This is a genomic window from Xenorhabdus sp. PB62.4 (assembly GCF_014467285.1).
Classification (GTDB): Bacteria; Pseudomonadota; Gammaproteobacteria; order Enterobacterales; family Enterobacteriaceae; genus Xenorhabdus.
Genome location: NZ_NKHR01000005.1, coordinates 173,015 through 230,450, shown reverse-complemented (window position 1 = coordinate 230,450; position 57,436 = coordinate 173,015). Strand labels below are relative to the sequence as shown.

Annotated in this window: 51 protein-coding genes, 1 rRNA gene and 1 pseudogene; 28 read left to right on the top strand and 25 right to left on the bottom strand. The window is 42.8% G+C overall.

Annotated elements, in window-relative coordinates; all coding sequences use genetic code 11:
* The first annotated feature begins 9 nt into the window (after positions 1–9).
* Positions 10–125: ribosomal RNA gene (gene rrf / locus Xenpb_RS07210) — 5S ribosomal RNA — on the top strand.
* 78 nt (positions 126–203) lie between these two features.
* Here rrf and Xenpb_RS07205 read toward each other — a convergent pair.
* Positions 204–869, bottom strand: coding sequence for a GntR family transcriptional regulator (locus Xenpb_RS07205; RefSeq protein WP_187653693.1), 666 nt, complete (start codon positions 867–869; stop codon positions 204–206).
* Positions 870–1,236: 367 nt separating this feature from the next.
* Between Xenpb_RS07205 and Xenpb_RS07200 the strand changes: the two genes are divergently transcribed.
* From Xenpb_RS07200 to Xenpb_RS07170, 7 genes are all read left to right on the top strand, one after another.
* Complete coding sequence (locus Xenpb_RS07200; RefSeq protein ID WP_187653692.1) at positions 1,237–2,487, top strand: NRAMP family divalent metal transporter; 1,251 nt, start codon at positions 1,237–1,239, stop codon at positions 2,485–2,487.
* Positions 2,488–2,497: 10 nt separating this feature from the next.
* Positions 2,498–3,265 carry a LamB/YcsF family protein gene (locus tag Xenpb_RS07195; protein WP_187653691.1) on the top strand — a complete coding sequence of 256 codons (768 nt, stop codon included), beginning with the start codon at positions 2,498–2,500 and terminating at the stop codon, positions 3,263–3,265.
* 43 nt (positions 3,266–3,308) lie between these two features.
* Positions 3,309–4,907 carry an urea amidolyase family protein gene (locus Xenpb_RS07190; RefSeq protein ID WP_187653690.1) on the top strand — a complete coding sequence of 533 codons (1,599 nt, stop codon included), beginning with the start codon at positions 3,309–3,311 and terminating at the stop codon, positions 4,905–4,907.
* Positions 4,904–6,652: a biotin carboxylase N-terminal domain-containing protein gene (locus Xenpb_RS07185; RefSeq protein WP_187653689.1), complete on the top strand. Its 1,749-nt coding sequence runs from the start codon at positions 4,904–4,906 to the stop codon at positions 6,650–6,652. Before Xenpb_RS07190 ends, Xenpb_RS07185 begins: the two co-directional genes overlap by 4 nt.
* An 8-nt stretch (positions 6,653–6,660) precedes the next feature.
* On the top strand, positions 6,661–6,927 hold the full coding sequence (locus tag Xenpb_RS07180; protein ID WP_187653714.1) for a hypothetical protein: 267 nt from the start codon (positions 6,661–6,663) through the stop codon (positions 6,925–6,927).
* A 12-nt stretch (positions 6,928–6,939) separates the two neighbouring features.
* Positions 6,940–7,278 carry a type II toxin-antitoxin system RelE/ParE family toxin gene (locus tag Xenpb_RS07175; protein ID WP_255523061.1) on the top strand — a complete coding sequence of 113 codons (339 nt, stop codon included), beginning with the start codon at positions 6,940–6,942 and terminating at the stop codon, positions 7,276–7,278.
* A gap of 134 nt (positions 7,279–7,412) precedes the next feature.
* Positions 7,413–9,476, top strand: coding sequence for a TonB-dependent receptor (locus tag Xenpb_RS07170; protein ID WP_187653688.1), 2,064 nt, complete (start codon positions 7,413–7,415; stop codon positions 9,474–9,476).
* A 101-nt stretch (positions 9,477–9,577) separates the two neighbouring features.
* Here the strand turns inward: Xenpb_RS07170 and frdD are convergent, their stop codons facing one another.
* Genes frdD through frdA form a run of 4 tightly spaced genes read right to left on the bottom strand, consistent with a single transcriptional unit; the run spans position 9,578 to position 12,881 of the window.
* On the bottom strand, positions 9,578–9,931 hold the full coding sequence (gene frdD, locus Xenpb_RS07165) for a fumarate reductase subunit FrdD (protein WP_187653687.1): 354 nt from the start codon (positions 9,929–9,931) through the stop codon (positions 9,578–9,580).
* 16 nt (positions 9,932–9,947) lie between these two features.
* On the bottom strand, positions 9,948–10,343 hold the full coding sequence (frdC, locus tag Xenpb_RS07160) for a fumarate reductase subunit FrdC (RefSeq protein WP_187653686.1): 396 nt from the start codon (positions 10,341–10,343) through the stop codon (positions 9,948–9,950).
* 14 nt (positions 10,344–10,357) lie between these two features.
* Positions 10,358–11,092: a succinate dehydrogenase/fumarate reductase iron-sulfur subunit gene (locus Xenpb_RS07155; protein ID WP_187653685.1), complete on the bottom strand. Its 735-nt coding sequence runs from the start codon at positions 11,090–11,092 to the stop codon at positions 10,358–10,360.
* Positions 11,085–12,881 (bottom strand): fumarate reductase (quinol) flavoprotein subunit, encoded by a 1,797-nt coding sequence (gene frdA / locus Xenpb_RS07150; protein WP_187653684.1) that lies wholly within the window; start codon positions 12,879–12,881, stop codon positions 11,085–11,087. Before frdA ends, Xenpb_RS07155 begins: the two co-directional genes overlap by 8 nt.
* An 808-nt stretch (positions 12,882–13,689) precedes the next feature.
* Between frdA and epmA the strand changes: the two genes are divergently transcribed.
* Positions 13,690–14,667 (top strand): elongation factor P--(R)-beta-lysine ligase, encoded by a 978-nt coding sequence (epmA, locus tag Xenpb_RS07145; RefSeq protein ID WP_187653683.1) that lies wholly within the window; start codon positions 13,690–13,692, stop codon positions 14,665–14,667.
* 84 nt (positions 14,668–14,751) lie between these two features.
* Here the strand turns inward: epmA and glpQ are convergent, their stop codons facing one another.
* Both glpQ and glpT read right to left on the bottom strand, forming a co-directional pair.
* Positions 14,752–15,828: a glycerophosphodiester phosphodiesterase gene (glpQ, locus tag Xenpb_RS07140; protein ID WP_187653682.1), complete on the bottom strand. Its 1,077-nt coding sequence runs from the start codon at positions 15,826–15,828 to the stop codon at positions 14,752–14,754.
* A gap of 720 nt (positions 15,829–16,548) precedes the next feature.
* Complete coding sequence (gene glpT, locus Xenpb_RS07135) at positions 16,549–17,901, bottom strand: glycerol-3-phosphate transporter (RefSeq protein ID WP_187653681.1); 1,353 nt, start codon at positions 17,899–17,901, stop codon at positions 16,549–16,551.
* A 984-nt stretch (positions 17,902–18,885) separates the two neighbouring features.
* Here glpT and Xenpb_RS07130 point away from each other — a divergent pair.
* From Xenpb_RS07130 to Xenpb_RS07105, 6 genes are all read left to right on the top strand, one after another.
* A complete protein-coding gene (locus Xenpb_RS07130) occupies positions 18,886–22,044 on the top strand; it encodes a thioester reductase domain-containing protein (protein WP_187653680.1) in 3,159 nt (1,052 codons plus the stop codon).
* Positions 22,041–22,223 carry an MbtH family NRPS accessory protein gene (locus tag Xenpb_RS07125; RefSeq protein ID WP_187653679.1) on the top strand — a complete coding sequence of 61 codons (183 nt, stop codon included), beginning with the start codon at positions 22,041–22,043 and terminating at the stop codon, positions 22,221–22,223. The genes Xenpb_RS07130 and Xenpb_RS07125 overlap by 4 nt, the downstream gene beginning before the upstream one ends.
* Before the next feature lie 292 nt (positions 22,224–22,515).
* Positions 22,516–24,171, top strand: a complete 1,656-nt coding sequence (gene glpA / locus Xenpb_RS07120; RefSeq protein WP_187653678.1) for an anaerobic glycerol-3-phosphate dehydrogenase subunit A — start codon at positions 22,516–22,518, stop codon at positions 24,169–24,171.
* The gene (glpB, locus tag Xenpb_RS07115; protein ID WP_187653677.1) at positions 24,161–25,519 is read left to right on the top strand and encodes a glycerol-3-phosphate dehydrogenase subunit GlpB; all 1,359 of its coding nucleotides are present in this window, start codon (positions 24,161–24,163) and stop codon (positions 25,517–25,519) included. The genes glpA and glpB overlap by 11 nt, the downstream gene beginning before the upstream one ends.
* Positions 25,516–26,721: an anaerobic glycerol-3-phosphate dehydrogenase subunit GlpC gene (glpC, locus tag Xenpb_RS07110; protein ID WP_187653676.1), complete on the top strand. Its 1,206-nt coding sequence runs from the start codon at positions 25,516–25,518 to the stop codon at positions 26,719–26,721. Before glpB ends, glpC begins: the two co-directional genes overlap by 4 nt.
* Before the next feature lie 122 nt (positions 26,722–26,843).
* The gene (locus Xenpb_RS07105; RefSeq protein ID WP_187653675.1) at positions 26,844–27,938 is read left to right on the top strand and encodes a Fic family protein; all 1,095 of its coding nucleotides are present in this window, start codon (positions 26,844–26,846) and stop codon (positions 27,936–27,938) included.
* Positions 27,939–28,081: 143 nt separating this feature from the next.
* Here Xenpb_RS07105 and Xenpb_RS07100 read toward each other — a convergent pair whose 3' ends face one another.
* Positions 28,082–29,182, bottom strand: coding sequence for a glycerol dehydrogenase (locus Xenpb_RS07100; RefSeq protein WP_187653674.1), 1,101 nt, complete (start codon positions 29,180–29,182; stop codon positions 28,082–28,084).
* A gap of 582 nt (positions 29,183–29,764) precedes the next feature.
* Between Xenpb_RS07100 and Xenpb_RS07095 the strand changes: the two genes are divergently transcribed.
* Both Xenpb_RS07095 and Xenpb_RS07090 read left to right on the top strand, forming a co-directional pair.
* Positions 29,765–30,061 carry a type II toxin-antitoxin system RelE/ParE family toxin gene (locus tag Xenpb_RS07095; protein WP_187653673.1) on the top strand — a complete coding sequence of 99 codons (297 nt, stop codon included), beginning with the start codon at positions 29,765–29,767 and terminating at the stop codon, positions 30,059–30,061.
* A gap of 59 nt (positions 30,062–30,120) precedes the next feature.
* Positions 30,121–30,426 carry a HigA family addiction module antitoxin gene (locus tag Xenpb_RS07090; protein WP_187653672.1) on the top strand — a complete coding sequence of 102 codons (306 nt, stop codon included), beginning with the start codon at positions 30,121–30,123 and terminating at the stop codon, positions 30,424–30,426.
* A 96-nt stretch (positions 30,427–30,522) separates the two neighbouring features.
* Here the strand turns inward: Xenpb_RS07090 and Xenpb_RS07085 are convergent, their stop codons facing one another.
* From Xenpb_RS07085 to Xenpb_RS07075, 3 genes are all read right to left on the bottom strand, one after another.
* A complete protein-coding gene (locus tag Xenpb_RS07085; RefSeq protein WP_187653671.1) occupies positions 30,523–30,666 on the bottom strand; it encodes a hypothetical protein in 144 nt (47 codons plus the stop codon).
* Positions 30,667–30,786: 120 nt separating this feature from the next.
* Complete coding sequence (locus Xenpb_RS07080; protein ID WP_187653670.1) at positions 30,787–32,535, bottom strand: cytochrome-c oxidase; 1,749 nt, start codon at positions 32,533–32,535, stop codon at positions 30,787–30,789.
* A gap of 405 nt (positions 32,536–32,940) precedes the next feature.
* Positions 32,941–33,609 (bottom strand): 7-cyano-7-deazaguanine/7-aminomethyl-7-deazaguanine transporter, encoded by a 669-nt coding sequence (locus tag Xenpb_RS07075; RefSeq protein WP_187653669.1) that lies wholly within the window; start codon positions 33,607–33,609, stop codon positions 32,941–32,943.
* 170 nt (positions 33,610–33,779) lie between these two features.
* On the opposite strand from Xenpb_RS07075, the gene tusA reads away from it, so the two are divergent.
* Positions 33,780–34,031, top strand: coding sequence for a sulfurtransferase TusA (gene tusA / locus Xenpb_RS07070; protein ID WP_099114269.1), 252 nt, complete (start codon positions 33,780–33,782; stop codon positions 34,029–34,031).
* Positions 34,032–34,229: 198 nt separating this feature from the next.
* Here tusA and Xenpb_RS07065 read toward each other — a convergent pair whose 3' ends face one another.
* The 4 genes from Xenpb_RS07065 to rsmD all read right to left on the bottom strand — a co-directional run bounded on the left by Xenpb_RS07065 (position 34,230) and on the right by rsmD (position 38,469).
* Positions 34,230–36,527, bottom strand: a complete 2,298-nt coding sequence (locus tag Xenpb_RS07065; protein ID WP_187653668.1) for a zinc/cadmium/mercury/lead-transporting ATPase — start codon at positions 36,525–36,527, stop codon at positions 34,230–34,232.
* A 190-nt stretch (positions 36,528–36,717) separates the two neighbouring features.
* Positions 36,718–37,344, bottom strand: coding sequence for a lysoplasmalogenase (locus tag Xenpb_RS07060; RefSeq protein ID WP_187653667.1), 627 nt, complete (start codon positions 37,342–37,344; stop codon positions 36,718–36,720).
* 232 nt (positions 37,345–37,576) lie between these two features.
* Positions 37,577–37,849 carry a DUF1145 family protein gene (locus Xenpb_RS07055; protein WP_187653712.1) on the bottom strand — a complete coding sequence of 91 codons (273 nt, stop codon included), beginning with the start codon at positions 37,847–37,849 and terminating at the stop codon, positions 37,577–37,579.
* 41 nt (positions 37,850–37,890) lie between these two features.
* Complete coding sequence (gene rsmD / locus Xenpb_RS07050) at positions 37,891–38,469, bottom strand: 16S rRNA (guanine(966)-N(2))-methyltransferase (protein WP_187653666.1); 579 nt, start codon at positions 38,467–38,469, stop codon at positions 37,891–37,893.
* Between the two features lie 231 nt (positions 38,470–38,700).
* Between rsmD and ftsY the strand changes: the two genes are divergently transcribed.
* The 5 genes from ftsY (at position 38,701) to Xenpb_RS07025 (ending at position 44,508) form a co-directional block, all read left to right on the top strand.
* Positions 38,701–40,455, top strand: coding sequence for a signal recognition particle-docking protein FtsY (gene ftsY, locus Xenpb_RS07045; RefSeq protein ID WP_187653665.1), 1,755 nt, complete (start codon positions 38,701–38,703; stop codon positions 40,453–40,455).
* A 6-nt stretch (positions 40,456–40,461) separates the two neighbouring features.
* Complete coding sequence (gene ftsE, locus Xenpb_RS07040) at positions 40,462–41,127, top strand: cell division ATP-binding protein FtsE (RefSeq protein ID WP_187653664.1); 666 nt, start codon at positions 40,462–40,464, stop codon at positions 41,125–41,127.
* On the top strand, positions 41,120–42,100 hold the full coding sequence (gene ftsX, locus Xenpb_RS07035) for a permease-like cell division protein FtsX (RefSeq protein ID WP_187653663.1): 981 nt from the start codon (positions 41,120–41,122) through the stop codon (positions 42,098–42,100). Before ftsE ends, ftsX begins: the two co-directional genes overlap by 8 nt.
* A gap of 212 nt (positions 42,101–42,312) precedes the next feature.
* Complete coding sequence (rpoH, locus tag Xenpb_RS07030) at positions 42,313–43,170, top strand: RNA polymerase sigma factor RpoH (protein WP_187653662.1); 858 nt, start codon at positions 42,313–42,315, stop codon at positions 43,168–43,170.
* Positions 43,171–43,365: 195 nt separating this feature from the next.
* A complete protein-coding gene (locus Xenpb_RS07025) occupies positions 43,366–44,508 on the top strand; it encodes a glycerate kinase (RefSeq protein ID WP_187653661.1) in 1,143 nt (380 codons plus the stop codon).
* A gap of 65 nt (positions 44,509–44,573) precedes the next feature.
* Here the strand turns inward: Xenpb_RS07025 and Xenpb_RS07020 are convergent, their stop codons facing one another.
* Genes Xenpb_RS07020 through Xenpb_RS07000 form a run of 5 tightly spaced genes read right to left on the bottom strand, consistent with a single transcriptional unit; the run spans position 44,574 to position 48,112 of the window.
* Complete coding sequence (locus tag Xenpb_RS07020; RefSeq protein WP_187653660.1) at positions 44,574–45,122, bottom strand: CpmK protein; 549 nt, start codon at positions 45,120–45,122, stop codon at positions 44,574–44,576.
* Positions 45,119–45,664, bottom strand: a complete 546-nt coding sequence (locus Xenpb_RS07015) for a spore coat protein CotH (protein WP_187653659.1) — start codon at positions 45,662–45,664, stop codon at positions 45,119–45,121. Before Xenpb_RS07015 ends, Xenpb_RS07020 begins: the two co-directional genes overlap by 4 nt.
* The gene (locus Xenpb_RS07010; RefSeq protein WP_187653658.1) at positions 45,654–46,502 is read right to left on the bottom strand and encodes an SUMF1/EgtB/PvdO family nonheme iron enzyme; all 849 of its coding nucleotides are present in this window, start codon (positions 46,500–46,502) and stop codon (positions 45,654–45,656) included. The genes Xenpb_RS07015 and Xenpb_RS07010 overlap by 11 nt, the downstream gene beginning before the upstream one ends.
* Before the next feature lie 7 nt (positions 46,503–46,509).
* Positions 46,510–46,872 (bottom strand): 2Fe-2S iron-sulfur cluster binding domain-containing protein, encoded by a 363-nt coding sequence (locus tag Xenpb_RS07005; RefSeq protein ID WP_187653657.1) that lies wholly within the window; start codon positions 46,870–46,872, stop codon positions 46,510–46,512.
* A gap of 52 nt (positions 46,873–46,924) precedes the next feature.
* Complete coding sequence (locus Xenpb_RS07000; RefSeq protein ID WP_222942891.1) at positions 46,925–48,112, bottom strand: MFS transporter; 1,188 nt, start codon at positions 48,110–48,112, stop codon at positions 46,925–46,927.
* A gap of 126 nt (positions 48,113–48,238) precedes the next feature.
* Here Xenpb_RS07000 and Xenpb_RS06995 point away from each other — a divergent pair, with 126 nt between their 5' ends.
* Entirely contained in the window at positions 48,239–48,706 is a 468-nt protein-coding gene (locus Xenpb_RS06995; RefSeq protein WP_187653656.1) for a MarR family transcriptional regulator, read from the top strand.
* Positions 48,707–48,811: 105 nt separating this feature from the next.
* On the opposite strand, the gene Xenpb_RS06990 is transcribed toward Xenpb_RS06995, so the two are convergent.
* Together Xenpb_RS06990 and Xenpb_RS06985 are read right to left on the bottom strand one after the other, a co-directional pair.
* Entirely contained in the window at positions 48,812–49,117 is a 306-nt protein-coding gene (locus tag Xenpb_RS06990; protein ID WP_187653655.1) for a helix-turn-helix domain-containing protein, read from the bottom strand.
* A gap of 1,376 nt (positions 49,118–50,493) precedes the next feature.
* Positions 50,494–51,726 carry an MFS transporter gene (locus Xenpb_RS06985; protein ID WP_187653654.1) on the bottom strand — a complete coding sequence of 411 codons (1,233 nt, stop codon included), beginning with the start codon at positions 51,724–51,726 and terminating at the stop codon, positions 50,494–50,496.
* Positions 51,727–51,869: 143 nt separating this feature from the next.
* On the opposite strand from Xenpb_RS06985, the gene tssD reads away from it, so the two are divergent.
* The 4 genes and pseudogenes from tssD to Xenpb_RS06965 all read left to right on the top strand — a co-directional run.
* A complete protein-coding gene (gene tssD / locus Xenpb_RS06980; RefSeq protein WP_255523058.1) occupies positions 51,870–52,676 on the top strand; it encodes a type VI secretion system tube protein TssD in 807 nt (268 codons plus the stop codon).
* Between the two features lie 2 nt (positions 52,677–52,678).
* Positions 52,679–53,518 (top strand): DUF6402 family protein, encoded by an 840-nt coding sequence (locus Xenpb_RS06975; protein ID WP_187653653.1) that lies wholly within the window; start codon positions 52,679–52,681, stop codon positions 53,516–53,518.
* Positions 53,515–53,913: a DUF6201 family protein gene (locus tag Xenpb_RS19645; RefSeq protein ID WP_222942890.1), complete on the top strand. Its 399-nt coding sequence runs from the start codon at positions 53,515–53,517 to the stop codon at positions 53,911–53,913. Before Xenpb_RS06975 ends, Xenpb_RS19645 begins: the two co-directional genes overlap by 4 nt.
* Positions 53,914–54,033: 120 nt before the next feature.
* Positions 54,034–54,915 (top strand): annotated as a pseudogene (locus Xenpb_RS06965) (phage major capsid protein); the annotation flags it as partial.
* Positions 54,916–55,129: 214 nt separating this feature from the next.
* Here Xenpb_RS06965 and Xenpb_RS06960 read toward each other — a convergent pair.
* The 3 genes from Xenpb_RS06960 to dusB form a co-directional block, all read right to left on the bottom strand.
* Complete coding sequence (locus tag Xenpb_RS06960) at positions 55,130–55,531, bottom strand: hypothetical protein (protein ID WP_187653652.1); 402 nt, start codon at positions 55,529–55,531, stop codon at positions 55,130–55,132.
* Between the two features lie 472 nt (positions 55,532–56,003).
* Positions 56,004–56,300, bottom strand: a complete 297-nt coding sequence (gene fis / locus Xenpb_RS06955; RefSeq protein ID WP_010847912.1) for a DNA-binding transcriptional regulator Fis — start codon at positions 56,298–56,300, stop codon at positions 56,004–56,006.
* A gap of 7 nt (positions 56,301–56,307) precedes the next feature.
* Positions 56,308–57,291 (bottom strand): tRNA dihydrouridine synthase DusB, encoded by a 984-nt coding sequence (dusB, locus tag Xenpb_RS06950; protein WP_187653709.1) that lies wholly within the window; start codon positions 57,289–57,291, stop codon positions 56,308–56,310.
* Positions 57,292–57,436: the final 145 nt, after the last annotated feature.

The window sequence follows — 57,436 nt, the reverse complement described above, 5'->3', positions numbered from 1 at the left end:
CAGGATTTGTCTGGCGGCAATAGCGCGGTGGTCCCACCTGACCCCATGCCGAACTCAGCAGTGAAACGCCGTAGCGCCGATGGTAGTGTGGGGTCTCCCCATGTGAGAGTAGGACACTGCCAGACATTCAATTAGCCAGAGAAGCCATCCTGAACCGGATGGCTTTTTTGCATTTGGGGAAAACTATTTCTGCATTAACCGATTTATGATCCTTGGCTGTTTTTGCGTGTATAAGCAGCAAGTATCGTCCTTTCCGATAATTCCAAATATTCTTTCATCTTATTAGCCGCGAGATCATTCTGCCCGGCATTAAACAGTTCCAGAATATGGGCATTTTTATCGATATAGGGCGCATATAAAAGTTCAGGATCGTTCAAGATGCCAAAAGCCAGACGAAGTTCTGCGGAGATATTACGATAGAAAGTGATTAACCTTTCGCTGTCAGTTAATTCCACAATTGCGGTGTGAAAGCGCATATTTTCCGTTCCGGCACCAATCCAATCTTGTTTTTCACGACATAGCTGAGCTATTTCAACGGCTTGTTTCATTTTTGCGACGCTAGGGTGCATTGGATAAGCTTGAGCCAGAGCCTGACATTCAATCAATTGCCGAATTCGATAAATATCAATAATTGATGCAATATCGGGAATTGCAACAAACACACCACGGTTAGGCTCATGTTTCAGCAGCCCTTCTTGGGTGAGAAGGCGAAACACTTCACGTAATGTATTTCGTGAAATCTCAAGTTGTTCACTCAGTGCAGCCTCTGATAGCCGTTGCCCCGGTAATAACTCCCCAATAACCAGTTTATTTCTTATAGTTTCGGCGATTCTTTTACTTAAAATTTGGGGAGAATGGTCTTTTTTCATAGTTATCCATGAGATCAGTTGCTGATAACAAATACCTTCTAAGCGAATTAAGAGAGAATCTTCACATATTCCCTGATAACCAGCAAGTTATCGTCATTGAACCAATATAGGGCAATTTCATGGTGTGTTTTGCACCTGAAATGTGCATTTCGATAAGAAATTCAACAGCAAATGTTAATAAAGTGATCTCTATTGGATTTCTGAAACTGATAACACAATTCTGTTTGCTTATTTCCTCAGCAGATCTTATTTATTGTTCAACAATGTATTTGTTGTTATTAAACAATTTTCTACTTTAGTTCGACAATGGTATGGATATTGCTTAGAAAATAATAAATACAATAACGATGACAGGGGAAAATAGCTTATGGTTATGCAGGAGACAGCAAACCAAGAAACGGAAAATTTTGTATCGAATCGACGTTCATCTTTGATTGCAGCAATTTTTCTGATGGCGACATCAGCGATTGGGCCAGGGTTTATCACCCAAACAGCTACATTTACTGCGACGATGGGGGCAGCTTTTGCCTTTGGTATTTTGGCCTCCATCCTGATTGATTTTGTTGTACAGCAAAACATTTGGCGAATTGTCACATTAACCAGAATGCAATCTGCTGATATTGCGAATGCGGCTATTCCGGGAAGTGGCTATTTATTGGCTATCTTGGTGATTTTTGGTGGATTGGTGTTTAACGTCGGTAATATTGCGGGAGCTGGATTAGGGCTTAATGCTTTGATGGGGCTGGATCCCAAATGGGGTGGATTATTCAGTGCCTTGATGGCGATTTATATTTTTACTTCCCGTAAAGCAGGCGTCGCCATTGATCGTATTATCGTGATCTTAGGAATGATCATGATCGGCATGACATTGTTTGTTGCAATCGTCTCCAATCCGCCAGTGGGAGAAGCGTTGCGACAGACGGTACTGCCTGATGAAATCAATTTTGCGACGATAACGACCATTGTTGGCGGAACGGTTGGTGGTTACATTTGTTATGCCGGAGCACATCGTTTACTGGATAAAGGCGCGGTAGGCATCGAAAACATTAAAATTGTTTCCAGTGCAGCAACCAAAGGGATTTTGGTGGTTGGCTTGATGCGATACCTGTTGTTTCTTGCCATATTGGGTGTGGTTGCCAGTGGTGTGACACTTGATGTTGCAAGTGAAACCGCAGATCCGGCCTCGCAAGCTTTTCAGGCAGCCGCTGGAGAATTTGGTTTACGTATTTTTGGTTTAATCATTTGGGCCGCATCAATTACGAGTATTATCGGCGCTGCTTATACTTCCATTTCTTTCTGTAGTGTATTTCGAAAACAATTTACCGAGCGTCAGCGTAATATTGCGACTTTATTGTTTATTGCTGTATCGCTGGCGATTTATCTATTAATAGGAACACCGCCAGCCGCTTTGCTGGTTTTCGCAGGTGGCTTCAATGGGCTTATTCTTCCTCTCGGTTTGACCATTTTTGTTTATGTCGGCTGGAAACGTGCTGATTTGATGGCGGGGTATGTGTATCCCCGCTGGTTGTTGTGGTCGGGCGCGATGACTTGTGTGTTGACATGGTACATGGGGGCCATGTCTATCGATTCAATCTTTGAGTTTTTGAAATCAGCTTAAGGGAATCATCATGATAAAAACAATCGATTTAAATAGTGATCTCGGTGAAAGTTTTGGTCAATGGCACATGGGGAACGATAAAGAAATCTTGGGGATTGTCAGTAGTGCTAATGTTGCCTGTGGCTTTCATGCGGGTGATCCGGTAGGAATTTTGCAGACCTTGAAATCCGCACAGGAAAATGATGTCGCGATAGGTGCCCATGTTTCTTATCCCGATTTAGTTGGTTTTGGGCGGCGAAAAATGGATCTTGCCAGCCATGAACTTACCGCTGATGTTATTTACCAGATTGGCGCTTTGCAAGGACTGGCTATGGCAGCAGGCACAAAGGTGAGTTATGTCAAACCTCATGGCGCGCTTTATAACACAATCGCGAATGACAAATACCAAGCGATTGCAGTTATTGAAGGTATTTTGGCGATTGATGCCAATCTGGCATTGGTTGGTTTGGCGGGATCAAACATTCTCAAATTAGCTCAGGAAAGAGGATTAAAAACCGTCGCAGAAGCATTTGCTGATCGTGCTTATACCTCACAGGGTGAATTAGTCTCCCGTCGTGAAGCGGGTTCTGTGCTGCATGATGCGGATCTTGTTGCCCAACGTATGTTGCAACTGGTGACAGAAGGCGGTGTTGAATCGATTGATGGCAAATTTACACCTATTCAAGCGGATTCTATTTGCGTACATGGTGATAGTCCCGGTGCGGTAGAGATGGCAAAACAGGTCAAAACCGTTTTGCAGCAGGCAGGCATTACCATCCGATCATTTATTCATCCATAAATATAGATCGCACTGGCATGGTTAATGATTTAGGGAGGTAGTCTTGCGTTTTTTACCTGTTAATTTCAATACCATCATGGTTGAACTGAGTGGACTGGCAGAAACATTGGCGCTGCTTGATTCGCTGAATATTGCCCCTGTTCCGGGGGTTGAAGAAATTATTCCGGCGGCGAGAACGTTGATGATCCGTTTCCGGCTGGCAAAAATATCAGTTCAACAATTGGTGGCAGAAATCAGTAGCCGCGATTTGCGGGCACGTGGTCACGCAACGGGAAAACAGATAGAAATCCCGGTGCATTATAATGGCGATGATCTCGCGACAATTGCTGAAATTCTGGGAGTTACTGTTTCGGAAGTTATCCGCCGACATACGGAAAATGAATATACCGTGGCTTTTACAGGGTTCGCTCCTGGTTTTGCTTATATGGTATCAGAGACTTTGCAGTGGAATATTCCTCGTCGTAACACGCCTAGAACACGCATTCCTGCCGGGGCTGTTGCACTGGCGGGAGAATTCAGCAGTGTTTATCCGCAAGCAAGCCCCGGTGGGTGGCAGATCATCGGTATTACAACTGAACGTATGTGGGATCTTTCCCGCTCTTCTCCCGCCTTATTGCAACCGGGTTATCGCGTTAACTTCCGGGATGTTGGGCACACCCCTGCAACGGTCAGTTTGCCGGAAGCTGCGATTAAAAATACGCTTTCTACGCCAGAGACTGACTGCCATTTGGAAATCTTGTCTGTGGGCCTGCAAACTTTGTTTCAAGATTTGGGGCGTGTTGGTCAATCAGGATTAGGGATCTCAGAATCTGGTGCAATGGATAAAAACGCTCTGCGTTGTGCAAACCGTGTTGTTGGTAATTCCTCCGATCAAGCTTGTCTGGAGATAGTGCAGGGTGGATTTAAGGCCATCGCTCATGGGCCGATGCTGGTTGCGATTACGGGAGCATCGTGTCCGATAGAGGTCAAAACGCCATCGGGTGAAATATTCAATGTGAATACTTACCAACCGATTGATTTAAACGATGGTGATGAAATTTCGTTAGGAATGCCTGCGGCTGGTATGCGTTCTTATTTAGCGGTGAGGGGGAGTTTTGCTGTTTCTGCCACCTTATCCAGCCATTCATTTGATACGTTGTCCAATATTGGGCCTGCGCCGTTGAAAGTGTCTGATAAATTGGCAATCGGGGAAACATCTCACTGTGCAGCGGTATCTTTTTCTGAAACGCCGGCTTTTAACATGCCAGATAAAAATGAGGTTGTCGTATTAGATATCATACTTGGCCCTCGCACGGATTGGTTTACTCAAGAGGCCATTGAATTATTGAGTAAGCAGGATTGGCAGGTTACCCCTCAATCTAACCGGATTGGCCTGCGATTAAATGGTGAGTGCTTACTATCACGTATTCAGCAGCAAGAACTCCCCAGTGAAGGCACATGTGTGGGAGCGATTCAAATTCCCGCCAGTGGACAACCCGTATTGTTCTTGGCTGATCACCCACTGACAGGAGGATATCCGGTTATTGCTTCAGTGGCCGATTATCACCTTGATCTTGCTGGTCAGATCCCCGTCAACGCCAAAATCCGATTTAACCCCATCAGCCAATTCCATGAAATCCAAGGGAGTAAAGATTTGCTATGAACGCTAAAAAAGTGCTGATTGCCAACCGTGGTGAGATTGCAGTCCGTATTATCCGTGCTTGCCGTGATTATGGCGTACAAGCTATTGCCGTCTATGCGGATGCAGATATTAATGCACAGCATGTGCAATTGGCAGATGAAGCTTATGCTTTGGGTGGCAATAGCCCTACAGAAACTTACCTGAATATTCCTCGCTTACTGGCGGTAGCGAAGCAATCGGGAGCGACAATGGTGCATCCGGGCTACGGTTTCTTGTCTGAACGGGCGGAGTTTGCCCGGGCAGTGATAGACGCAGGCTTAATTTGGATTGGGCCTAACCCTGAAACGATTGATGAGTTGGGTGATAAGGTCAGGGCGCGTAAGATTGCTCAGAAAGTGGGAGCACCCTTGGTTGTTGGAACCTCAGAACCAGTCAAAGATGCTCAGGAAGTTATCGCTTTTGCAGAACAGCATGGTTTGCCGATTGCTATTAAAGCGGCATTTGGTGGTGGTGGCCGCGGGTTGAAAGTGGCTTGGCGAATGGATGAAGTTGCAGAACTTTATCATTCAGCAGTGCGTGAAGCGACAGCCGCATTTGGGCGAGGGGAATGTTTTATTGAGCAATTCTTGGATAAACCTCGTCATATAGAAGCGCAGGTGATTGCGGATAAACAAGGCAATGTTGTTGTACTTGGCACCCGTGACTGTTCTTTGCAGCGTCGGAACCAGAAGCTGGTGGAAGAAGCGCCAGCACCATTCCTGAGCCAAGAACAAAGGGAACGTATCCATCAATCAGCAAAAGCTATTTGCGCGGAAGCCAATTATGTTAGCGCAGGAACAGTAGAATTCTTGTTAAGTGCAGATGGTACGCTCTCTTTTTTAGAAGTGAACACTCGCTTACAAGTAGAGCATCCCGTAACAGAAGAAACAACAGGTATCGATCTGGTTATTGAACAGTTACGCGTGGCAGAAGGTCATCCGTTGAGCATTCAGGAAACGCCAGTTCCAAGAGGGCACTCATTTGAATTTCGCATTAATGCGGAAGATGCCGGAAAAGGCTTCTTACCAACATCTGGAACAGTCATTGAATTCACTCCGCCTTCTGGTCCCGGTATTCGTTTGGATTCTGGCGTGGTGAATGGTTCAACCATTCCTGCTACTTTTGATTCACTGATGGCAAAATTGATTGTCACAGGAGCAACACGAGAACAAGCGATTGTCCGGGCTCGTCGGGCATTGAAAGAGTTTAAGATCCGTGGCGTAGCCTCCGTTTTACCTTTCCATCAAGCGGTGATGGAGCATCCTGATTTTGTTTCTGGTGATAAATTCAATGTCCATACTCGCTGGATTGAAACTGGTTTTGTGAATGAACTAGAGGCTTCGCTACGTCAGCTTCCTATCGAGGATAAAAAGATTTCCCGTACATTTATTGAAATTGATGGTCGCAGGCATGAACTGGGGTTGCCGGCGGATTTATTGGCGGGATTGGCGCATTTAGCGCCTGTAGGAGAACCGCAATTTTCTCCGTCTGCCATAACGGAAAAACTGCCGGAAGATCCCTGTCAGGTCAAAGCCCCTATTTCAGGTATTCTGCATTCTTGGATGGTTAAAGAAGGCGCTCAAGTTAAGGAAGGCGATGTGATTGCCGTTATGGAAGCCATGAAAATGGAAGTACAAATCAATGCTCATCGTTCAGGAAAAATTACATTCTGTGTCCAAGCAGGGGATTATCAGGATGCAGAGAGTGTGCTGGCTAATATTGAATAGTGAGATTCATAGAAAAATTAAACGGGTATACCGCCCGTGAGAATTTGGGGTCTCCAGAGTTATTTGAAGGGGGAGCCTATATTACCAAAAATGGCGTTTCTGAATTGTTTGTTCAAACAGCAAGTGAACGAGAGGCGGAATTGAGGGAAAGAGCGCTTGAGCAGCAGGCTTATGCACTATTGAAACTCACCATGCTGGCGAAACAGGATGTTATCCATGAAAGAACGATGATTCCTGATGAGGCTTTGCAAAAGTTACGAGCTTCAAGAAAATGATGGAGTATTTTCATGCCCAATATCAGGCTGACAGGAATGGCAGTACGGTGTTTAGAACACATTGAATCATTTAATGCCTTGGAATTTTCGCCACAAAAAGCCGCTGAAATTACAGAACAATTGATTAATGAATCAATTGCAGCGATTGCGGAAGATCTTCAGCGTTACCGTTTTAATGCGAGCTTATTGGACTTCGGTGTTTTTATTCGCGAGCGGTTAGATGCGGATAAAGGATATCGGGTGTTATATGAAATTAAAGGTGACTTAATTTATATCTTGTTGTTTTTAAGTACTAAACAAGATCTCGCTAAGGCACTTTATCGCCATCAAATTCTTCACGTTATCCAATAAATAAAGCCCACTTTTGGAGTGGGCTCAAACCGCCGACAAACCTTATTGGAAATAATGGATCTTGAAAGTTATTTACATTTCTATGAGAAATGTAAATAATAACGATTCTCAATAGTATATTTGTCTGAAAATCAATGTCTAAAATTACCAAAATTTACGCTAGCCTGGCTAAAAGTGGCTTGTGTGTTCCTCTGATGTCCGCATCTATGCTGACAGTTGCTATTTCTACCAACGCATTTGCAAGTGCTGAAGACACGATAAAAAAATCGTCTGGCACTAGCGATACACTTGTTGTTATTGCGGATAATAATGCAAAAGATGCACCAGAAGATAGAAAAGTCAGCCGTAATGAAATCAAGGTCAAACAAGCACAAAGTGTTGCTGAGATCTTAAAGAATGTACCAGGGGTACAAGCGGGCCATCCTAGTGCTTTAGGGCAACGTTTCAAAATCCGTGGTATGGATGATCAATTCATCAACGTGACTATTGATGGCGCAAGACAAGAAGGATATCACTTCCACCATGCAGGGAATTACGGCATCGATCCTGAAATGTTGAAGCAAGTTGATATCAAGGTCGGTAGTAACAGCATTACTTACGATACTGGTGCCATTGGTGGTGCATTAAAATTTGAGACTGTTGATGCAGGTGATCTGTTGGCGCCCGGCCAATTATTTGGCGCCAAAGGGAAATTAAATTACTCCAGCAACGGTGATGAATTCCAACAATCTTTAGCGACCTATGGCAGATTGGGTGCTGTTGATTTATTAGGTTACTTTACCCATCGCAATATACATGACTCTAAATCTGGCAGAGATAATATAGGGAGAGATTCAATCCCGACAGATGGAAAATTATTCAATTATTTATTAAAAGCTAAATTTAATCTGACCGATGAGCAATATATTAATGTATCAAAAGAACATTATAAAAATGATGCAGCAACTAGTCTTAGATTGAATTTTGGACAGGATGTAAATAACGGAAAGAAAGCGAAGTATGCCGTTGACCGCGATACCCATAATATCACTTACGGGTATGCGCCAGTTGATAACGACCTTATTGATTTAAAAATATCCGCTTATCATACGGAACAAACTTCTACCCATATGAAGCCTGTAAACGGAAATGGGAAAGGATTTGATAGTATTGTTGAAACCCAAGGCATTAAAGTTCGTAATACCTCTAGTTTTGATACTCAGAAGCTATCCCATGACTTAACTTATGGATATGAATATTTTGATACCAGAATGCGCTTCACTAAAGCAGAGAAGAATATTCATAATAAAGAAGTGGAAAAAGGAAACTCATCTTCTGTTTATTTAGAGGATGATATTCGACTTGCAGATTTTCATGTCATACCTGGTATCAGATGGGATCACTATAAATACCATACGCTCAGTGCACAGAATGAGTCGTTTGAGAGAACTTATTCTCACTTCTCAAAAGCACTCGGTTTGAAATACGAGCTTGGGGAGTCCACAACATTATTTGCCAATTACACGGAACTCTTTAGAGGTCCATTGGGCAAAGAGCTTATGGGACTATCCAACCATGGTAATAACCTGACAGCCACAACCGGTTACAACCTGGAAACAGGATTGGCAGGTTCTTACCCTAGTGTTTTTGCTGACAATGACTCGCTGGCAGTATCAGGTAAAGTATTCCAGACGAATTTTAAAAACTTGTCTACAACTTTAGCTAAGAATGAACTGCACAATATCCCGAAAGCCAGACTGGAAGGGTTTGAATTAGCGACCGGCTATAAACTTGACAATGTGTCTTTAAAAGCCACTTATGCCAAAGTCAATAACAAGATTATTAAAGGTAATGCGTTATTTGATAAGGGATTAGAATTTACACCATCAGTCGGTGATTCTATTACTGTAGGTGGTAGCTACCTATTTGACAAAACTGACATTGAACTCGGCTGGAATTCTCGATTTGTTCTGGCAAAAAATGCCAAAGGTACAGAGAAAGAAAATACTGTCCGTATCCATAAATCTGGATATGGTGTAAGTAATATGTATATCTCTTGGTCACCGAAAACAGGTGCATTTAAAAATGCAGAACTCCAGCTTGGTATCGATAATGTCTTTGATAAACGTTACAACGAACACTCTTACTATTTGAAGACTTACCAAGGACAAGAAGAGAAAGGCCGCACATATAAAGCGACAATTTCTTATAAGTTCTGATGAAAACGTCTTAAGGATATTCAAAAATATCCCTTGTAATAAGTCTGCGGTTTATCCGCAGACTTTTTCCTAGGATTGCTCTCCAATTATCGCCATGAGAATTACAGCGTAAAAACGCCAATCAAAGCGACAACAGTCAAAATAGCCGCTGCACCATAAAATACCCATTTACTGGCAGGGACATGAATTTTCAGATCATGCATTCCATGGTGAATACGGTGCATTCCGCACCAGATCGGCAGGCTGATCATCAGCAGCAAAAAGATGCGACCAATAAAACTCTGGCAGAATGTCAGGATACGCTCATAAGAAAGCGCTTCTGGTGCCAAACCGAGTGGTATCAGTATGCCCAGCAGCAGAATAATTGCCGGCCCAACAATAGCGCTCCACATCCCGCCGGCACCAAATAAGCCCCAGAAAATCGGTTCATCGGAACGCTTAGGTACTTGATTCATCAGATCCTCCTTGGGGTCAGAAAAGTAATGCCACACCGAGAATCACGGCAGTCGCAATAATCGTGGTTGCCCACAGCAATTTGACAATTGGCCCCGGTGGCATTTTCTCACTTTTGACGATGAGATTGAGTGCCTTCGGAGCCAGTTCAAACCAGGTTTTCGTATGCAGCAAGGCTGCCAGCAGGGTGATGATATTAATCAGCAACACGATCGGATGTTGCAGGAAAGAGACAAAATCCGCCCAGCTTTCCGGGCCGTTTTTCAAGGCAAACAAACCATAAAGCACCAGTAAACTGAACCACGTGGCAGGAACTGATGTTCCTTCTCTCAGCATGTAAAAACGGTAAAATCCGAGTTTGCGCCACCAATTCGCTTCCATGCCGCGCACATAAGGTTTACGTTTCGTCGTCATTATTCTCTCCTTCCTTATTGTGGTTTCAGCATAGAGATAATGAAATCTTTGGCACTTTCTGCCTTGCTCTGCTGAATGGCACCTGCCGGATCAACATGTTTCGGACAAACTTCAGAGCAGTAGCCTACGAAAGTACAAGACCAGACACCGTTGTCGCTGTTGATGTGTGGCATACGCTCTTTCTTGCCATTATCGCGGTTATCAAGATTGTAACGATGTGCCAATGTGACCGCAGCAGGCCCGATGAATTCAGGATTCAGGCCAAATTGAGGGCAGGCGGCATAGCACAGGCCACAGTTGATACAACCTGAAAATTGATGGTATTTTGCCATTTGGGCCGGTGTCTGCACGTTCGGCCCATCCTCAGGTTTACGATTATTGCCGATGATATAGGGCTTGATCGCTTCCAGACTCTCAATAAAGTGGGTCATGTCCACAACCAAATCCCGTTCAATCGGGAAATTACCTAGCGCTTCGATTTTCATTCCTTGTGTGTACTCACGCAGGAACGTTTTACATGCCAGTTTTGGCACGCGGTTTACCATCATGCCGCAGGAGCCGCAGATTGCCATGCGGCAAGACCAGCGGTAAGAGAGGTCAGGAGCTAGATTATCTTTAATGTAACCTAACGCATCCAGCAGTGAAGTTTGCTCATCGTAAGGCACTTCATAAACGACAAAATGAGGTTCACTGTCAATTTCCGGGTTATAGCGCATGACCTCCATTTTCAGCGTTTGCATCTCAGCCATTCGCCTGCTCCTTCTGTTTTTTCTCTTGTGCCGCCGCTTCGCCACCATATACACGCTTAGCTGGTTGAGATTTGGTGATCTTCACATCACTGTATTCCAGACGAGGGGCACCTTCAGGATGATAAAAAGCCAACGTATGCTTCAAGAAATTGGTATCGTCACGTTCGGTACAACCTTCATCAAGGCGCTGGTGGGCACCACGTGACTCTTTACGGTTCATGGCGGAATGGGCCATACACTCAGCAACATCTAAACCGAATCCCAATTCGATGGTATAGAGCAGATCCGTATTGAATACGCTGGAACGATCGCTAATTTGGATATGTTTGAAGCGTTCTTTTAATTCAGCAATTTTGTCGATGGTTTTCTGCATGAGCTCTGGTGTACGGTAAATACCGCATCCTTCTTCCATTGACGTCCCCATTTCATCGCGGATTTTCGCCCAGTTTTCACCGCCTTTCTGGTTTAGCAGCTTATTGAGTTTATCTTCGACATCACGGGCTTGCGCATTCAGTACGTTATCGTTGGCGGGTTTGACGCCCTGAATATGTTTGACCGCCTCTTCACCTGCCAGACGCCCAAAAACAACCAATTCTGCCAACGAGTTAGAACCGAGGCGGTTTGCGCCATGTAAGCCAACAGAAGAACATTCGCCGATGGCAAATAATCCTTTGATTCGGGTTTCGCATTGCTGATTGGTTTCGATCCCACCCATCGTGTAATGCGCAGTTGGACGAACGGGAATGGGTTCTTTGACAGGATCAACGCCAACATAGGCTTTCGCCAGCTCACAAATAAACGGCAGGCGTTCAAGCAGTTTTTTCTCCCCCAAATGACGCAAATCCAAATGCACCACATCACCGCGTGGCGTGGCGATGGTGCGCCCTGCCCGCCATTCATGCCAGAATGCCTGAGACACTTTGTCACGTGGGCCTAATTCCATATATTTGTTTTCAGGTTGCCCAAGTGGTGTCTCTGGCCCCAGACCATAATCCTGTAGATAACGATAGCCGTCTTTGTTCACCAGAATGCCACCTTCACCGCGACAGCCTTCGGTCATCAGAATACCGGAACCGGGCAGTCCTGTTGGGTGATATTGCACAAATTCCATATCGCGCAATGGGATGCCGTGACGGAATGCGATTCCCATTCCATCACCGGTAACGATGCCGCCATTGGTATTGTAACGGTATACGCGCCCCGCACCGCCTGTCGCCATAATGACCGCATTAGCACGGATCTGAACTTTGGTTCCTTCCATCATGTTCAGTGCAACCAAACCGCGTACCTGCCCGTCATCCACCAGAATATCGAGAACAAAATGTTCATCAAAGCGCTGGATTTGAGGGTATTTAAGGGAAGTTTGGAACAGGGTATGAAGCATATGGAAACCGGTTTTATCAGCGGCAAACCATGTGCGTTCAATTTTCATGCCTCCGAAACGACGAACATTGATGGAACCATCTTCCTTACGGCTCCACGGGCAACCCCATTGTTCCAGTTGGATCATTTCGGTCGGGCAATGTTTGACGAAATATTCAACCACATCTTGTTCACACAGCCAATCACCACCGGATACTGTGTCATTGAAATGAAAGTCATAGGAATCATGTGATTGAGTGACTGCGGCTGAGCCACCTTCTGCTGCCACAGTGTGGCTGCGCATGGGGTACACTTTTGAAATCAGGGCGATCTTGAGTTGAGGATTGGCTTCAGCAGCAGCAATGGCTGCTCTTAGCCCTGCACCACCGGCTCCGATAATCGCGAGGTCGACATTGATGGTTTGCACTGCGCTTCTCCATTGTTCAAGTGAAACAATTTTTCTTTTTTAACGAAGTATTGAAGATAATTTTCTATACCTTAATGAGTCAGGGGCGATAACTATTACTCTTTATAAGGTTTAATTATAACGAATTATCCAGGAAGTAAATTTGATATGAATGCGGGTTTTGCAGGATTTTGCTGACAAAACGTGATCTATCGCATGTTTTTTGCTCAAGTGGATTGAGCCATCGACAGCATTTTCTACGAATGAATAAGAGCTTATATAAAAGTAAATGATAAATATAACGATTTAATAATATTTATTGATTTATGGATGGAGCCTAATTTATTTATATTGCAAATGAATCATGATTTTCCTAAATTTATTTTTATGTTATTAGCATGAGGAAGACATATTTTGTTATTTATCTTTTGAATGAAAAGCGTATGCTGCCAGGTAGATGTATTCTTTTTTAAACCCCCGTCTATATCAAGGAAGAAAATACTTTTATATTTATCGAGTTATCTCTTGGTATACATTTTGTTTATAACTCACTTCGTTATAAGATGTAATCTATTTTCAGTTAAATTTTTATTGTTCTTCTTAATCAATTATGATTGCATATGTAAGAACCCTACCATAGGGCAAACATGGCTATCCTTTGTTTTCTGTGTCTGTCCTATTAACGCAGGATTATTTTTTCCTGTCAGAAATTAAAACGATAAGTCACCGGTAACAAGTTTCAAGTTTAATGCAATACAGACAATGATTTGTCTGGCAGGCTTGATGCGGGTAAACTGCGCGTTTTGTTTTATTTTGGAGTCATCGGAACATGAACGAAGTCGCGAATTGGCAGCCAAGTGCCCCTATCGCCAATTTATTGAAAAGGGCGGAGATTTTAGCAGAAATACGGCGCTTTTTCGCAGATCGTGGGGTGTTGGAAGTTGAAACACCTGCCATGAGTCAGGCGACTGTGACTGACGTCCATCTGGTGCCCTTCCAGACTCAATTTGTTGGGCCGGGTGCAGCAGATGGTTTGACTCTATACCTGATGACCAGCCCCGAATACCACATGAAGCGTCTTCTGGCGGCAGGAAGCGGCTCCATTTATCAGATGGGGAAAAGTTTCCGTAATGAGGAAGCGGGTCGTCATCATAACCCAGAGTTCACCATGCTGGAGTGGTATCGTCCGCATTATGATATGTATCACTTAATGAATGAAGTGGATGATTTATTGCAGCAGATTTTGGATTGTGAAAGTGCAGAATCACTTTCTTACCAACAGGCGTTTATTCGATATCTGGATATCGATCCTCTTACTGCAAGTAAGGAAAAATTGCGTGAGGTGGCGGCAAAACTCGATCTCAGCAATATCGCTGATCAAGAAGAAGATCGTGATACTTTGCTGCAATTGCTTTTTGTGATGGGCGTGGAAACGCAGATTGGTATTGAAAAACCGACATTCATCTATCACTTCCCTGCATCTCAGGCGGCATTGGCAGAGATCAGTAAAGAAGATCATCGGGTTGCACAGCGTTTTGAAGTTTATTTCAAGGGCATGGAATTAGCGAATGGTTTCCGTGAGCTAACTGACAGTCATGAACAGCGTTTGCGTTTTGAGCAGGATAACCGTAAGCGTGAAGCAATGGGGTTGCCTGTTCAGCCGATTGATGAATATTTGCTTGCAGCGCTTGCTCATGGAATGCCAGATTGTTCTGGTGTTGCATTGGGCGTTGATCGCCTGATTATGCTGGCATTGGGTGCTGAGCGGATTAGTGAAGTTATTGCTTTCCCGGTAGGGATCTCGTAATTGTGATTGTGGGGCAGTTCTGGACTGCCCTTATATTATTTACGTTCGTCGTTTATCTATTGTTCGTTGATTAAAGTTCATAAATTATTTGTGTTCATGATGCTTTTTCAGAAACTTCACTGCTAAATCAGGGAAGTCAGTGAATGCGCCATCAACATTCGCTTTATCGAAAACGATATCAAATAATTGATTGCCGCTGGTGGCATATTTTGGCAGTTGATCGATACGGATAGTATATGGATGAACTGCTAAATGGCTGGCGTGAGCCTCTTTTACCATACCGGTCAATTTGATGTTATTTGGCGTAGAACCATTGTCGATAATCATGTGGTAATCAGGGCCAATACCATCGGCATATTTTGCCACTTCTTTCATCGCACCCGGCTTAAACATCCATTCATAGCTATAATTTTGCCATGAACCATCTGACTTTTGCTCGTAGGTTTCGTTCCAGTCGGTGTAAGCGATTAGCTGAATCAGTCTCAGATCCATCCCCAATTTTGGTTCCAGCTCATTTTTGATGCGTTTCAGTTCATTGGCATCAAAGCATTGCAGGTACACCTTATCGCTTTTCTTGGTGTAGCCATATTGTTTCAGCACTTCCAGCACCTTGGTCGTGATATCCTTGCCCTCTTGGCGATGGAACCACGGTGCTTTGATTTCAGGATAAATACCAATGTCTTTGCCGGTGGATTTATTCAGGCCCTGGATAAATTCCAACTCTTCCTGAAAGGTATGAATGTGGAAATCTGATTTTCCCATAGGGAAACGTCCCGGATAGCTTTGGATTTTTTTGCCATCTTTGATATCAAAACCTTCGGTGAATTTCAGGGACTTAATTTCTGGTAAGGTAAAATCTATCGCATAATAGCGGCCATCGGCACGGGCACGGTTTGGAAAACGTTCTGCAACATCGGTTACTCGATCTAAATAATGGTCGTGTAGCACAATGAGCTGGTCATCTTTAGTCATTACCAGATCTTGCTCAAGATAATCAGCACCTTGTGCGTAAGCCATTGCTTTAGCGGGCAGGGTATGCTCAGGTAAATAACCACTGGCCCCACGGTGGGCGATAACAATCTTATCTGCTGCATGTGCAATGCCTGACATTGATGATGCTAACAGAATACCTGCCATGATTGCCTTAATAGGGGTCTGCATTGGGATTCTCCATTTATTTGTAATAAAAATCTTAAACAAAAATTATGTTACTTATTGTGTAGCTTTGTGTAGCTGATTTTTAGCCAACAGCCAGAAGAAATAAGGTGAATATCCAAATCGCTTTTTATATAAAATACTGACATAACACAATCCTGCACATTGATTTTACTGGCAGTACATCACAATTTTATGACAGAAAAATGATTATTTAGGTTCTGTTTATCTTTAACCTTATTTAGTCATGTCATTAAATGAACAAATTTATTAAATCGTCTGGAGGATTTTGAATTTAAATCAGAATGAAGTGATAAATGTAAATGATATAAGTGAATTAAAATAAAGCATGGATTTTTTAAAATTAAGGTCTTACTACCGATGAAGACGTTACAGGAAGAGCATTGGTTTACAAGATATAAAAATAGAGTTATTCCTTCAGGAGGGTTTGAACAATTTTTGAAGTCAGAAGGTTACTAATAAAGTATGGAAATGAAGAATATACCTGTGAAGTAAAAGGAAACAGCATATTTAAAAGTGAGTGACAGACTTCATTGTCCTTATTTTGAAGGGGTTATATAGAATAGTGATAATTTATTCTATGAGAAAAATTTTAGCATTGCCCGGTATTTCAGAAAAAAGATAATAAATGTTTCATAAAATCGCAGTACAACCTGATGTTGTACTGCGATTAACATCGTTATTAATCAGCGTGTTTAGTCAATGTTATTTATTCTGACTAGCTATTTCCTGCTTGTGTTTCTTTTCACTCAACATGACAAACAAAAGCAAAATGACAGAGAGTGCGCTGCCGCCGATCATCACCATAAAGCCACCGTCCCAACCGAAGAAGTCAACGGTGTAACCAACGATAGCGCTGGCTGCTACTGAACCACCCAGATAGCCAAACAAACCGGTAAAGCCTGCTGCTGTTCCCGCTGCTTTTTTCGGTGCCAGCTCAAGCGCGTGCAGACCAATCAGCATGACAGGGCCATAAATCAGGAAGCCGATAACCAGCATACAGATCATATCAACATTTGGGTTTCCTGCCGGGTTCATCCAGAATACAACAGTGGCGATAGTCACTAATGCCATAAAGAATACACCGGTTGCACCACGGTTGCCTTTGAACACTTTGTCAGACATCCAGCCGCACAATAGCGTACCCGGAATACCTGCGTACTCATACAGGAAATAAGCCCAGGAAGATTTATCTAACGCAAAATGCTTCACTTCTTTCAAATAAGTTGGTGACCAGTCGAGAATACCGTAACGCAACAGATAAACGAACACGTTGGCAATCGCGATCATCCACAGCAATTTATTAGGCAGGACGTACTGCATGAAGATCTCTTTTGCAGTCAGTTCCTTTTCATGTTTCTCTGTGTAATCAGGCGGATAATCATTTTTGTACTCTTCGATTGGCGGTAAACCACAAGATTGTGGGGTATCACGCATCAAAGTGAAAACGATTATCGCCACGAGGATAGCGGCAAATGCAGGCATATAAAGCGCCGCTTTCCAGTCATTGAACCAAGCCATACCTAGCAGGAACAACAATGGAGGCAAACCCCCACCAACGTTATGGGCACAGTTCCAGACTGAAACAATCCCGCCACGTTCTTTTTGTGACCACCAATGAACCATGGTGCGTCCGCAAGGAGGCCAGCCCATACCCTGGAACCAGCCACAGAGGAACAGCAGAGCAAACATGATAGCAATGCTGGATGTTGCCCACGGTACGAAGCCCATAAACAGCATGACAGCCGCAGCCAGTATTAGACCGGCAGGCAAGAAAACACGCGGATTCGAGCGGTCGGAAACGGAACCCATGATGAATTTTGAGAATCCGTATGCAATTGAAATTCCCGACAGGGCAAAACCAAGATCACCTCTGGAGAAGCCTTGCTCTACTAAAAAAGGCATTGCCAGGGCAAAGTTTTTCCTTACCAGATAGTAGGCTGCATAGCCAAAGAAAATCCCCATAAAAATTTGCCAGCGCAAGCGGCGATAGAGTGGATCTATTTCTTGCGCAGGCAACCGGGCTTTATGGGGAGCTGGTTTGAAAATACTTAACATGTTTGTCTCCACATGACTTTTGTATGAGCGCTTTATCACCGCTGGACAGTGATAGTGTTAAACGAGCATGATTATGTTAAACGAAAAATTTTGACTAAATTATTTTCTATATCGAAGAGAATATTAGCTAAAACAACCTAATATATCTATGAAGTATCGCTAACATATAGATATTATTTCGTAAGATGGCGATTTTGAGTGATTTTATGGTTTTTTTAAATACAATTTATTTATATTAGCGTGATGAATATCACAATAAATAGCTTTGCTGGTTATTTTTGTACGTTTAAAGTTCGTTTATGTTCCTTATCACGCAAAGGCTCATTATTTTCAGGGGAATTTTTCTGGCGCAGTAATCATAAAGTCATACGAATATAACCCGCATAAATATAACTCTATATAAATGTAATTTAATAAATTAACGGCCGCATTACTCCGCCCAAACTTTAGCTAAAGTTGTTATTTAATTGATGGTAGGATTTAAATGATGTTTTCATTTATTTATAGAAACTGCTCTTTATTTACCTGTTTGGCGTTTTTTATAACAGGATTACAAATAAAATGTTTGAAATTAAAATTCAAAATAATAGATATTACTACAAATAGTTATTCATGCTCATGATAGTGGTTTTCATGCGGTGTCGAATAACTGTTTTTGATGTAAAATATAATAATATCAAGGCGTTAAATGGTCTTGGTGCAGCTTGTATAGGCGTAATACATTCTGTCCCACTATGAAGACCAGGCGTTTATAAGTTGATTGTTTAATTAATCAAAGATTACAAAATAATACTAATTAATATATTTATTAAATTCGTACTAAATTTTTTGCAATTTATTTTTCTTATTCAGTTAAAGTCTACATAAGGTATTTGTAAATGCTGAATGTAGGCCAAAACTGCAAAATAACGACTACCAGCATTGATGCCTCCATTCATCATTAAAAATGATGATACAAGTGGAGCTCAGAATGAGAACATCATTATGAATACTTACACACACAAGGCAATATTACACACAGCATTTATTGGGCAAAAATCTTCTCCTGCTGATGATACTAAAATAGATAGTAATATCAGTCACATGATATCCACGCTGGAACCGTGGTTTAAAAATGTCCCTTCTCAGTTGGCTCAATTGGCAAAAGCTGTACCGAATGACATCGCAGTTTCAGATCCACATGAAACATTGACATTTGGTGAACTCAATCAGCGAATTGATAATGCAGCACATATTTTGCGTCACCACGGCGTCAAAATGGGAAGCAATGTTGCCATTGCGGCCCAGCGGGGTATTTCATGGTTTGTTACTATGCAGGCAATTTGGCGGATAGGGGCAGTATATATCCCCTTGAACACCATGATGCCTGAAAAACGCCTGAATGATATTCTCGCCAGTCTGCCGGAAAGTATCTTGATATCTGATGATACGGTGTCGGCAGGGCTTAAGGCGTCAACATTAATCCCCATGGAAGTTATCTTAGCCAATATCAATGAGATAACTGAAGTGGCCGAAAGTATTGAGATCCCTGAGCTAGGCGATCATCCTGCTTATGTGATGTTTACCTCTGGCTCTACGGGGTTGCCAAAAGCAGTACAAGTACAGCATGACAATCTGGCTGCTTGCTTATGTAGTTTTGGCAAGCTGCTGTCAATCAGTCAGCGTGACCACATGTTGGCGCTGACGACGTTCTCCTTTGATATTTCAGTCCTGGAATTGCTGCTGACTGTGGTTCATGGCGGTAGTATCTACATTACTTCAATTGATACTCAACGTGATGCGATAGCATTGTCCGAAACGTTGTCAGATCCGCGGTTTACTTTTGCCCAAGCCACACCTGTTACCTGGTCAATGGCTTTAAATGCGGGCTGGAAACCGCGTCCTGAAATGGGCATGATTTGCGGTGGGGAAGCACTGTCACAGGATCTTGCGGATCAATTGACAGACACGGGAGGAACGTTATGGAACGCTTATGGCCCGACAGAAACAACTATCTGGTCAACAGCGTTCCGCATGAAAAAAGGCGATAAAGTTCAATTGGGCGGGCCTATTCCGGGCACCAGTATCACCATTGTGGATAAATATCTGCGTCCTGTTCCTAAAGGAACAGTAGGCGAGATCCTCATCGGTGGACTGGGCGTGACTGCGGGTTATCGCAATAACCCGACTGAAACCGCGAAAAGATATGTTCCCGATATGACACAGAAAGGTAACAGGGCATATTTGACGGGGGATATGGCACGTATGCTTGACGATGGCTCTCTCATTTACATGGGCAGACAGGACGATCAGGTCAAAGTGCGTGGATATCGAATCGAGTTGGGTGAGATTGAAATTGCACTAAGAAAGCAAAACGGCATACAGGATGCCATTATCCGGGTGGCTGGCAGTGGCGACTTTGCCAAGATCCAGGCATTTGTGCTGTTTAATCCAAATATGGTTGTGCCGGAAGACTGGGTGCATGCAACACAAATATCGCTCAGAGAAGTATTGCACGAAGCCTGGATACCGACTGAATATTATCGTATCCCTTATATTCCGCTGACAAGCAGTGGCAAAAGAGACAGAAAGCGGTTAGAAGAAGTTGCGGAACGATTGAATGCCAGTTATGACGTGGTACAGCCACAAACAGAAACGGAAAAACGCGTTTATGCCATCTGGCGTGATTTATTGGGGACGGACGCATTTGGAATTACTGATGATTTCTTCCAGATCGGGGGGCACTCCATCCTTGTTGCTCGCATGGTAGAAAATATTGAGAAAGCATTTTCACTGCGGGTACCGATTTCCGGCATTTATGTTGAACCGACAGTTGCCAGAATCTCTGCCATTTTGGATGAAATGCAAGCTGCTTATCAGGCAAATCCTGTTCAGAATATAGGAAATTATCATAGCGAAGCACTAATCCGTCAGCATGCTGAAACGCTCAAAAATGATGTTTATCTGAAAGAAAGTATTCGTCCCGATGGATTGCCCCGGGCTAATTGGTATCAACCAGAGACGGTATTGCTGACAGGCGCGACCGGATATCTTGGTCTGCATTTACTGGAGCAATTATTGAAACAAACTTCGGCCAGAGTCATCTGCTTATGCCGGGCATCTGATGAAAAACATGCCCGCGACAGAATCAAAGCCGGCTTTAAAAATTACCAGATTGATGTAGGTAATGGTCTTGACCGTGTGGATTTCATTATCGGTGATTTGGGGCAGCCACGTTTTGGTTTGCTGCCGGAAACATGGACACAGATTGCAGAAAGTGTTGATGTTATTTATCACAACGGGGCGTTGGTTAATTTCATTTACCCCTATAGTGCACTGAAGGGAATCAATGTCGATGGTACTAGAACGGCATTGGAACTCGCCTGCACTGCGCGCTTGAAACATTTCCATTATGTTTCCTCCGTGAATTCACTGTTTGCGACAGAATCACCTCGTCCTTATCTGGAAGATGATCGTGCTATGAGTGAATCGGTGCGTGATCCTTCTGGCTATTCAGGAAGTAAGTGGGTATCAGAAGGGATCATCAATATTGCCCGCAAACGGGGCGTACCCGTGAGTATTTACCGGCCTGGCCTGATTCTTGGACACACCCGTACAGGCGCTGCACAGGGCAATGATTATCTGGTTGCATCTTTGAAAGGCTATCTGGCAATGGGTTTTTATCCTGACCATGCTCTGTTGCTTGATATTGTACCGGTGGATTATGTGGCGGCATCGTTAGTCCATATCTCCAAGAAACCAGAATCCAATGGAAAATTCTTCAACTTGTTCAACCCAGAACAAGTTTCTATCCGGCAATTTTTCGACTGGGTGAAGGAATTCGGCTACATCCTCAACCCCGTCCCGTTTAATGAGGGTAAAGAGAAGATCCTCGCGTTGGATGATACGCACCCGCTGTATCCGCTGATCCCCCTGATCAGGGATATGACGAAGAGACCTTATCGTGCTCTGGATCCTGCTTATATTGATGAAATTCACCCTGAATTGGAGTTGAAAAATACGCTGTCAGGGTTAGCAGGAAGCGACATTCGCTGCCCGACGATTACGGCTGAATACGTTCATCAAGTATTACGTTATCTGATTGGCACTGGATTCTTACCGGCCATCTTGGCAGAAAGTTTCAAAAAGGAGGCTATAGCATGAAACAGTCAACAGGAAATGATGCTATGAATTGGGCGGTCGTCATCAATGCCAAAAAGCAGTATTCAGTCTGGCCTGCTGAGTATGATATCCCGATGGGATGGATGACAATTGGCAGGATGGGATCAAAAGAAGAGTGCCTGAACCACATTGCTGCCATTTGGCCAGAGCCGACAAAATAGATTACTGGCTTATTATCAATATTTATTAATCACTGTCATGGGCATGCTTCTGCGGGTGCATGCCCATTTTTTTACTTCCATTTTTCATTTTGTTTGCGTCCTTATCTGATTATCAAAGCGTGATATTTATCACGATACGTCCTTTTTTTACGCCATTTCATGCGCGTTTCTCGCTCGTTATTGTTCCTTATCAAACAAAAAACACGGGTGTTGTATATATTTTATCTATCCCAACAAGACATTGACTAGCCGGATACATGACTGGCATAGAAGCGAAAGAGGAGCATCTTCAATGAACGGCTCTCCTGTAACAGAAACCGATGTCATCATTATCGGCGGAGGCGCGACAGGTGCAGGAATTGCAAGGGATTGTGCCCGCCGCGGTTTACGCTGCATTTTACTGGAACGTCATGATATCGCCACGGGGGCGACAGGGCGTAATCACGGTCTGCTGCATAGCGGGGCGCGTTATGCTGTCACGGACAGCGAATCGGCAAAAGAGTGCATCAAGGAAAATAAGATCCTCAAGCGCATTGCCCGCCACTGTATTGAAAAAACGAATGGCTTGTTTATTACCTTGCCGGAAGATTCTTTGGAATATCAGCAAACTTTCATCACCGCGTGTGAAAAGGCGGGGATTGATGCACAAGCGATGGAACCTGAAGAAGCCCTGCGTCTAGAGCCTTCTGTTAATCCTGTTTTAATTGGTGCGGTGATGGTGCCGGATGGCACAGTCGATCCATTCAGATTGGCCGCTGCCAATATGCTGGATGCTAAAGAACACGGCGCTCAAATATTGACCTATCACGAAGTCATGGGATTGATTCGGCAGGGAAGCAAAATTACCGGCGTTCATGTCTATGATCATCAACGTGCTCGCCTGTATGACATTCATGCTCCGATCGTTGTAAATGCGGGAGGCATTTGGGGACAAAGGATCGCGGAATATGCCGATTTGAAGGTACGGATGCTTCCGGCAAAAGGGGCTTTGCTGATCCTTGGTCACCGGATCAACAATATGGTTGTCAACCGTTGTCGCAAGCCTGCTGATGCCGATATTCTCGTACCCGGTGACACCATTTCATTGATTGGCACAACCTCCACACGTATTGAATATGATCAGATCGACAAGATGTTCGTGACACCGGAGGAAGTCGATATTCTGATTCGTGAAGGATCGCGACTCTCTCCTCAACTTGCGAAAACGCGCATTTTACGCGCTTATGCCGGTGTACGTCCTTTAGTGGCAAGTGATGATGATCCTCCTGGCCGCAATATCAGCCGGGGAATTGTGCTGCTCGATCATGCTCAGCGTGATGGTCTGGAAGGGTTCATTACCATTACTGGCGGTAAATTGATGACTTATCGGCTTATGGCTGAAAGGGCGACAGATAAAGTCTGTGAAAAACTGGGTGTGACAGAAAGTTGTACGACAGCACAGGAGCCTCTGCCCGGTTCATGGGATACCGCTGAACAAACGTTGCGCACGGCGGTTGCCGTATCTGCACCGATCCGCGGGTCGGCCGTATATCGTCATGGTGATCGTGTCGCCAAGCTGTTGAGTACAGAACGGTTGGACAAAAGTTTGGTGTGTGAATGTGAAGCGGTAACAGCAGGAGAAGTACGTTATGCGACAGAATCCTTAACGGTCAATAACCTGCTGGACTTACGTCGCCGGACGCGCGTTGGAATGGGAACCTGTCAGGGAGAACTGTGTGCTTGCCGTGCCGCAGGGTTACTCAATCGCCTCGGTGTCACAACGGAGCAGGAAGCTGAACAGCAACTGGCCCATTTTCTGAATGAGCGCTGGAAAGGCATTCGCCCAATCGCTTGGGGAGATGCCTTGCGGGAAAGTGAATTTACCAGTTGGATTTATCAGGGACTATGCGGTTTGGACGAAGAAATCATCAAGAACCCGCCAATCACGGAGGCTAACGATGAAATTTGATGTGGTGATTATTGGCAGTGGATTGGCAGGGCTGACGTGTGGTATCCGGCTGGCAGAGGCAGGAAAGTCCTGTGCGATCGTCAGTGCTGGTCAAAGCTCACTCTATTTTTCATCAGGTTCAATGGATTTTCTTTCCCATTTACCTGATGGTCGTGAAGTTACACACCCTTTAACTGCTTTATCTGAACTGGCTGAACAAGCACCGGCACATCCTTATAGCCGCATGGGCGAAGAAAATGTGGCTTCGTTGATTTATCGTGCTGAAAATCTGCTTAGAGAAAGCGGGTTAGCCATGAAAGGATCGGCTTCCCAGAATCACTATCGCATGACGCCGATTGGTCGTCGGCGCATGGCATGGTTAAGTCCGGCACGCGTTCCTACCCATGAATTGGAATGGTCGTTCCTTTGTGAAAAATCGTCTTGGGAAAATGTGGCCGTCATCGGCATTGAAGGTTTTCTGGATTTTCAACCCAAAATGATTGCCGGCGCATTGCAAAAGCAGGGGATAAAAGCACAAGCAAAAGAAGCTCACCTGTCTGTGTTGGACCGATTACGCGATAACCCCAGTGAATTCCGTGCGGTTAATATCGCCCGTCTGCTGGATTTGCCAGAAAATTTATCTCTGCTGGCAGAAGAAATTAACCGACTATCGACAGGGCATGACGTCATTATTTTACCGGCTTGTATCGGGCTGGAGTCTGATGAAGTCGTCGGAAACTTACAGATACAGGTGGGAAAACCGATTTATTTATTGCCGACACTGCCACCTTCCTTGCCTGGTATCCGTGTTAATCAGGCAATGAATGCCCGGTTCCGCCAGCTTGGTGGTATTGTGATGGCGGGTGATAAGGTGAATCGCATCGAGATAGAAAATAACTGCATCACCGGCGTTTATACCCGCAATCATGGTGACATTCCTCTGCGCACTTCTCATGTGGTTTTGGCAACCGGCAGCTTTTTTAATAACGGCCTGAAAACAGAATTTAATCGTGTCTATGAACCATTGCTGAATCTGGATTTGCTGGCGAATCCTGAACGCGGGCAGTGGACACGAAAAAACGTCTTTGCTCCACAGCCTTATCTGAAATTCGGGGTTAACACGGATGAATATTTGCGGCCACTGAAAGCGGGCAAAGCGCTTAAGAATCTCTATGCAGCGGGAGCGGTATTAGGCGGATATGATCCGCTGGCAGAAGGTTGCGGTGCAGGAGTTTCTTTGCTGAGTGCGTTGTTTGTTGCTGAACAGATTGTTGCTGAACAGATTATTTCTGAACGGTTCGAAGCGGGGCAGACCATCAAACCATCAATGATATCCGGGCAAATTGAGGCAAGGGAGGTGACGCAATGAGTCTTCTCGACAACAGTTTCGAAAGTTGTATTAAGTGCACGGTGTGTACGACTTATTGCCCGGTTGCTAAGGTAAACCCGCTATATCCGGGACCAAAACAAGCCGGCCCGGATGGAGAACGTCTGCGCCTCAAAGATCCTGCGCTCTATGATGACGCGTTGAAATACTGCACTAATTGCAAACGGTGTGAAGTGGCCTGCCCATCTGATGTAAAAATTGGTGAGATCATCCAGCGGGCTAAAGCCCATTACAGTCCACATCGCCCTAAACTGCGGGATGCCATCCTCAGTCATACGGATTTGATGGGAACCTTATCCACGCCGTTTGCGCCTGTCGTCAATGCCGTTACCCGCCTGAAACCGATGCGTCATCTGCTGGATAAGGCCTTAAAAATTGACCATCGGCGTGAACTGCCAAAATATTCCTTCGGGACATTTCGCCGTTGGTATCGTAAGCAGGCTGAAATTCAACCGCAATTTAAGGAACAAGTGGCCTATTTTCACGGCTGTTTTGTCAATTACAACCATCCGCAATTGGGAAAAGATCTGTTGAAAGTTTTTAATGCGATGGGGATTGGCGTTCAATTGCTGACACGGGAAAAATGCTGTGGCGTACCATTGATTGCTAACGGTTTTATTGAACAGGCAAAGCGTCAGGAGCGCGTCAATCTGGCTTCTTTGACAGAAAGCGTCATTGAGCGTCAAATCCCTGTGGTGGCGACTTCATCCAGTTGCACCTTCACCCTGCGAGATGAATATCCACATATTTTAGATGTTGATACCCGATCGGTACGTGATCACGTGGAATTGGCAACGCGCTATCTCTATCGACTGCTGGATAAAGGGCGTGATTTGCCCTTGAAGCATACACCGCTGAAAGTGGCCTATCACACGCCATGTCATATGGAAAAAATGGGCTGGGCTGCCTATTCTATTGAATTGATCAAGCGTATTCCGGGTGTTGAATTGATAATCCTTGATTCCCAATGTTGCGGCATTGCAGGTACGTATGGCTTTAAGGCGGAAAACTATGATGTTTCCCAAGGGATCGGCGTGAATTTATTCCGCCAGATTGAAGCGAGTGGTGTCGATTTGGTGATTACGGATTGCGAAACCTGCAAATGGCAGATTGAGATGTCGACCAGCAAGAAATGCGAGCATCCGATAAGTTTATTGGCAAAGGTGGTGGATTCAGGGGGGTAGGTTTTGCTTGATGAGTCAATTAGGTGAGCTATTCGCCTCATTTTGTGAGGCGAATAGCGTTGTTATTCGCCTCACAAGATGAGTAGAATGGTTCGATAGTTGGCATCATAAGGTGAAATTTAATGTGGATATGGGAACAAAAAAATTGGCCTGACTTTAAATGGAATGAGCATGTTCTGACCCCCATATTGCGGGAAATTCATTTTAATCAGGGATTATTGCTAGGAAGAGTAAGTACTGAAAACACAGAACAATCAACATTGGATAATCTTCTTGCCAGTATTCTCTATTCTTGCGAAATCGAAGGTGAAAGGCTGAATGCGGCATCAGTTCGTTCTTCATTAGCAAATCGATTAGGCATCAGTGAAACGAAGCCTTATCCAACAAGTGAACAATCTGATGGCATGGCTGAAATAGCCTTTGATGTGGTGGAAAGATATAACGAACCATTGACGCTTGAACGCATTTTGAAATGGCATGAGTTGATGTTTCCCAAGGGTTATACTTTGTTTAATCCTATCAAAGGAGGGCAGTTGAGGCATGGAGGAATGGAAGTTATCTCTGGCAGAATAGACAAACCGATTATTCATTTTGAAGCGCCACCTGCCGAAAGGTTACAGGAGGAGATAACAAAACTTATTGCTTGGTTCAATCAATCTCGTTATGAATTCAATCTTGATCCCATCTTGCGGGCAGCCATCATACATTTATGGTTTGTTACACTGCATCCAATGGAGGATGGTAATGGGCGTATTACCCGTTTCCTGACTGATTTGGTATTGGCGCAAGGAGAAAATCGCTCAATCCGGTTTTATGCCATGTCAGTGAGTATTTGTGAACGCCGTAAACAATATTATGAAATATTGGAACAGACACAGCGTAATGGCTTGGATATTACCGATTGGATGCTATGGTTTCTGCAAACATTGAATGACACGCTGATTGCTAAATTGAAGCAAATTGATAATACGGTGAAAAAGACCCGGTTCTGGCGTTGTATTGATCAAAGTCAGTTGAGTGGAGAACAGAGCAAGGTCCTGAATAGAATGTTGGATGGTGATTTTCAGCAAGGTATTAACAGCAGCCAATATCAGAAAGTTGCTAAAGTCAGCCGTGCAACAGCAACCCGGCATTTAAATCATCTGGTGGAACTTGGCTGTCTGGAAAAAACGGAGGCTGGTGGCCGTAGCACGCGTTATATTATTCATCATATTTGAATCGATTTTGAGAAAAGTGCCTCACTATGATTGGTGCACCTATCACTGTATGTACAATGATAGGTGGTTTAATATCATACAAATAACATTATTTGGCTGTCCTGTAGAGGGAAAGATCTCACGTTAATTATTATCGCAATCATTTAATATAACCAATCCTGCCCCATTCGGTCTGCGGCCAAAATCGCGGCGTAAACCTGCTCTGGTGTCACAGTAAATGGCATATTGTGAATGGTTTCCCCTTCCGCACAACTCGCTATGGCAACCTGCATAATTTTCTGATTCAGTTTTTCATTATCACGCAAGCCCAATTGTTCCAGCGTGACTGGCAAACCTACCTGTACACAAAAATCGAGCACAGTTTCCAGCTCTTCACTTGAACTGTTTTCTAAGATCAATTGTGTCAGCGTACCGAATGCCACTTTTTCTCCGTGATAGAGATGATGACACTCTTCCAACACCGTAAAGCCATTGTGGATAGCGTGAGCGGCAGCCAGACCCGCACTTTCAAAACCGATACCGCTGAGGTAGGTATTCGCTTCAACAATATTTTCAACCGCAGGCGTGCTGACACCCGCTTCCACTGCCAGTTTTGCTTTGTAACCTTCTGCCAGCAAGGTTTCATAACACAGTTTTGCCAGGGCCAGACCTGTGGTGGATGTTGCCCCGCCAGCCATAGTGGGTTTGTGGGCGGCACTGTTGGCTCGTGCCTCAAAATAGGTGGCGAGTGCATCCCCCATTCCTGCCACAAACAGACGAATGGGCGCTTTGGCAATAATATTGGTGTCCATCAACACGACATTCGGGTTTTGTGGGTAGATCAGGTAGCTGTCAAACTCACCCAGTTCGGTATACAGGACGGAAAGGGCACTGGTCGGTGCGTCGGTTGAAGCAAGGGTAGGCGAAATAATCACCGGTATTTTGGATTCGTGTGCAATGGCTTTGGCTGTATCAAGCGTTTTTCCACCCCCTAGCCCAACCACAGCCTGACACTGATTACTGACTAGAATGGCAGACAGGCGCTGGATTTCACTACGGCAGCACTCACCGTTAAAAACTTCGAAGTGGCTGGTGACTTCGTGTTCCTCCAGGCTTTTGCCGACGGTATCCCCAATAAGGCTCATCACGAAATTATCGGCAATCACGAAGACGTGGTCAGCAAGCATTTTGGTGTATCGACCAATGTGAGATAACGCACCTGGCCCCTGAATATATTTGGATGGAGACTGGATCACTTTCAGCATAAGAAATATTCCTTCTTCACTGGAAACTAGGCATAGAGTGTCACAATACTGGCATGGAGCAGGTTACAAACAGTGTTATGTCAAAGTATGTGCTTACCCGCCCATCAACACGATACATCAACACTATACGGCAAAATATACCGAGGGGTTATGAGTAAAAGCAGGAAATGTGTGATTCGGTAAGAAAAACGGGAAGAGGATTGATGCAGGGTATGGCGATTACACAAAATACTAAACAAGGTCTATAAATTCATTTTTCAGTCGGTGAAATAGCTATCAGGGGCATCGCATCAATCCCCCTAATTCAGTTACTTGTTACTTTTCGGTATCTTTTTGCAACATAACGACATTATCTGGCTCCGACACACATTTAGCCAATTGAGCCACCAGCACTAACTTCACTTTTTCGACAGCCAATAGCCCTGTTTATGCGGCCAATTCCGGCAAATGTTGCTAACCATCAAGATAATTTGTTTTTTTCATCCCTTTATGCAATGAATTACGTTACACTATGTATCGATTTTTGTTGCATTATGTAATGTTACGCGATACAATTTCAATGAAAAAATGAAGGATTGAGGGATGATCAAAAGTTTTAAGGAAGGTCAGTCGGGTTCTCTGGCTCGATTCTATTTAGATGGTAAGCGGAGCAAAGATATTCCGGTGACAATAGAATCATCGCTGAAACGTAAACTCGATATTATAGAATCAGCCACAACAGAGCACTCTTTATTCTCCCCGCCGGGAAATAATTATGAACGTTTATCCAGTTCGCTAGAAGGGTGGTCGAGTATCAGGGTTAACATTCAATGGCGGCTTATTTTTCAATGGCGGGACGGGGCAGCATACGATATCTACCTTGATCCTCACAAATATTAAATAAACTACCCCGCCACAAGCACGGGGAATTCAACTTAAAGAGATTAACAGGGGGCGTTATGGATACGATGTTAAGAGAACCGACAACTGTGGGTGAAATGCTGTCAGAAGAATATTTGAAACCACTGAATATTACCCAAGCAAAATTAGGTGAGGCATTGAATCTTTCCCGTATGCGCATTGCTGAAATTATCAGCGGAAAACGCCGTATCAGCATAGAAGAGGCTGTCATGTTAGCGGCACTGTTTGAAACTGACGCTGATTTCTGGATCAGCTTACAAGCCAACCATGATCGCTGGGAAGCGCGACAGCTGATGGCACAGAAAACCAGTGTAAAACCTTTCACAGCATTATTGGCGAGGTGATTTAGCCCGCCAACCGCAACCATCGATTTAACAGCGCATACAGCCAAAAGCAAAAAAACCAACTGGTGAAGTTGGTTTTTCTGTTTCAATTAATTGTTACTTTTCAACACTGTCATGCGACAAAATTCCATCACTCGACTCTGACGCACTGTCGCGCTTGTATTCAGCCACCTGAGCCACCAACATTAACTTCGCTTTTTCAACGGCTAATAGCTTTTCTTCGTCAGTAACGCCAATCACGGCATATTGATCCAGTTCAGCAACGCGGACACAGTATTCCCAAATTACAGGCTCTTGATCCGGATTGTCCGGCGGCGGTGTTCACGAGAATGCACTGTATTTCACGGTAATAATTGAGAGTTAATCCTTTAACTGGTCATGATTTTCTGCATACCAGGATATATAGTCATCACTTGATATTGGTGTTTCAATTCCCGATTTATCCACCTCAAAACAGGAAATATAATCAATGATTTTCTCAGCATTTTTACGTATGTATTCTGTGCGTTTTTCCTCTGTTTTTTTAGATTCTTGCAGATCAATTATCTCATTTATTAAGAGGTTACTCATGGAACGATGAGCCCAGTCGAGAAGGTAACCTTCGATAATCATGTCAATACCATCATGATGATACGAGTCAATAATTGCCGTCACTACGGATAAAACAGCATATGTCCGGCTCAGTTCCAGAAAATCATCACTATATTTATTAACAATATCCAAATTTGTTCTTCTATTGCCGCTGACGATTATCTTTTTCAGTTTGTTTAATAAGAAATTCAGATAATTAGTCAGAATGAAGAATAAATCATGTTGAATATCTTTATTGTTATTTTTTATGCCATTAATAAGAATCATTTCTCCCGCCTTCAGGGAGAGCACAAGATTATCGCCTTCAGCAGTAATTGCACCAAAATTAGCTATTAAATAATGGGGTATCTTGTTGATAATAAATAATCCATGAGAGCCACAACGTTCACGGCTGTTAATTAATATTTCTTGTGTACGCCATGTGCACAGGGATTTAGCCGTGATAATTTCAATAAGTAGATCATCTGAAAATTTAAAGTTTTTGACATTTTTTGACAGCGTTGCTGAAACTTTTTCCGTCAACACTTTTAAGTATAATGAATGGGTGACCGTACTTAGAGTATCCCAAGCAATGCCTTCTTTAAAATGAAAATAGTTGATTACAGGCATAGCCCCTGAATAGCCGAAGGTTTGTCGTTTATGACCATAAGTGCTGGTGATATGCAGCGCTGATTTCGCTACTGTAACGGAGCTTATGGCCATACATAATTTTCCGGTATGTATTCGGTTTGTGATTAACGCAAATCGTTCTTTTAATGTTTTAGTATGCAATGATACCTGACCATTTCGGTGCAATGTGATCATATTGCCGGCAAGAAGCCCTTCAAAAGAAATTTCAACGTTCTTAAATGAAGTGATTGCGTTATCAAGATAAAATCCTGGTTTATCGCCAAGTGTAGTGATTTTAACACCAGTAGTTAATTTGCCATTGACTGACAGAGGGAATACAAAGGGGAAAATACCATATCTTTTCCCTGATACATTGAGTTGGGCAAAAACGACCGCCACCTTGGGTAATTCACACGATAGGGTATTGGGCATGAATTTATATGAGCCGGAACTGGGTGAGTTAAGTATGAATACACCTTTCTCTGGAAGGTAATCAGCCTGAGTTTCGATCGCGGCCAGATTATGACCGTGAGCCAGCTCAGTCGCCAGATATACGCCAATAGCACGACCTGAACAAAGTTTTTGGTATAGATCTTCTATGTATGGTGTTTGAGCCCCTAAATTAGCGAGAGTTCCTATAGTCAGATTAAAATGAATTGATAGCATAGAAACTACAGCCCCATCATGAGGGGCGACTAATTCATGAAGCGCAGCCAGTGCATTAAATGATGTTAAATTAATATTATTTTTATCAATATAGTTAAGTAACGCTATAAATTTATTTACTGTTGATTGGTAATCATTACAGGTAGTTTTAAGTATATCGAAAATATTATCCGAAGATTCTGGATTGCTTATGTTCAAATAATGATTTAATTTTAATACTGAATGACATAATGGTTTATTCATCTTACCAGGACCTTATTCTTGAATAATAAAATGTATATGAGCCATCCGCATGTAATTGGATGAAGAAAAAACATATGTTTTCGCTGAAGTCAGTAAATAAATATGAGCAAAATGATCTTAAGGATATGGCTGGATACCTGATTGTCTCCTGAATAAATACATTCTGGTGAATGTATATACCGCCACATACCGTTCAAAAATTCTCACAGAAAGCACTGTAATCAGAAAGTACCACAAACAGAAACAAGTCGGATAGCTGAGTATGACTTTGACCTAAACGCTTTTTTAATGACGTTTGATAGTAAAAGAAAGTTTAATTCAGGCTGTTATTCAATATTGAGAATAACCACTGCTGTAAGCGGTGAATTAAGAAATAGGAAAACTCCCCCATGAGGGGGAGAGCAGTTAGTGGAATTTAACCAGTGTCTTATCTGCGGTTTGCTTGAAAAAAAATTTCAGAATTAAATTCAACAGAATGCCATAAGCTGGCAGGAAAAAAAGCATACAAATAAACAGCTTGAAAGCGTAATCCACTAAGGCAATTTCCACCCAATTCGTTGCCATAAAAGCATCGGTACTGCGATAAAATGCGATAAAGAAAAAAGCCAGTGTATCGAGCATATTACCGAAAAACATAGCGGCAGCCGGGGCTATCCACCAGCGGCTTTTTTGGCGCAGGCGATTAAAGACGCCGACATCCAATATCTGACCAAGCACATAGGCCATAAAACTAGCGGCTGCAATGCGGGCAACAAACAAGTTAAAAGTTCCCAAAGTTTCGAATCCTTGCCATGTGCCCTGAAAAAACAGAGCTGAAATCAGGTAAGAGATCAACAAGGCGGGAAGCATGACGGAGATAATGATCCGGCGCGCTAATGGAGCACCATAAATACGCACAGTCAGATCGGTCGCCAAAAAGATAAAGGGAAATGTAAATGCCCCCCAAGTGGTATGGAAACCAAAAATGGAGATGGGTAGTTGCACCAGATAGTTACTGGAAGTAATGATCAGAATATGGAAAAGCGAAAGCCAGGCCAAAGCGGTGGCTCGCTGCTGCGCAGTCAATTGGAACATATTGTACCTTTTTGCTGAATGGGGTGAGGGAACCCAAAAAATAAATGCGCCTGAAAAATCAGGAGAAGTTGATCATACGCGTGTTGCGCAATAAAAGTAAAGTACGGCAGTTGGCGATATTTTGTAATATAATCCACGGCAATAGATTGTTTGAACCTACAGAGATTGTTATGTCCGATGTTTTTGCCAATCCCGATAAAACGCTTGATACGCTAGGATTACGCTGCCCGGAACCCGTCATGATGGTACGTAAGACTGTCCGCCATATGAGTGCAGGCCAGACGTTATTAATCATTGCAGATGATCCGGCAACAACCCGTGATATTCCCGGTTTCTGTCGTTTTATGGAACATGTATTGATTGCGCAGGAGACAGAAGAAACCCCTTATCGCTATCTTCTCAGAAAAAGTGAAAATGCTTGATTGAGAAATATCGCGTAATTAACTGGCAGAAAAAAGGAGCCGTGCTAGGCTTTAAGTATGGTGTTTAGTCACAACTTATCACCTCACTGAATACCATATTTTCTTTTTCCTTAATAGCAATCTTGAGTAATTGTAATTTTGAAAAGGTGCGTAGTATGCACCTTTTCAGTTTGTTGTTTTTTTATCTCTCCCGGTTTATCACTTTTGCGGCTTCACTCTCAGCAGCCGGATGGCGTTTGCCGTGACGAGTGCAGTAGCGCCTGAATCGGCCAGAACTGCCAGCCATAGCCCTGTGATACCCAATAGGCTGGTGATAAGGAATATAGCCTTTAAGCCTAATGCAATAGTGATATTTTGACGAATGTTGTAATGGGTTGTGCGAGACAGGGCGATAATTTCAGCTAAACCGGTCAGCCGATTGTGTGTCAGTGCAGCATCAGCCGTTTCCAATGCAACATCAGTTCCGCTGCCCATGGCAACGCCGATACTGGCGGCTTTCATTGCCGGAGCGTCGTTGATTCCATCGCCAACCATCATGGTGTGGTGATTTTTATTCAGCTCAGTCACTGCCTTCACTTTATCTTCCGGTAATAATCCTGCGCGATAATCAATGCCCAACTGACCTGCAATAGCAGCCGCAGCACGAGGATTGTCCCCTGTAAGCATGACTGCCTGAACACCTTGTTTTTTCAGGAGACGGATGGTGTCTACGGCATCCTGACGCAAGGTATCCTGCATGGCAATCAAGCCCATGAATTGCTTGTCCTGCATAACTGCAACCGCAGTTTTGCCACTGCTTTCCAGATCGGCGACTCTTTGCTTCCAGTCTGCGGATAACGTATTTTCCGGTAATCGTTCGGGAGCGGCGACAAGAATTCTTTGTCCTGACAATTGTCCTTCAACGCCAATTCCTGCTAGCGCTTTACGCTGTTCAGCCTCAACAATGGTCACTCCTTTCCTTTCAGCGGCTTCAAGAATGGACTTTGCCAATGGATGGTGAGAGCCACTTTCTACAGCCCCCGCCAGTGCCAGTACAGTTTCTGTAGTGATGTTTTCTGCTGGTGCAATATCAGTAACTTGAGGTTTGCCTTCGGTCAGTGTGCCGGTTTTATCTAATGCGATTGTGGTCACTGCTCCGAGTTGCTCCAGTGCTGCTCCGCCTTTGATTAGGGTGCCACGACGAGTCGCTGCTGCCAATGCGGAAGTAATTGCGGCAGGTGTGGAGATAACCAGTGCACAAGGACAGCCAATCAATAGTAGTGTCAGGCCGCGGTAGATCCAGATTTCCCACGATCCGGCAAAGAACAAAGGTGGGATCAGTACCACGAGTGCGGAGAACAAGATAATCAGCGGAGTATAGATGCGGCTGAATCGGTCAATGAAACGTTCAATGGGAGCGCGACGTTCTTCTGCCTCTTCGATCAATTGAAGAATGCGGTCAATGGCGTTGTGCCCCGGCTCAGAGATCACCCTCATCTGCACGGCGCTATCGACAGAAAGACAACCCGCCGCGACCTTTTCTCCTTGTTGCCGCTCAACAGGAATAGATTCACCTGTCAGAGCGCTTTCATCGAAGCTGGCAAATGGACTGAGTAATTCGGCATCGGTGGGTAAACGGGCTCCCGGAGCGACTTCAATAATATCACCGGGACGCAGTTCGGCTGCCGATACGGTTTTCTTCTTTCCATCCTTAACTAATAAAGCCTGGTCAGGGACTAATGCCATCAAGGCGCTGACACCACGACGAGCACGTCCGGCAGCATAAGATTCCAGAATCTCGCCTAATTTGAACAGCAGAATGACCATAGCGGCTTCTGCGGTCGCATCAATGAACAAGGCACCGATGGCGGCAACACTCATCAGTGTTTCAATGGCAAAAGGAGTACCTGAACGAATCAATTTGATGGCTTTAGTTGCGACCGGATATAACCCAATCAGCGTGGTAATGATGAAAGCGATTTGCCCGGCGGGTGCATTGATGTTTGATATCCCCCAACTAGCGAACATCAGGGCAGCGAGAATCAGGATCGGGGAAAATGTTTTCCAGTGATTGGTTGCCGGAGGCAGTTTGGATGACGAATCCGTTTCCTTGATTTCAAAACCCGCCTGTTTTACTGCTTTTTCGACAGCGGCGCGAATATCAACATCAGAATCAACCACCAATTTTTCTGTAGTAAACAGTACCTTGACCTGTTTGGCTTCCGGGAGTTTTTTTACAGCATTCTCGATTTTCCCGGCACAGCTTGGGCAATCCATACCGTGGATGAGCCAATTAAAGCGCTGGTTTGCTGTTAATTCGAGGGGAAAGATATCCTGTACAGCATGGTCATGATCGTGTGAGCAATGTGCTCCGTTATGTTTATGAGAATGCTCATGAGCATGTTCGTGGGAATGCTTATGGGAGTGTATTTTGTCATCATTTTTATGAGAGTGACCATGGCCTTTCTCATGGTGATCATGTTGTGATTGCTTATGTTTTATGTCGGTGGAGAACATAGGCGACCTCTTAGAATAGAGTTAATCCAGGTTAATTAAGAACAACTCTACACTCTGGAGTTAACTCCAGAGTCAAACTTAATAAGAGGAATTTTTTGATAATTAGTGCCATCTAAGATAGATATTCACCATCAATGTCCTTCCTCTTAGTGTGTGTTCAATAAAACCTATGTTCAATAAAGTGGACGCATTACAAGAATAGTGAACGAATAATCAAAAAGTGCCCGATAAAACCACAGGCAGCAATAATTGCTTTTGATAGTTTAAAAGAGAAGCGATATCGATCAACGAGGTTGATAATATATGCAAGGAGTAACAGGATGGCGCCTACCATAACAGAAAAACGGCTTTCATTACTGAGTGAAAAATATTGTTCTCCGGCGATCCAAACCATCAGCAGTGCCATAACGAAGCTATCAACAACCCGCCAACGCATATTATCCAGACGAGTCCAGATAACGACCATAACCACAATGCCAACAGCCAATAAAATCAAAGGCAACGGGAAGAAGAGACTGAAACTCATGTGCCAGGCAAAACTGATGGTATATAGCAAGTAACTCAGGAACAGTGCGATAAATGAGAAAAGTAAATATTTACCGGGGAGCATACGGATCGCATCAGAGAGCAAAGCAGTCACTAAACCCGCAATGATAAGATAGCCAGAAACCTCAAGATTAGGTGCCTGACATGCCCACAATAACAAAAGCAGCATCGTGACCGGACGAAAAACCCATTGCTGCCATTGGGTGCCACGGTAGGCGGCATCAATATATAACCATCCGGAGAAAAACACAGCAAGAAATGGCCAACTCATATTTTTCTTTTCCTTAATGTTCAACGCCCGTTTTATCAGGCATTACTATTCATGATGGGGGTTGTGTGGAGAGTATACTGATTTATCAACGTTAATTCGTTATTAACGAATGGATAACGTTTTATTATCAAAAACGAAGCTCGTCAATGAGTAATTAACGGGATTACTCATTAACGACATTTTCTTTTAATATGAAGAAAACAAAACGGGGAGATGACAGTGACTGAGCGCTCTACTGTTTTTTATTCTGCTGTTGCTTTTTCTGCCAGGCCAACAGCTCAAAAACACCGAAAAAGAAGATCTTAGTTTGGAGAAAAGCAGAGAGTTTTTGATCTTTAGGCTGGGAATTTTTCAGCAGCAATAGTTGAAATGCGTGCATTACCACGGTGAATGCCATGGCGATATCCATAAAATATTTCAATGGCTTAGGGAAAGGGTGAATGAAATTGAAAATCATGATTCCCCAGACTAAGATCATGATAACTCTTCCTAATTGAATAAACATCATCGACTCCAAAATCGTGTTTAAGCAGGTCTGACACCAGATTACTGGTGACGGATATATAATCGATAAGCTACTTGTCCGGCAACCTTTTCCCTATGTAACCGCCAGCTTGCAGGAACTTCTGTCGCAGCGGACTCTGATTCTGCTTCAACATAAATCCAGCTTTCTTCTGCCAGCCAGCCATTGGTTTCCAATAAACGGATCGCTTCCGTGAGCATGCCCTTACGGAATGGTGGATCGAGAAAAACGACATTAAATGGTGTTCCCGCTTCATTGAGGTATTGTAGGGCATTACCTTGTACCACATTGGCATTTTCAGCTTTCAGTAAGGCTAAATTAGCCGATAACTGTTTCGCTACATTGCGATCATGTTCAATTAAGGTCGCATAGCCTGCATAACGTGATAACGCTTCAAACCCGAGAGCACCACTACCTGAAAAACAATCCAAACAACGGGCTCCCTGAATCGTTGGCATAAGCCAGTTAAAGAGTGTTTCACGGACACGATCAGTGGTTGGACGCAGCCCATCACTATCAGGAACGGGTAATTTTCTCCCGCGCCATTTTCCGCCAATAATGCGAATTTGTCCTAAAGACGTGCGCTGTGGTTTTTTAGCCATAATTTACATAATTTAATTATTTGTCATCTGGTGCCATTAAATCATATCTGGCAGAGATAAAAAGTGAGTGAAGATGAAGAAACCTATTGATTAATTTACCACGAAATCCGCGATAGATATGTGTTGTGGTGGGATGAAAATGTTAGACTGGATTTTATCACCGTTAGAACCTATCTCAGTGGGCATATTGATTGATAACGCCATAATTAACCGCGAGGAGTGTAGTGGCCGATGGCAAAAGAGAAAAAAAAAGGTTTCTTCTCTTGGTTTGGACTTGGTCGTCAAGATAAGAAACAGCAAGAAGAACAAGCTGAACAAGAAAAATTAGTTGCTGAGGAAGCGGCCCGTCGCGCAGCAGCAGAAGCAGAGCAGAAACGTTTGGCGGAAGAAGCTGCCCGTCGTGCAGCAGAAGAGGCAGAGCAGCAACGTTTGGCGGAAGAAGCTGCCCGTCGTGCAGCAGCAGAGGCAGAGCAGCAGCGTTTAGCGGAAGAAGCGGCCCGTCGCGCAGCAGAAGAGGCAGAGCAGAAACGTTTGGCGGAAGAAGCTGCCCGTCGTGCAGCAGAAGAGGCAGAGCAGCAACGTTTGGCGGAAGAAGCTGCCCGTCGTGCAGCAGCAGCAGCAGAGGCAGAGCAGCAGCGTTTAGCGGAAGAAGCGGCCCGCCGTGCAGCAGAAGAGGCAGAGCAGCAACGTTTGGCGGAAGAAGCAGCCCGCCGTACAGCAGCAGAGGCAGAGCAGCAACGTTTAGCGGAAGAAGCGGCCCGCCGTGCAGCAGAAGAGGCAGAGCAGCAACGTTTGGCGGAAGAAGCCGCCCATCGTGCAGCAGCAGAGGCAGAGCAGCAGCGCTTGGCGGAAGAAGCGGCCCGCCGTGCAGCAGAAGAGGCAGAACAGCAACGTTTGGCGGAAGAAGCAGCCCGCCGTACAGCGGAAGAGGCAGAGCAGCAATGTTTGGCGGAAGAAGCTGCCCACCGTGCAGCAGAAGAAGCAGAGCAGCAACGCTTGGCGGAAGAAGCCGTTCGTCAGGCCGAAGAACAAGCGGCATTGCCTAAGGAACAAGAACGCCCGACCAAAGAAGGGTTCTTTGCCCGCTTGAAACGCAGTCTGGTAAAAACTCGCCAGAATCTTGGTTCCGGTTTTTTGAGTTTGTTCCGTGGCAAGAAAATTGATGATGATCTGTTTGAAGAACTGGAAGAACAGTTATTGATCGCGGACGTGGGCGTTGAAACGACGCGTAAGATCATTACCAGTCTGACAGCTCATGCCAGCCGCAAAGAACTGAAAGATGCGGAAGCGCTTTACGCTAAACTGAAAGAAGAGATGTCAGGCATTCTGACAAAAGTTGATAAGCCGTTGGAGATTGAAGGTAAATCTCCTTACGTCATCTTGATGGTGGGGGTGAATGGTGTCGGCAAAACCACCACGATTGGTAAATTAGCACGCCAATACCAGTCTCAGGGCAAATCTGTCATGTTAGCGGCAGGGGATACTTTCCGTGCGGCAGCAGTAGAACAGTTACAAGTTTGGGGCGAACGCAACAAAATCCCTGTAGTTGCTCAACATACGGGGGCCGATCCTGCCTCAGTGATCTTTGATGCCATTCAGTCAGCCAAGGCCAAAGGTGTTGATATCCTGATTGCGGATACCGCAGGGCGTTTGCAGAATAAATCCCATTTGATGGAAGAGCTGAAAAAAATCGTTCGGGTGATGAAAAAACTGGATGAAAACGCACCCCATGAAATTATGCTGACACTGGATGCCAGCACAGGCCAAAACGCAGTAAGTCAGGCTAAACTATTCCATGAAGCTGTGGGATTGACGGGTATTTCACTGACCAAACTAGATGGTACTGCAAAAGGTGGTGTTATCTTCGCCATTGCCGACCAATTTGAGATCCCGATTCGCTACATTGGTGTTGGGGAAGGCATTGAAGATCTCCGTCCATTTAAGGCAGACGATTTTATTGAGGCTCTTTTTGCCCGAGAGGATTAACTATTAATGATTCGCTTTGAACAGGTCAGTAAAGCCTATCTGGGAGGGCGGCAGGCGCTGCAAGGGGTGGATTTTCATCTACTTCCAGGAGAAATGGCATTTTTAACAGGTCATTCAGGGGCGGGTAAAAGTACGCTTTTGAAACTTATCTGTGGTATTGAACGTCCCAGTGCTGGTCATATCTGGTTTTCCGGTCATGACATCAGCCGATTAAAATCGCGGGAGATCCCTTTTCTGCGTCGCCAGATCGGCATGATTTTTCAGGATCATCACCTGCTGCTGGATCGCACAGTATATGAGAATGTCGCCATGCCGTTGATTATCTCAGGGGCCAGTGCTGAAGACATTCGCCGGCGGGTATCTGCGGCGCTGGATAAGGTCGGCCTGTTGGACAAAGCGAAAAATTTCCCTATTCAACTTTCCGGTGGAGAACAGCAGCGCGTTGGCATTGCCCGCGCTGTGGTAAACAAGCCAACCGTTCTGCTGGCGGATGAGCCGACAGGCAATCTGGACGGAGAATTATCTGAGGGGATCATGCGTTTGTTTGAAGAATTTAACCGGGTTGGGGTGACAGTTCTGATGGCGACCCATGATGTTGCCCTCATTGAACGAAGAAATTACCGCATCCTGACCCTGAATCAGGGGCGTATGCAAGGAGGACATCATGGCTAAGAATGTCCGTCATTCAACTAAAAAAGCACTGTCCCCAAAGTCGAAATCCAAATCCTTGAAAGGAGGATGGCGTGTACAGTGGCGTTATGCGTGGAAAAGCACTCTGTCAGATATGTTGCGCCAGCCATTGGCAACACTGCTGACCATTATGGTCATTGCCATTTCCCTGACCCTGCCGAGCGTGTTCTATATCGTTTGGAAAAACGTCAATCAGGCGGCGGTACAGTGGTATCCCATTCCACAGCTTACGGTTTATTTGGATAAATCGTTGAATGACAACAGTGCCAGACAGGTGATTGGTCAGCTAAAAGATCTGGACGGCGTAAAATCGGTGAATTACCTTTCCCGCGAAGAAGCTGTGAATGAATTTCGTGCCTGGTCAGGATTTGCCAGTGCCTTGGATATGTTGGAAGAAAATCCTCTGCCGGCGGTTGCCATTGTCTCTCCCAAACTGAATTTCCAAGACCTACAAGCACTAACGACATTGCGTGATCAAGTTTCTCAGATTGCAGGCATTGAAGAAGTCAGAATGGATGAGAGCTGGTTCTCCCGCCTGACAGCGCTGACCGCACTGATTGGCCGGATTGCTGCCGTGATAGGTGTCCTGATGGTGGTTGCCCTGCTTTTGGTTATTGGTAATAGCGTTCGGTTGAGTATCTTCAGCCGCCGCGAAACAATTAACGTGATGAAACTGATTGGGGCAACGGACGGCTTTATTCTGCGACCTTTCCTCAATGGTGGTGCTTTACTGGGGATGTTAGGCGCGGTTTTTTCTTTAATCCTTTCATCCCTGCTGGTGTGGAAACTTGCCAATGTCGTCACAGAAGTGGCGAGTGTCTTTGGAACGAGTTTTAAACTGCATGGATTGGGATGGGATGAATCACTATTGTTAGTGCTCATTTCGGGTATGATTGGTTGGATTGCCGCGTGGTTTGCGACAATTCAGCATTTGCGTCGTTTCAGGCCAGAATAAAGTGATTTTCGGGTTTTGAGGTGAACTTTTAGGCTGAATCGCTGTCGAAATCACCGTTACAGATTTGTATTGATATTCATACAATCGAGACAATTTGAATATGATCTCTATGATGGTAAAATAGACGCATCTTTGGCTTGAAAAAACCTTATGGGTAGATTCGGGCAAACTTCAAAAGCCATCAATTTGAATCTGATTTTGAGAGAATTTGAATGACAAAAGAAATGCAAACTTTGGCACTAGTTCCACAAGGTAGTTTGGAAGGATACATCCGTGCCTCCAATGCTTATCCTATGCTCTCCGCAGAGGAAGAGAAGGAACTGGCAGAAAGACTGCATTACCAGGGGGATCTGGATGCAGCGAAAAAGCTGATTCTTTCTCACCTGCGCTTCGTTGTTCATGTTGCTCGCAGTTATGCTGGTTATGGCCTGCCACAGGCGGATTTAATTCAGGAAGGTAATATTGGCCTGATGAAAGCGGTTCGTCGATTTAATCCAGAAGTGGGTGTGCGTCTGGTCTCTTTTGCTGTTCACTGGATTAAGGCAGAAATCCATGAATATGTATTGCGTAACTGGCGTATTGTGAAAGTCGCAACGACAAAAGCCCAGCGCAAGCTGTTCTTTAATTTGCGTAAGGCGAAACAACGTCTGGGATGGTTCAATCAGGATGAAGTTGATCTGGTCGCCAAAGAACTGGGTGTGACCAGCAAAGACGTCCGAGAGATGGAATCCCGTATGTCAGCGCAGGATATGGCATTTGATATGTCTTCTGATGATGACAATCACGATAGCCAACCCGTGGCTCCGGTGCTGTATTTGCAGGACAAAGCTTCTGACTTTGCCGATGGCATTGAAGAAGATAACTGGGAAAACCACGCTGCGGATAAACTTTCTGTAGCGATGGAAGGACTGGATGAGCGTAGCCAAGACATCATTCGGGCTCGTTGGCTGGATGATGACAACAAAACCACCTTGCAGGAACTGGCAGATAAATATGGTGTATCTGCTGAGCGTGTTCGACAGCTAGAAAAAAACGCAATGAAGAAATTGCGGTTGGCTATCGAAGCGTAACTACACATACTGTTAGTGAAAAAAGCGATAATCAATTTATCGCTTTTTTTATGCGCGCAAAATGGCACAGGGCAATATTGAGTTTCAGGTATGTGTTTCTATTATTCAGATATGAATTCTTTCATCTTTGGCGTATTCGGTTTTGCTGGCCAGAGATGTCAGAGGGTATTCACCAAAGCGATAGAGGAACTTATCATGAAAATTGTGATTGCTCCTGATTCATTTAAGGAAAGCCTGAGCGCTTTACAAGTGGCGCAAGCAATAGAGCAGGGATTTCAGGAAATTTTCCCGCAGGCGGATTACGTCAAGTTGCCGATGGCGGATGGTGGGGAAGGAACCGTGGAATCACTGGTTGCGGCAACAGAGGGAAAATATATTACATGTACCGTTACCGATCCGTTGGGGCAACCTGTTGAAGCATTTTTCGGTCTATTGGGTGATGGAAAGACGGCGGTGATTGAAATGGCTGCCGCTTCGGGTTTGCATTTAGTGCCGGCAGAACAGCGTAACCCTTTGATAACGACAAGCTATGGCACGGGTGAGCTTATTCTGGCTGCATTGGAGCATGGGATACAGAAACTGATTTTAGGTATTGGCGGCAGTGCGACCAACGATGGCGGAGCCGGTATGATGCAGGCACTTGGGGCAAATTTACTGGATGGAGATGGCCGAACCCTGCCATTTGGCGGTGCAGCATTAACTCGTCTGGAAATAATCGATTTCACAGATCTTGACCCTCGCCTTAGTCAAATTGAGTTCACCGTGGCTTGTGATGTGAATAATCCGCTATGTGGAGAATCAGGCGCATCAGCGGTGTTTGGCCCACAAAAAGGGGCAACGCCGGAGATGGTGAAAGCGTTGGATTCTGCATTGCTTCATTATGGAATGAAGATTGAATCGCTAACAGGCAAAAACGTGATTGATGAAGCAGGCGCGGGAGCGGCTGGAGGCATGGGAGCTTCTTTACTGGGTTGTCTTGGAGCGAAATTGCAGTCAGGTATTGAGATTGTTGTTGATACCCTGAAATTGGAGGAGGCAGTTCAGGGGGCAGATTTGGTCATTACGGGAGAAGGTCGTATAGATAAACAGACGATACAGGGTAAGACGCCTATTGGCGTTGCTAAAGTTGCCAAAAAATTTGGTATTCCGACTATCGCTCTAGTGGGTGGAATGAGCCAGGATTACTCTGTCGTGCATCAACATGGATTGGATGCAGTATTTTCCATCGTACCGGGAGCTTGCTCTCTGTCAGATGCTCTTACCAATGGTGCCGATAACTTGCAGGTAACGGCACGTAATGTTGCGGCGGTTTGGGCTATATCTCATCAAAGAGCATAAAAATCAGTTTAAAATGGTGTATTGAATGTTGTCCTTCATAAAGGAGAGATTGCTGGATTATTTCTTTAATAAAGTAAATCAAGTTGAGTTGGTTCATCAGTTATTTCTATAACACCTGAACTAACTTTTTCAAATTCAACTCGATATTTTGCTACATTAATTCCCGTAACAATATTATCCAAATAAGAATATGCAAATCTGACTGATTTGTTTTTAGCCCATTCAGGCAAAGACTCTATATAATAATTAAAAATAATAAAGCCTTTTTTGGCGTCTATATGAGTAATGCTTTCAATATTTTTTACTATGATTCTACCATAACAGAAATCACCACTCCTTTTAAATTCTGCTGAACCTAACGGGGTTAAAAACCATACTTTATTATGGCCTTCAATACTGGATTTCACTAATCCTGCATCAACAAGAGATTCCATCTTTGCATTAATCCAGACAGAACTGCCATCTTTAACTGAAACAGGCCACTGGGTTTCACCAAGACATAAAGGTGTTTGCTTATCAAGTTTTTTTTGTATTTTGTCCATATATCCATAGTGATTAATAGCATAACAAAGAACAGATGAAAGCGATAATAAAATAAAAATAATAAACCTCATAAGCCTCCCTCCAAATTAAATTCTATAAAGGCATCATCGACACTTTTATATTTGTTTTTAGTAATATAAAAACTGGTGTAATCCCAGTAAAAAATAGAAACACCGGGTACTTCATGATTGGTTTTTATATCATATCTGCTAAATTTAACAGGTAACTCATCAAAAACGTTATCATTTGTTAATTTATCGTATATTTTATGGGCAATAACCATATAATAATATCCTTTTTCTTTACGTAATTCGTAATCCGTTATTTTTATGGGCGATGCCGATAAACGGAAATCAAACCAAGTAAAACCTACATCATGTGGAATAGGAACAATATTATAATTCCCATTTTTATTTTTTATGAAAATAGTTAAAGTATTATTCGGGTGAGAAGTATTATTATCAAATTCAGCATGAAAAATGATATCTTTTATGCCATCACCATTCAAATCTATAAAATTTACACCATCCTTAAGCACAACCTTAGAGCTGCCATGAGCAAAAATGTTGAATGATAAAAAGATTAATAGTATAAAAAATTTTTTAACTTTCAATTAAATGGCTCCTGGCTAACCTAAATCCGATATCAGGCATAAAAAATCCTGCGCTATGGTTATCACAACTTACCAAAGTAGTTGAGTGAGAAAGATAACTTCCTCCACAGAAATAATACATTTTCACTTTTCCTAAATTATAACTATCATAAACCCACTCAGAAACATTACCACTCATATCATATAACCCTAAAGCATTGGGTAATAGTTTACCAACAATATTCGTGCCAAAATTATTAGCATTCAATTCAGGATACCACGCAACTTTTTTGGCGTTATCACTACCAGAATGACGGTATCCATATGTACCAGACTTTAATGCTGGTTTTCCACCCCGTGCGGCGACATGCCATTCATTTAGGGTAGGTAAGCGATATCCATTAGCCTGTTTATTTATGAGTATCTCTATATCCTTAGCACTTTTTCGGATGGGGGCATTGTTTTTTTGTAAATATACTGGTGCTAAGTTTGACTTTTCACTCAACGCATTGGCGAAAATAACAGCATCCAACCACTCAATATTTGTCACAGGATGTTGACCTTCATCCCATTCAGGAGGAAGGCAGTCTTCATAAGTTGCGCCATTGCAGCCATCATGAAATTCGTAACCATTTAAAATTGCCCATTCATATACTTCTTGATACAGAGAATAAGTGACTTCATTTTTCAGAATGTAAAAAGAATTTAATTCTACATTTGAATGTGATATGTAGTCTTGATTGCCAAAAACAGTACCAACATAAAAACGTCCACCTTCGACAAAACTTTCACTAATATTATTATTTGAATACGCTTGAAACGACATAATAAAATATAAAAATGAAATTATATATCGCATATTATCCTCATGAAATTTCAATATTCCCTTTAGGAAATGAGCAGCATGCCAGAATATACCCTGATGAAATATCTTCTCGAGATATTCCTCCAGAATGATCAAGATGAACTTCACCAGAAATAAGTTTTATTTTACATTTTCCACAATGCCCAGAAGCATTTGACTCGATGTCAAATGTATTCTCATCAATGTATTTTACTGCAAAATTATAGTTATAATCTTTTTCTTCTTTTTTTGAAAAGACAGAGCCAATTGCTCTTTCACGATTTATAATCTCTTCTTCTAAATATGTACCTCTCACCAGTTTTACTCCTCCCTTAATTTTGTTATCCGCTGCAAATTGTACCCAAGATTGTTCTGCATCAATCATTATACGAACAGATTTCTTATACGCATAAGAAAATATTTTCTCATAGCAAGCTTTATGGTTTATCGCGCCAGTGAGTCATAATGGCAGTAACACCAATAGACAAGGCAAATAACAAGGCTCCCACTAAAAATATCCATTCATAGCGATTATTAAATAACAAGAAACTACCAACCATTGGGCCAACAGCCATGCCTGTATACCTGATGAAATTATAAAGCCCAATCACAGTTGCTCGCTCTTCCACAAATTTTGCCAACAGTAAGGTAGCATGTGTAGGTGTTGATAGTCCCAAAGTAAAACCGTAAAAAGTCGTGACAATGATTAAAGTGGGAATACCAAATTGGTATGTTATGGCAAAAAGCAGGATTAAGAGCAAATTTAGCAAGCTGCTGATAATAAGCCCATTTTCTTTAGAAAATCGATGATTAATTAAGCGATAGCTATAACTACCAGCAACCATTGCCAAAGACATGGGGAGATACATCCAACCAATATCAGCAGGGCTGAAATCATATTCATTATTTAAGATGATGGGTAAAAAAGTCAGAAAGCAGAAATAACAATAGAACAGCATAAAGCTAACGAAGAAAACAGATTGCGTGGTGCGGTCGGATAGAATTTTACGGAAGTGAAAGGCTGTTTTTTGATTGCCTTCTTGTTGTTCAGGTTTAGTTTCCGGTAACCAAAACAAATTTCCGATAAGCATCAATCCGCCAATAATGGCAATAAACTGGAAAATAGCAACATATCCATCTAATTCAGCTAAATAGCCACCTATCAATGGCCCCGTCGCAGGAGCAAGTGTTAATAACATTTGATAGGTACTGATGGCTTTTGCACGATCTTGTCCTTCATAAAGATCGCCAATAATTGTCGCAGCAATAACTGGAATGGCGGCAATTCCAATTGCTTGCACTACCCGAAAGAAAATCAGCCAATAAATATCGGAAGTCATGGCACAGCCGACCGAGCCGATAATGGAGATAGCAAGGGCAGGCAGCAGAATCGCTTTGCGGCCTTTTCGATCAGCGAGTGGGCCATATACGATTTGCATAAAAGCTAAAACGAATGTGAATGCTGACACAGTGAGATTGACTAATGGCAAGGAGGTGTTGAACAACTCTTTGACGGTAGGAATAACGGGAGCATAAATATTCTGGGCCAGAGAGCCTAAAAGGGCGCTGAAGCACACCAGATAGAAGACCATTTTTACATTACGGGCTGAAATGCGTTTATTCATCTTTTTCTCCATATTGTTTCCAAGGAAACAATATGGAGATTAATAAATTGGCAGATTTTGTAAAGATCTTTTTTTTTTCTTTTTTTGCTATGATGTTGGAAATAGTTTCCTGAGAAATAATCGTAAATGACCAACAGCACAGCCCACCAACGCGAGATCCTTGCCGCCGTTAACCACTTGATACACCTGAGAGACAATATTAAGCAAAGACATGATGAAAAGACACTCCGTGAGTATGGAATCAGTGGTTATTCATTGTCTGAATTACATGTTATTCAATGTATCGGGGAATCAGGGCTATTGAATATCACCACTATCAGTCAAACGGTGAAAATGACTAAGGGGGCTATCTCAAAAGTGTGTGCAAAACTTCTTCAACGTTCTATGGTTGAGAAACTGAAAATGGTGGATAACCAGAAAGAGACCTATTTCAGACTTACTAGCGAAGGGAAGCGGCTATTTGATATTCATGAGAAATTGCATCAACAAGCGGAAGCAAGATGGTTACAAAAATTGGAAAGCTATTCTGCGGAAGAACTGAGAATTATCAAACGATTTGTTATGGATGTCATTGGGATTGTTGAGCACTCTTGACAGTGACACAATGCAGAAATACTGGCTAACAAGAGTCAGAAGCCTTAAATACGAACAATTAAATCAGTCTCATAACAGGCTTCTGACACGTTTATCTTGTCCCATTTAACAACCATTCTTCCCTATAATTGTTTCAGCAATGGGAATATATTGATCCGCGAGTTTATTAATGGGGTTATCCTCTTTGTTGTGTTTTGGAAAGCAATCTTCAAAAAACCACTCAATTGGGGTACCTAATATAGTACAAATAGGAACAAGATGGTCTATATTAATTCGATTTGTCCCTCTTTCGTAACGTGACAGTTGTTGTTGACTGATACTGAGTTGCTTTGCCAGAGCTGTTGCCGTAATGCCCAATTCTTTCCTTTTGGTTTGAATACGTCTTCCGACTAATAAGTTCGCATCTTCCATATTTTATCCTTTTTAAGTCAGTAAGTTATGGCGTTATCAAGAATAATTATCCGTAAAATAGAGCCTACCTTGACGGATTCACTACCGTTCACGGTATGCCTATTGTTACCACCTGATTCGCCGTTTTGTTTTCTGACATTTGTATTGTTTTTTAATGACATGACCTTTTTGTTAACGTTTTGTAAAAAACAGCCCCTCACCGAGGCAAGGTGTGTTCTTCCATGATACGAATTATGTTTCTTTGTTCTGTCGTTATCTCTGCATCTCTCGTCTGCTTGATTGACGTAGGCTAAACAACACATTTTTGTTTTCCTTACGTGAGAGATAACTCATATTCTCCTAATTTTCACTTTGTGGGTTTTTATAAAAGATAAAAATATAACTTATTGATTTTAAATCATTTTATAGTCAATAAATAAGGTAAATATGCAGTTAATAATAAATTCATTACTAATATTATATTAATAAGCATATATAGTTCTTATTGGTGACTTTCTTGAGGCTATAAACTGGACAAAATATACCAAACTGTAAACATAATCCTACATAATATAACCTAAGTCAAATTTCATTACATACTACAAAACATTTGTCTTAAGCAATTATAATATATGAATTTTTTTTGTTATTCATACATTTTATTGCGCCAAGATAGTATCATTGGTTAAAAATTCTCAATTGATGTTAATCAATTTTTGCAAGATTGATCAGCATTAATGTTTCAAAATAATTACACATCCAAAATTTAATTCCACTTAATAACAATATTACGGATTATAAATCCAAACTAGACAGTTTGGTATAAAATGTTTTGTTTTTTAATAAAATTTTATTGATTTGGTTTACATAAACAGATTTGAACATTTTGGTGTATAACCATTGTCAAATTAGTATATTTTCATTAAAAAATATCACTTAATATTACTTTTTCCACTAAATAAACTTAAAAATTATTAAAAGTTGGATCTCACTCGCACTTGTGATTACTTAGAGAAAAAAGATTTTTCTGGCTTAATGTTGAAACTTTTTTAATAAAAACAACTGGATGATAATTTGTGTCCAACGGCGTTTTTTTACCAATTTGTATTATTTTTTTCTTTGGTAATCGAGCCATGAGGAACCACGATATTGAGGTTTTTTAGCGGGAAACAACAGATGGAAAACGTGTTTATGATTGATGCTAAATTAAGCGGAAATCTCACCTGATAAGGTGCTATTTTGGGTGGAAAGGGGAAAGGAAAAGATGTTTGTTCTTGAGAAGATCATGGTGAATGTAGTCAAGTAATGAGAGGGGGGGCGTTGTTGTGGAATTGCATTTGGTGCTTTGAATAAAAAGAAGTATGTCATTACCCCCTACAAAAACGGGATCTTTTTACTCACTCAGTAGTGATCACTGGCGGTAGCCAACTTTTATATCCAAAAACACGACGGCCCAGAATAATCAGAACTATCCCTATAATAAAAGCGAACGAGAGAATAATCCCTATAATTTCCAGTGGACTAAAATAACTGGCTAAAAATGTGACTGCAACACCACTTGCAGGGACAGAAGACATATTCATTAGTCCAATTAAGCCGGTTGTTTTTCCAAGGTGTTCTTGAGGAATTATTTGACTTCTGACGGATCGTAAATAGACGCTAAATACACCATCAAAAGCCATCAATATTACGTAGCCAAAAAGATACATGACATAATAGACGGAAACTGTCATCAATATTCCAGCCAAGATCATTGCACAAAAAGAAATAGTTCCTAATGCTGATAATCCAAAGCGCTTGACAAATCGGGGAACAAAAAAGAAAGCTACAATTGTTGCTATAGCTGCCGAAGATTGCAAAATACCAAAATAGCGTTCAGCCATATGAAATTCTTCGAGAATTACCGCTGCACTCACTACCAGCGCTGCACCATATACTAGATTAACAACCCATGTTAATCCACACAGATGCAGAAGAACCTTATTCTTCCAAAGTACTTTTGCTCCTAGCTTATTAGAGTCAATCAAGGACGTGAAACTTAGCTTATCTTTAACATTGACATTACGTGATTTAAGAAAAAGATAATTGATTGCTGAAATAGCAAAAAGGCCTCCTGCAACAATCAATATGGCATGAATACCACCATACAGAGATATTATGGCTGCTAGCGTTGGCCCCAGGATCTGAGTAATTTGATCAACTCCTTGAACCATGGAAAGTGCTTTAGGTAATTCTTCAGCAGGAAGATTTCGTGGCAAGAGAGATTCTGTCGATACAAAATTGAGAACATAAGCAATAGAGAGTAGTGCCATCATTATCGCTAACACAGGGAATGTCATTTGGGGATAAAAAAATAGCACCAAAAATGCAATCAGCATTAGTAAAGTGCGTCCAATTTCAACATTAAAAAATATTGATTTGGGATTGACCCGATCGGCAATAAATCCAGATAAGGGGAAAAAAATCAGACGTGGTAACCATTCAATGACAAAGGCTAAAGAAGCGAACATTAATGAGCCCGTAGCCTGTGGTATCGCTAGTGGTACTGCAAAAAGTAAAAATTGGTCACATAATGTTCCAAGAAAGCGAGAGCAGATAAAATGTTTTAGGCGAAACTCATTATTATTCATTATATCCACCTGATAATATAGAGCCGTATTTACGGCTCATGACTCATTGTTTAAACGTAAATAATGATTCTGAATATTGTTTGGTAATATTAATATGCTCTCTAAAATTTTTCTCTGGCTTACGATTTTTCCAGAAAAATTCAATGGAGCCTTCTCTTGTTTTCCAGGATATCAGAGGATGTGAAATATCCAATGGTTTAGCAGTTACCTGCATATTGGTAATATATTCAGGAAGTGATGAAGGTAATATTACTTTCTCAATAGTTCCTTCTTTTGCTTTAATAAAGGCGACAGCACTTAATCCTTATCAGACAGGAAGGGAAGACGAAATACAGGTACTGAGTGTCAGCCATTCAGTGAGTCGCGACCAGAACGCGCATCATCATCCAGTCAGTTTTACAAAGCCTATTGATAAATCCTTACCACTGTTAGCAATGGCAATCGACGGAAACGAATTGCTGGAAGCGCGCTTTATGCACTACCGGACAAGCCCGATGGGACAACTGGAACTCTTTTACGAAATTAAACTGACAGGCGCGACAATCGTTGAACTTGCCTATAATTATCCCCATTCCATTAATGATAACGGCGCAATCCCCCATGAAGTGGTGATGCTCGATTACAAATCTATCGCGTGTAACCACATTGCAGCGGGGACTTCGGGCTACAGCATTACACAATTAGCCGGGCGTGAAGAAGGCAAGCTGTTGTTGTCTGGGTTCTCGAATGTGAAGCCATTGATTGAAGAAGCTGTTGCGGCTCTATTTAGCCATAAGTTCATACTGAAACATCAAGGGGATGCCTGCCAAGATATTGCGTATGGTGTGGAAACGGACAAGGGACTGATTGAGGGCATATGTCAAACATCGGGAATGACAAAACAGTTTGATGCCAAAAAAGAAGAAAATATTGAAGTTAAATATTTATTTCAGACAAAAATAGGGATTTGATAATGTCGATTTTTAAAACTAAAACTGTTAAAGGTGGGAAAATAACAGAAATTGAAACCAATGTTTTTTATTTAAACCAAATCCCGGATGCAATGGAAAAAATGGGCTGGGAGATGACACCAAAATTAATGCGGCATTGGTTTAATACAAAACCTGCCTATACATTTACTGAAGAAATAAAAAGCAAGTATGTTGCAGGTAATGAAATAGATATTCCAGGTGAAAGATTAAATGATTCTATCATAAAAATAGAATGGGCATTGAAATATAAACAACCTCAAGATGTGATGTCTGTATTAATTAATGGTTGGGCAAGTGATGCGGGTATTAGGCAATTAAAAAAGAAATTAAAAGAAAGTGGTAAGAAAACATTAGGATATGAAAAAGATATACGAGAAATAGATACATTTTCAGCAGTCAATGTTAGGCAATTTGGTTCTAAATTTGATACGATTGACGACTGGTATGGAGCTATGGGTAATTCCAATATGAAGGTAGCTGTTAAAGGGTATGTGGATAAATTAGACAGTAAAGACATTTTTGTCACCGAACAGATTGGAATGTATTTAAAAGATACCTATGATTTTGTTGGCTCTAACGAACCTTTAGGAATCTGGAGTAAAAACGGTATATTAGACAAAGTGAGTTCTGTCGATTATGCGGCTCTTTATGCGACTGGAAGCTGGATGGTCTTATGGCTTAAATACAATGGATATATTCCTGTCATTAATGATAGTTTTAGAAAATGGCAGAAAAAGCATAATGAAGGTGGTGATTTTATGGTTTTTTCTGATATTTTATGGATGGAACCGTTACCACAAAATAGAGTTATTCACCTATGAAAAATAAAAATAAGTGTTTCTTTAAAAAACCATCATTGGTTTTAGTGTTTATTATTATTTTTATAGTATGGATGCTATTTCCGTCAACTCTTTTCTTCGGAAAATGGAATAAGGAATTTGAAGTAAAAGATAAAAAGGCTCAATATACCGCAGTGGTATATAAAAAATTACCCATTTCGCCATATGCAATGTGGAAATATGTCATTATAGGAGACAAATATTTTATTGTTTTATATGATAATAAAAACAGAGATATCTGGAAGAGTTCTCCATATACATCAATATCATATGGGGCATTTTCTGCTTCATTTGGCTTTCCATCCACTGATGATGATGTTTTTATATATCCAACAAATGATGGATATGAAGTCATCTATATAAATAAATTAAAATAATTTTTTGTAAATATTTTGTCTTCATGTTTTCTCTTGTTTAGCCTCTGAATTCCAGAGGATTCTTTATTATTTTTCATCGTGTTAAATAGTATTTAAATAAACAAATAGCGCAAAAACACCATGAAAAAACTACTCGAATTACACCAGCAAAAAGCCGATTTAACTCATCAAATGCGTTTGTTGCTTACTAAAGCCGAAGACGAAAGGCGCTCACTCAATCCCGACGAAGCCAAACAGCTCGACGAACTGCGCAGCCAATCAGATACCCTAAATACAGAAATAGCCCGTTACGAAGCGTTGTCTGATGAAGAACGCAATCAGGCAAAAAATCAGCCGACCAATAACAAATTCAGCAATGACGAACTACGCAATTATATTCTGACGGGCGAAACCCGCGCCCTGTCTACGGGCGTACTTTCCGAGGGTGGCTATACCGTTATCCCGGAACTGAACAAACAAATCATGCAGCAACTGGCTGATGAGTCGGTCATGCGCCGAATCTGTACCATCAAAACCACTCGCAGCAACGAGTACAAACAGCTTGTTTCGGTCGGTGGTGCAGCGGTTGCTCACGGGGAAGAAGGCAAGGCTCGTGGTGAGACGGCGACATCGAAGATGGAAGAAGTCAGCATCAAGCTGTTTCCTATCTATGCCTATCCCAAAACCACGCAGGAAATTATCGATTTTAGTGATGTCGATATTTTAGGCTGGCTGACTGCTGAGATCGCAGATACTTTCGTTGATACCGAAGAAACAGATCTGGTTAGCGGTGACGGTAGCAAGAAAGCGAAAGGCTTTCTGTCTTATCCCCGAGATACCCAAGCTGACAAGGTACGCGCATTCAGCACACTGCAAAAGCTGGGAGCAACCAGCCTTGAAGCCGATAGCCTGATTGACCTGAAATTCTTACTCAAAAACAAATACCGTAAGAATGCTGTTTGGGTGATGAATTCCACAACTGCCGCCAACGTGCAGAAGCTGAAAAATGGCAACGGAGATTATAGCCAAATTATATTAATATGATTTGGCTATAGAAATAAACCAGAATGACAATTGTTCACCAGTCGTTATTTATTTTGTGAAAAGAATAATTTTTGATATGAAGCCTTGATATGAAAGAAGGATTAATTTCAACCGCTTTTAAATGTCAGGGCTACTTTAAATAACTATTGTTAAGAAAAAAATTCTATCTGGTGCGTATAATAGAAATAGAAGCTTATTGTTTCTTTATGTAGTTTATTATCTTTTGTAGAAGCGATTTTTTAACTTTAAGTTTGTTTGACTCTGCCCATGACGGATTTTCCAGATCGCTTGGAAGTAAATACAAACGGTCATCATCGTCAACAACTTTTGCATTAAGTTCTTCGGCTATTTGCAGCATCTTACAATATAAGGCTGTATCAGGGTGCTTTGTGTATATATTTCCATCATACCAATCCAACCAAGGTTCTTCATGGATACTTTTTCCTGTCCATCTAGCATGAAACTGACCATTTATTTCATCTATGAATAATTCGTCATCTTCAGCGATCAATTCGAGCCATTCAGCGCTGCTAATTTGGCAATCTTCATTCGATGCCCAACATTCAGCCCTTGTTATATGTAGTTCCCAACCCATAAGTATTCCTCAGCACTAGAAGGTTATAAAAATAATTCAGTAAATTCAAATATATAGTGGGATAAACGATTAGTATAGCTGATTTAGAAATTTGGCTAGCCGTTATTTTGATTCATATGGTCTATTGATTGAACGTAAGGTTCGGGATAAATCATAAAAAATAATCAGTTCCATTTAAAAATCATCGGGAAGATAGCCGTAACGGGGTATCTTCTCACTGGTAGAAACATCTGTAACTTTCATCTCAATGCTTCCAGACGAAATACATCGTAACTTTTCACAAGGTTGGAACGTTTGGTGTACTGACCTCTATGACACATCTAATTCTTATTTTTCTTTGGTACTCATGTTGTTCTGTGAGTTTTTGTGCTGAGGATTTTTCGGTGGGGTAATCGGTGGGGTAATTCTAAGTAAAAAGGCACTTTCTACATAGTAAAAAGTGCCGATTTAACAACATGTTACTAGACTAGGATTAGTTCATGCCGTATTTTTTCAGTTTCTTACGCAGAGTACCACGGTTGATTCCCATCATCAGTGCTGCGCGGGTTTGGTTGCCACGGGTGTATTGCATCACCATGTCCAACAGTGGCTGTTCTACTTCAGCCAGTACCAGCTCATACAGGTCATTAACGTCTTGACCGTTCAGTTGAGCAAAATAGTTCTTCAGTGCTTGTTTAACTGAATCACGCAGAGGTTTTTGAGTTACCTGATCTTGTGAATTTACAGTAGCAACGGTTAGTACATCAGAATTTACGCGTTGTTCGAACATAGTTCTGTCAGCTCTTTTCTTTATTTACGCAAAAATTTTCGAAGTATGCCTCCAACGCCTCCAGCTGTTCGCTGGCATCCTCAATGGCGTTGAATGTGCGCCGAAACTGGTCATCAGGAGCATGTTCCTTGAGGTACCAAGATACATGCTTACGTGCAATACGAACTCCTTTGCCTTGACCGTAAAAATCGTGCAGTTCTCGTACATGCTCGTTCATTAAACGCTGCACGTCGCCAAGTGGCATCGGTGACAGCAGTTCTCCTGTTTCCAGATAATGCTGGATTTCCCGAAAGATCCAGGGTCTTCCCTGAGCAGCGCGGCCTATCATTAGGGCATCAGCCCCAGTGTATTCAAGCACTGCTCTGGCTTTTAGCGGGTCAGTAATGTCGCCATTCGCAATAATTGGTATGGCAACAGTCTGCTTAACTGTCCGTATATTGTCGTACTCAGCCTCGCCATTAAACAGGCAAGCTCGTGTCCTGCCATGTATCGTAAGAGCCTGAATACCACAACGCTCGGCCAATTGGGCAATTTCTACACAGTTGCGTTCTTCCAGTGACCATCCTGTACGAATCTTCAAAGTAACAGGCACATCAACCGCATTGACTACCGCAGAAAGGATTTTTTCAACCAGTTCTGGATAGCGCAGTAATGCAGAGCCTGCCAGCTTGCGATTCACTTTTTTGGCTGGGCACCCCATATTGATATCGATGATTTGAGCGCCATTGTCGACGTTGATTTTCGCCGCCGCCGCCATCTCATCGGGATCACTACCGGCAATTTGTACAGAACGCACTCCGGGTTCGTCGCTATGAACCATACGCAGCCGAGATTTATCCGTCTTCCAAACCTGAGGATTAGAAGAAAGCATTTCTGAGACTGTCATTCCTGCTCCCATGTGATAGCAAAGAGATCGAAACGGGCGATCTGTTATGCCTGCCATAGGGGCCGCAATAAGACAGTTTTTCAACTGGTATTGTCCGATACGCATAGGCGAAGAAAGAGTGGTCAACTGTGACTAAGGGCGCGTATATTACGCATTTTTCACAAGATATGAAAGGCCAAACTTTGAGCGAATCGACATTTATAACGGATTTTTTCCAGTTGATTTTTTCAAAAATGGTTAATTATCTTTA

Bases quoted from the DNA above. Each gene is read 5' to 3' on its own strand.
- Xenpb_RS07205 (WP_187653693.1), bottom strand. From the start codon at position 869: ATGAAAAAAGACCATTCTCCCCAAATTTTAAGTAAAAGAATCGCCGAA.
- Xenpb_RS07200 (WP_187653692.1), top strand. From the start codon at position 1,237: ATGGTTATGCAGGAGACAGCAAACCAAGAAACGGAAAATTTTGTATCG.
- Xenpb_RS07195 (WP_187653691.1), top strand. From the start codon at position 2,498: ATGATAAAAACAATCGATTTAAATAGTGATCTCGGTGAAAGTTTTGGT.
- Xenpb_RS07185 (WP_187653689.1), top strand. From the start codon at position 4,904: ATGAACGCTAAAAAAGTGCTGATTGCCAACCGTGGTGAGATTGCAGTC.
- Xenpb_RS07175 (WP_255523061.1), top strand. From the start codon at position 6,940: ATGCCCAATATCAGGCTGACAGGAATGGCAGTACGGTGTTTAGAACAC.
- Xenpb_RS07170 (WP_187653688.1), top strand. From the start codon at position 7,413: ATGTCTAAAATTACCAAAATTTACGCTAGCCTGGCTAAAAGTGGCTTG.
- frdD (WP_187653687.1), bottom strand. From the start codon at position 9,931: ATGAATCAAGTACCTAAGCGTTCCGATGAACCGATTTTCTGGGGCTTA.
- frdC (WP_187653686.1), bottom strand. From the start codon at position 10,343: ATGACGACGAAACGTAAACCTTATGTGCGCGGCATGGAAGCGAATTGG.
- Xenpb_RS07155 (WP_187653685.1), bottom strand. From the start codon at position 11,092: ATGGCTGAGATGCAAACGCTGAAAATGGAGGTCATGCGCTATAACCCG.
- epmA (WP_187653683.1), top strand. From the start codon at position 13,690: ATGAACGAAGTCGCGAATTGGCAGCCAAGTGCCCCTATCGCCAATTTA.
- glpQ (WP_187653682.1), bottom strand. From the start codon at position 15,828: ATGCAGACCCCTATTAAGGCAATCATGGCAGGTATTCTGTTAGCATCA.
- glpT (WP_187653681.1), bottom strand. From the start codon at position 17,901: ATGTTAAGTATTTTCAAACCAGCTCCCCATAAAGCCCGGTTGCCTGCG.
- Xenpb_RS07130 (WP_187653680.1), top strand. From the start codon at position 18,886: ATGAATACTTACACACACAAGGCAATATTACACACAGCATTTATTGGG.
- Xenpb_RS07125 (WP_187653679.1), top strand. From the start codon at position 22,041: ATGAAACAGTCAACAGGAAATGATGCTATGAATTGGGCGGTCGTCATC.
- glpA (WP_187653678.1), top strand. From the start codon at position 22,516: ATGAACGGCTCTCCTGTAACAGAAACCGATGTCATCATTATCGGCGGA.
- glpB (WP_187653677.1), top strand. From the start codon at position 24,161: ATGAAATTTGATGTGGTGATTATTGGCAGTGGATTGGCAGGGCTGACG.
- glpC (WP_187653676.1), top strand. From the start codon at position 25,516: ATGAGTCTTCTCGACAACAGTTTCGAAAGTTGTATTAAGTGCACGGTG.
- Xenpb_RS07105 (WP_187653675.1), top strand. From the start codon at position 26,844: ATGTGGATATGGGAACAAAAAAATTGGCCTGACTTTAAATGGAATGAG.
- Xenpb_RS07100 (WP_187653674.1), bottom strand. From the start codon at position 29,182: ATGCTGAAAGTGATCCAGTCTCCATCCAAATATATTCAGGGGCCAGGT.
- Xenpb_RS07095 (WP_187653673.1), top strand. From the start codon at position 29,765: ATGATCAAAAGTTTTAAGGAAGGTCAGTCGGGTTCTCTGGCTCGATTC.
- Xenpb_RS07090 (WP_187653672.1), top strand. From the start codon at position 30,121: ATGGATACGATGTTAAGAGAACCGACAACTGTGGGTGAAATGCTGTCA.
- Xenpb_RS07080 (WP_187653670.1), bottom strand. From the start codon at position 32,535: ATGAATAAACCATTATGTCATTCAGTATTAAAATTAAATCATTATTTG.
- Xenpb_RS07075 (WP_187653669.1), bottom strand. From the start codon at position 33,609: ATGTTCCAATTGACTGCGCAGCAGCGAGCCACCGCTTTGGCCTGGCTT.
- tusA (WP_099114269.1), top strand. From the start codon at position 33,780: ATGTCCGATGTTTTTGCCAATCCCGATAAAACGCTTGATACGCTAGGA.
- Xenpb_RS07065 (WP_187653668.1), bottom strand. From the start codon at position 36,527: ATGTTCTCCACCGACATAAAACATAAGCAATCACAACATGATCACCAT.
- Xenpb_RS07060 (WP_187653667.1), bottom strand. From the start codon at position 37,344: ATGAGTTGGCCATTTCTTGCTGTGTTTTTCTCCGGATGGTTATATATT.
- Xenpb_RS07055 (WP_187653712.1), bottom strand. From the start codon at position 37,849: ATGTTTATTCAATTAGGAAGAGTTATCATGATCTTAGTCTGGGGAATC.
- rsmD (WP_187653666.1), bottom strand. From the start codon at position 38,469: ATGGCTAAAAAACCACAGCGCACGTCTTTAGGACAAATTCGCATTATT.
- ftsY (WP_187653665.1), top strand. From the start codon at position 38,701: ATGGCAAAAGAGAAAAAAAAAGGTTTCTTCTCTTGGTTTGGACTTGGT.
- ftsE (WP_187653664.1), top strand. From the start codon at position 40,462: ATGATTCGCTTTGAACAGGTCAGTAAAGCCTATCTGGGAGGGCGGCAG.
- ftsX (WP_187653663.1), top strand. From the start codon at position 41,120: ATGGCTAAGAATGTCCGTCATTCAACTAAAAAAGCACTGTCCCCAAAG.
- rpoH (WP_187653662.1), top strand. From the start codon at position 42,313: ATGACAAAAGAAATGCAAACTTTGGCACTAGTTCCACAAGGTAGTTTG.
- Xenpb_RS07025 (WP_187653661.1), top strand. From the start codon at position 43,366: ATGAAAATTGTGATTGCTCCTGATTCATTTAAGGAAAGCCTGAGCGCT.
- Xenpb_RS07020 (WP_187653660.1), bottom strand. From the start codon at position 45,122: ATGAGGTTTATTATTTTTATTTTATTATCGCTTTCATCTGTTCTTTGT.
- Xenpb_RS07010 (WP_187653658.1), bottom strand. From the start codon at position 46,502: ATGCGATATATAATTTCATTTTTATATTTTATTATGTCGTTTCAAGCG.
- Xenpb_RS07005 (WP_187653657.1), bottom strand. From the start codon at position 46,872: ATGATTGATGCAGAACAATCTTGGGTACAATTTGCAGCGGATAACAAA.
- Xenpb_RS07000 (WP_222942891.1), bottom strand. From the start codon at position 48,112: ATGAATAAACGCATTTCAGCCCGTAATGTAAAAATGGTCTTCTATCTG.
- Xenpb_RS06995 (WP_187653656.1), top strand. From the start codon at position 48,239: ATGACCAACAGCACAGCCCACCAACGCGAGATCCTTGCCGCCGTTAAC.
- Xenpb_RS06990 (WP_187653655.1), bottom strand. From the start codon at position 49,117: ATGGAAGATGCGAACTTATTAGTCGGAAGACGTATTCAAACCAAAAGG.
- Xenpb_RS06985 (WP_187653654.1), bottom strand. From the start codon at position 51,726: ATGAATAATAATGAGTTTCGCCTAAAACATTTTATCTGCTCTCGCTTT.
- tssD (WP_255523058.1), top strand. From the start codon at position 51,870: ATGGAGCCTTCTCTTGTTTTCCAGGATATCAGAGGATGTGAAATATCC.
- Xenpb_RS06975 (WP_187653653.1), top strand. From the start codon at position 52,679: ATGTCGATTTTTAAAACTAAAACTGTTAAAGGTGGGAAAATAACAGAA.
- Xenpb_RS19645 (WP_222942890.1), top strand. From the start codon at position 53,515: ATGAAAAATAAAAATAAGTGTTTCTTTAAAAAACCATCATTGGTTTTA.
- Xenpb_RS06960 (WP_187653652.1), bottom strand. From the start codon at position 55,531: ATGGGTTGGGAACTACATATAACAAGGGCTGAATGTTGGGCATCGAAT.
- fis (WP_010847912.1), bottom strand. From the start codon at position 56,300: ATGTTCGAACAACGCGTAAATTCTGATGTACTAACCGTTGCTACTGTA.
- dusB (WP_187653709.1), bottom strand. From the start codon at position 57,291: ATGCGTATCGGACAATACCAGTTGAAAAACTGTCTTATTGCGGCCCCT.